This window comes from Janthinobacterium sp. Ant5-2-1, assembly GCF_001445815.1.
Taxonomy (GTDB): domain Bacteria; phylum Pseudomonadota; class Gammaproteobacteria; order Burkholderiales; family Burkholderiaceae_D; genus Janthinobacterium; species Janthinobacterium lividum_E.
Map to the genome: position 1 here is coordinate 1 of NZ_LNCE01000056.1, position 55,011 is coordinate 55,011.

Genomic DNA, 55,011 nt, shown 5'->3' on the forward strand with positions numbered 1-55,011 from the left:
GAGTTACACAAACCCTATCAAAATGTACGGACGGGCTTCTCTCTGAATCGGGCAATTCCGTACCACTTATACAATCTTTATTATGTTTCAGCTTGCTTGGCTAGCATAATTAAAATACACGGCCGAGCAGGCGTCACTTCAGAAGTCAATATCAACGATGACTACTTTCGTGCGACATTCTCTGAGGTAGAAAAAATACCTTGCATGCTTCTCCCCGATGAAATGGAAAAACCACTTCCGATAGTAGTGCGAAAAAATAATGAAAATTATCGACTTGAATTTCCTGGAAAAAAGGAGATACTCAATCGATATCCTCATATAGCCGATGTTAGTCTTGAGACTAGGATTGGAGTATGGGATCGCGGCATTGCTCCACCATATATGCAAGAGTCCAAATAGGAAGATATTAATTTACAAAAGTAAGAGACCGCTTTTTGCAACAGAACCCCTTGGTCACATCGCTGTCCGAATTGTCAATGTATGAGTTTATGCTTCACCGGCTACCATAGTCGCTAAACTGCATAACAACCCGCCCCCGCGTGCATCCGCACGCGGACTTCGGCAACATGCACTGCATGAACGCCGACCTGTCCGACCTCCTCCGCTTGCTGCAAAACCTGATCCGCCTGGGCACCATCGCCGAGGTCAAAGGGGCCAAGGCGCGCATACGGCTCGGGCCGACGCTCACCACCGAATGGCTGAACTGGGCCACTCCACGCGCCGGCAGCACGCGTACCTGGTCGGCGCCTACAGTCGGCGAACAGGTGATCGTCTTTTCCGCAGGCGGCGACCTGACGCGCGGCATCATCTTGCCCGCCCTGTACTCGCAGGAATTTGACGCGCCCGAGTCCAACGACAGCATCCACACCACACACTACCCCGACGGCGCCGTGCTGCAGTACGACCAAGCGGCCCACGCGCTGACGGCCCTACTCCCCGGCGGCACTGCCACCATCACAGCCGACAAGGTGACGTCGAACGCGCCCAGCACCATCTGCACGGGCGATCTGACTGTCATGGGCAATTTGCTTGTCGAGCAAGCGACCACCGTCAACGGCGCCACCGCCCTGAACGGCGGCGTGAACGCCAAGGCCGGCGCCGCTGGCGGCGTGACCATGGCCGTGCAAGGCACGATCAAAGCCAGCGACGACGTGCTGGCCGGCGCCATCAGTCTGGCCAAGCATACGCACGGCGGCGTCAGGGCCGGCGGCGACCAGTCGGGCGGGCCGCAAGCATGATGGGCATGCACGCCGCCACCGGGCGCAGCCTGACGGGCCTGGGCCACCTGCGCCAGTCCGTGACCGATATTCTCACCACGCCAATGGGTTCGCGCATCCGGCGCCGCCGCTATGGTTCCGAAGTACCCGAGCTGATCGACCAGCCCTTGAACAGCGCCACGCAGTTGCGCATCTACGCGGCAACTGCCTTTGCCCTGCGCCGCTGGGAACCGCGCCTGCAGCTCGCCAGCGTGCAGTTCACGCGCAACACGGACGGCGCTATCACCTTGCTGCTCGATGGCACGGCCAACGGCCAGGGCATCACCCTGGCCGTGCCCGTCAAGCAAGGCGGCGTCGTATGAGCACGCCCATCGACCTGACCCAATTGCCGGCGCCGAGCGTGGTCGAGGTGCTGGACTTCGAAGCCATCCTCGCCACCCGCAAAGCGCATCTGGTCAGCCTGCTGCCGGAAGCCGAGCGCGCCGCCGTCACGGCCCTGTTGGAGCTGGAATCGGAACCGGCCACCAAGCTGCTGGAAGAGAACAGCTATCAGGAAACCATCCTGCGCAACCGCGTCAACGAGGCGGGCAAGGCCGTCATGCTGGCGTTTGCCCTTGACGGCGACCTGGACCAGCTGGGCGCCAACGTCAACGTGGCGCGCCTGGTCATCACGCCGGCCAATCCCAATGCCCTGCCGCCCGTGCTTGCGGTCATGGAAGACAACGACGCCTACCGCCTGCGCATCCAGGAAGCGCCGGACGGCCTGTCCGTGGCCGGCCCGAAAGCCTCCTACGAATTCCACGCCCGCAGTAGCGACGGCCGTGTCAAGGACGCAAGCGCCACCAGCCCCGCGCCGGCGCACGTCACCGTCACGGTGCTGGCCAACGATGCCACCGGCATTCCCAGCGCCGAACTGCTGGCCATCGTGGCGCGCGCGCTCAACGCCGAGGAAGTGCGCCCCCCTGGGAGACCGCTTGAGCGTGCAAGCCGCCCAGGTCATCGACTACCAGATCGAAGCCACCTTGTTTATCGGCGTCGGCCCCGAAGTACCAATCTTGCTGGACGCCGCGCGCGCCAACGCCGTGCGCGTGTCGCAGCCGCGCCGCCCGCTGGGCCACAGCATCTATCGATCCGCCTGCAGCGCCGCCGTGCACGTCGAAGGCGTGCGCAAGGTCGTGCTGGCCAGCCCGGCAGCGGACATCGAACTGAACGCCACACAGGCCGCCCGCTGCACGGCCATCAAGCTCAATGTCGTGGTACTCGATGAATAAGCTCGTGTCCACCTTGCCGCCCAATACCACGGCGCTGGAACGCGCCATTGCCGTGGCCTGCGCCGAGCTGGTCAACGTGCCCGTGCCGCTGCGCGACCTGTGGAACGCCGACCGCTGCCCCGTCAATCTGCTGCCGTTTCTGGCCTGGGCCTGTTCCGTCGACCGCTGGGATGATGCCTGGCCCGAATCGATCAAGCGCGGCACCATCAAGGCGTCCTACTTCATTCACAAGCACAAGGGCACGATTGCCGCCGTGCGCCGCGTGGTCGAGTCCCTGGGCTATTTGATCCGCATTACCGAATGGTGGCAAACCACGCCGGCCGGCGTGCCGGGCACCTTCCGCCTCGACGTGGGCGTGCTGGACACGGGCATCACGGACGCCATGTTTCAGGAAATGGAACGCCTGATTGCCGACGCCAAGCCTGTCAGCCGTCACATGACGGGCCTGGCCATTTATCTGGAAAGTCGCGGCAACGTCTACGCGGGCGCTTGCGCCTACCACGGCGACAGCATGACCGTGTATCCCTGGATCGCGGAAACCATCGAAGTGCGCGGCACGCTGTTACAAAGCGGCGCATCCCATACCATCGACACTCTCACCATCTATCCATGAGCACATACTTTGCCATCCTGACCGAAGTGGGCGAGGCCAAGCTGGCCAACGCCATCGCCCTGGGCCAAACCCTGAAACTGAAAAGCCTGGCCGTGGGCGACGGCAATGGCAATCTGCCCATGCCCGTGCGTACGCAAAAAGCGCTGGTGCGCGAGGTGCGCCGCGCCGGCCTGAACCAGCTGAGCATTGACCCGGCCAACGCCAGCCAGATCATCGTCGAGCAGGTGCTGCCCGAGGACGTGGGCGGCTGGTGGATACGCGAGATCGGCATCTTCGACGAGGCCGGCGACCTGTGCGCGGTGGCCAACTGCCCACCCAGCTACAAACCCCAGATGCTTGAGGGCAGCGGACGCACGCAAGTGGTACGCATCGTCCTGATCGTCGCCAGCACGGCCGCTATCGAGCTGAAAATCGACCCATCCGTCATTCTGGCCACGCGCAAGTATGTCGATGAGCAGGCCGGCAGCGTGCTCGTCCACGCTGATCGGCAACTGGCTGCGCATCTGGCCGCCGCCGATCCGCATCCGCAACTGGCGAAACGCTCGTATGTCGATGAACAGGCCGGCAGCGTGCTTGTCCACGGTGAAAAGCAACTGGCTGGGCACCTGGCTGCTGCTGATCCGCATCCGCAACTGGCACAACGCAGCTACGTCGATGAGCAGGCCGGCAGCGTCCTCGTCCATGCTGGAAAGCAACTGGCTGCGCACCTGGGCGCCGCTGACCCACACCCACAACTGGCGCATCGCAGCTACGTCGACGAACAGGCCGGTAGCGTGCTCGTCCATGGTGAACAACAACTGGCTGCGCACCTGGGCGCCGCTGACCCGCACCCGCAGCTGGCACACCGTTCCTATGTCGACGAACAGGCCGGCAGTGTGCTCGCTCATAGTGAACAGCAACTGGCGGCCCACCTGGGCGCCGCTGACCCACACCCGCAACTGGCGCATCGCGCCTATGTCGACGAGCAGGCCGGCAGTGTGCTCGTGTATGGCGAAAAGCAGCTGACTGCGCACCAGGCCGCCGCCGATCCCCATCCGCAATACAGCATGAAGGCAGTGGCGACACTGCCGAAGTTCAATACTTCGAAAAAACTGGTGAATGCCGAATTTGTACAGCAGGAACAAGGCAATCTGGCTGGATTGAAAGGGATTGCCGTCTCGCGCCCGCTCGTCGCTGGCGACATCGGCCACGCTTTGTACTTCGTGAACGACGGCATCAATGTCACGCTCCCGCGCCCTGACAGCATTGCCAGTGGAAATATTGTCGGGCGCCGCCTGACATTTTTTGGCTACGCAACAGTGTCGGGCACCATTTCCCCCGGCGACGGCGCATTTCTCGGTTACGACGTAGGAAGCGTTCCGTCGTTGCTGGTCAAGCCAGGGCAATCGCTGTCCGTCGTTGCGACCAACGGCAGCACATGGCAAGTCATTGATTCCACCGCGGAGATGGGGCGAAACGCCGACTTTGCATCACGGCTGCTCAAGGATGGCTATCAACCTTTGCCAGGCGGGCTGATCATGCAGTGGCAAACCATCAGTGTGCCTGCCGCCACCACCGGCATCTCGACGAAAGATTTTTCCTTTCCGATTGCATTTAAAGAAGCAGCGTTTGGATGCACGGCGTCTATCTCCGGTATCGGCGCCAGCCCCGACTCAAATGCCTTCGTATCGGCCATGGCCAACTCCATCAACGGTGGCGTCGCGCAGAGCAACTACATCCACAGCAACGTTTCCATTTTCATCATTTCAATAGGTAAGTGACATGCCCCTCCATTACTCGCCGTCCACCGGCAATTTTTATCCCGATGAGATTAGCTATGCCAACCTGCCCGACGATCTGATCGAAGTGGACGACAAAGATTTCACCGCTGCGATGAGCCGGCCACGCGGACATACCTTTGCATTTAAAAAGGGCAAGCTTGTCATTTCGGCGCCAGTGCCGGAACTGTTTGCGACGCAGTTCAACGCGTATCTGGTCGGCGTCAGAAAAACGCGCGACGGCATTCTCAACCGCCTGGCGGGCATCGGCTTTGCCGCCATGGCCGACGGTGACGCGGATACCGTGCAGACCATCGCGGCAGCGCGCGCCTGGCTGCTCGACATCACCATCTGCCCGACGGTTGCCGCCGCGCAGGACATCGAGGTGCTGCGAGCGGCCGTCAGCGCCGAATACGTGCGCATCGCCGCCACCTTGTCCGACGAGGGGCGGCGCGCCTTCGCCGACGCCGGCATCACGCTGCCGGCATCTGTCACCCCGTAACGCCTCACCCACGCCCCATTCACCACCTACCAGGAGAACAATTTTGGCTACCGACTACCACCATGGCGTGCGCGTCATTGAAATTAACGAGGGTTCGCGCCCCATCCGTACCGTCTCCACCGCCGTGCTGGGCCTGATCGCCACAGCCGACGATGCCGATCCGGCCGCTTTCCCGCTCGACACGCCCGTGCTCGTTACCAACGTGCTGGCCGCCATGGGCAAGGCCGGCAAGACCGGTACCTTGTACCGCTGCTTGGCGGCCATCGCCGCACAGACCAAGCCCCTGACGGTCGTGGTGCGCGTGGCCGAAGGCGAGACGGAAGCGGAAACGACCACCAATGCCGTGGGCGGCGTGTCGCCTGACGGCAAGTACCTGGGCGCCAAGGCGCTGCTGGCCGCGCAAAGCAAACTGGGCGTGAAACCGCGCATCCTGGGCGCGCCGGGCCTGGACACCCAGGCCGTGACCAACGCCCTGGCCAGCGTGGCACAACGCCTGCGCGGCTTCGTGTATGCCTCGGCCTATGGCTGCGCCACCGTCACGGCGGCCACTACCTATCGCGGCCAGTTCGGCCAGCGCGAAGTAATGATGATCTGGCCGGATTTCGTGAACTGGGATACCGCCACGGACGCCGAGGCCAGTATGTCCGCCGTCGCTTACGCCATGGGCCTGCGCGCCAAGATCGACGAGGAAACGGGCTGGCACAAGACCCTGTCGAACGTCGTCGTCAATGGCCCGACCGGCATCACCAAGGACGTGTTTTTCGACCTGCAAGACCCGGCCACCGATGCCGGTGTGCTCAACGCCAAGGAAGTGACCACCCTGATTAACATGGGCGGCTACCGCTTCTGGGGTTCGCGCACGTGCGAGGAACCGGGCGGCTTCTTCTATTTCGAAAGCTATACGCGCACGGCCCAGGTGCTGGCCGACACCATTGCCGAGGCGCACTTCGCCTATGTCGATGTGCCCTTGCATCCGTCCCTGGTGCGCGACCTGCTGGAAAGCATCAACGCCAAGTTCCGCGACTTGAAACTGCAGGGTTACATCATCGACGGCCATGCCTGGTATGACGAGCAATACAACGACAAGACGGCGCTGAAAGACGGCAAGCTGGCCATCGATTACGACTACACGCCCGTGCCGCCGCTGGAAAACCTGAAATTCCAGCAGCGCATTACCGACCGCTACCTGGCCGACTTCGCCTCGCGCATCGCAGCGTAATCGCCATCACCACCCTGCCCGCGCCAGCGCGGGCGCATTGAATTACTGGAGAAATTATGGGCCTGCCCCGCAAACTGAAAAATTTTAACTTGTTCCAGAACGGCGTCTCCTTCATGGGCATGGTGCCCGAAGTCACCTTGCCGAAACTGAGCCGCAAGATGGAAGAGTACCGCGCCGGCGGTATGAGCGGCCCCGTGTCCGTGGACTTCGGCAACGAGGCGCTGTCGCTGGAATGGAGCGGCGGCGGCCTGATCGCCGAAGCCCTGAAACAGTACGGCGCGCACACGCACGGTGCCGTGCAACTGCGCTTTGCCGGCGCCTACCAGGAAGACGATGACGGCACGGTGGCGGCCGTCGAGGTCGTCGTGCGTGGCCGCTACAAGGAAATCGACATGGGCGGCGCCAAGATGGGCGACGACACGACGCACAAATACACGATGGCGTGCAGCTATTACAAGCTGATGATCGACGGCGCCACCGTCATCGAACTGGACTTCATGAGCGGCACCGAAAACTTCGGTGGCGGCGACACCAACGCGGCCATCCGCAAGGCCATCGGCCTGTAATCCCCCCTTTTACTTACCTCCACCCTACAAGGACTACACCATGAACAACGATACCCAAAACCAAGCCGTCATCGAGCTGGACGAGCCGATCAAACGCGGCGACACCTTCATCACCTCGCTCACCGTGCGCAAACCCAAGGCAGGCGCCCTGCGCGGCATTTCCCTGATCGAGCTGGCCAACCTGAACGTGTCGGCCCTGCAGATCGTGCTGCCGCGCATCACCGAACCGACCTTGACCGCGCACGACATCGCCAACATGGACCCGGCGGACCTGCTGGCCGTGGGCGCCGAGGTTGCCGGTTTTTTGGCGAGCAAAGCAGATCGCCTTTCGGTATCCCCGGCGAAGTAGAAGACGCCATGGCCGACATTGCCGGCGTCTTTCACTGGACGCCGGCAGCGATGGACGGCTTTACGATTGATGAACTGATGGCCTGGCGCGAACGCGCCCGGCAGCGAAGCGGAGCGGAGCGGAATAGATGGCTGGTCGGGATTTGAAATTACAGGTGGTATTTGCGGCACTGGACAAGATCACCGGCCCGCTGAAAAAAATCATGGGCGGTTCCAGCGACACGGCCAAGGCTTTGAGGGCGACCAGCGACCGCTTGCGCGAGCTGAACACCCAGCAGAGAAACTTGGGGAAATTCCGCGAACTGCATAGCGGTATCAATGCGACGCGTACCAAGCTCAAGGAAGCGCAGGACAAACTCAATGATCTTGCTGCGAAAATGAAGCAGACCACGACGCCCACGCGCGCCCTGACGCGCGAGTTTAACGCGGCAGTCAAAGTCACGCAGGCATTGACGCTGAAAGGCCGCGAACAAAGCCAGCAATTCCGCGTCCTGCGCACCAGCCTCAAAGAGGCCGGCATCGACACACGCCAGCTGGGCAAGGCGCAGGAATGGCTCAAGAACAGCATCCAGCTGACGAACGTTGAACTGGCCTCGCAACAAAAGCGCCTCGCCGCCTCCGCCGCCAAGCAGCAGCGCGTGACCAACGCCACCCAGCACGCCGACAAGTTGCGCAACAAGGCGGGCAACCTGGCCATGGCCGGCGCCGGGGCGACCGCCACGGGCGCCGTCATCGGCGCGCCCGTCGTCAAGGGGCTGAACGAGGCCAAGCATTATCAAACGGAAGTGGGCCGCGTCAACGCGCTGGGTCTGGGCGACAAGGTGTCGGCCGAGGCCGTCGCCTTCGCGCGCAATATGAAGACCTACGGCACCAGCCAGCTCGACAACCTGCAACTGATGCGCGATGGCATGAGTGCCTTTGCCGACGTGCACCATGCGGAAATGGTCGCCCCTACGCTGGCCAAGATGAAGTTTGCCAACCATGCTTTCTTTGGCGAGGCCGAAGGCGCCGACAACGAACGCAAGTTCATGGATATGCTCAAGGTGATCGAGCTGCGTGGCGGCCTGGAGAGCAAGGAAAAGTTCGAAGCCCAGGCCAATATCGTGCAACAGGTCATCACCGCCACGGGCGGGCGCGTCGGCCCGAATGAATGGCTGAACATGATCAAGACGGGCGGCATCGCGGCCAAGGGCTTGAAAGATGACGCCTTTTACTACCAGATGGAACCGCTGGTGCAGGAAATGAGCGGCAACCGCGTCGGCACGTCCCTGATGAGCGCTTACCAGAACTTGTATCAGGGCCGCACGACGAAGCGTTCGGCCAGGAAGCTGGAAGAGTTCGGCCTGATCGGCGACAAGAGCAAGGTCACGCATGATAAAGCGGGACAACTTTCCTTCCTCAATCCTGGCGCGCTGCTGGGTTCTGAGCTTTTCCGCGAAAACCAGTTCGAATGGATGGAAAAGGTACTGTTGCCGCAACTGGCCAAGAAAGGCATCAAAGACAAGAACCAGGTGCTCGACGCCATCGGCAGCATCTTTTCGAACCGCACCGCGTCGAACCTGTATTCGCAGATGTATTTGCAGCGCGGGCAAATCCACAAGAACGAAAAGCTCAACCGTGGCGCCGCCGATATCGGCAAGCTGGAAAAACTGGGCCGAGACTCGGCCGCCGGCAAGGAACTGGAAGCGCAGTCAAAATTAGCCAACCTCAAGCTCACCATGGGCGAAAAAATCCTGCCGCTGTATGCGCAGGGGCTGGAGCTGGCGATTTCCGCCGTCACGCGCCTGAATGGCTTCATGGAACGCAACCCGACCGTGGCCAAGGTCATGATTACCGCGTTTGCCGTGCTGGCCGGCCTGCTGCTGGTGCTCGGCCCGCTGATGCTGGGCATCGCCGCCATGATCGGCCCGTATGCCATGCTGCACGTCATGTTCGCCAAGATGGGCGTGACGGGCGGCGTGCTCACGCCCATCCTGCGCGGCCTGGGCGGCGCCTTCATGTGGGCGGGCCGTGCCGTGCTGTGGCTGGGCCGTGCTCTTCTGATGAACCCGATTGGCATCGCCATCACGGTCATCGCCGGCGCCGCCTTCCTGATCTACAAATACTGGGAGCCGATCAAGGGTTTCTTTGGCGGCCTGTGGTCAGACGTCAAGGCGGCGTTTGCCGGCGGCTTTACCGGCATCAATAGCCTGATCGCCGACTGGTCGCCGCTGGGCCTGTTCTATCACGCTTTTGCTGGCGTGCTGGGCTGGTTCGGCGTTGCGCTGCCTGCCAGATTCACCGACTTTGCAGCCAGTATCCGGGGCCGCCTCGCCAAGGGCCTGGCGCCGCTGGCCGGCTTCTTTACCGGCATCTGGTCGCACATCAAGACCGCCTTTGCCGGCGGCATTGGCGGCGTCAGCGCCCTGGTCGCCAACTGGACACCGCTCGCCCTGTTCTATCGCGCCTTCGCTGGCGTGCTGGGCTGGTTCGGCATCGTGCTGCCGGCCAAGTTCACCGACTTCGGTGCCAGCATCCTGCAGCGCATCACCGCATCCTGGGCGCCTATTTCCGCCTTCTTCGCCGATATCTGGTCGCGCCTGCGCACCGTCTGCGCCGGCGGCATGGGCAGCATCACGGCCCTGATCATCAACTGGTCACCCGTCGGCGTGTTCTATCAGGCGTTCGCGGGCGTGTTGAGCTGGTTCGGCATCAAGCTGCCGGCCCAGTTCACTGAGTTTGGCGCCAATATCCTGCGCGGCCTGGTTAACGGCATCACCGGTTCCATGGGCGCAGTCAAGGACGCCATCAGCAATGCCGGGTCCAGCACCATTGCCTGGTTCAAGGAAAAGCTGGGCATCCACAGCCCGAGCCGCGTGTTTGCCCAGCTCGGCGACTACACCATGCAAGGCCTGGCCGTGGGCCTGGACCGCAGCGAGGGCGCGCCGATTGCCAAGGTATCGGGCCTGGCGCAGCGCCTGACGCAACTGGGCGCGGGCATCGCCATCGGCACGGCCACCGCCCTGCCCGCGAGCGCCTTCGACACGCGCGCGCCGCTGCCCGTGGGCGGGTTCGGCGCTGGCATGACGATTCAAGGCGACAAGATCGAAATCACCTTCAACGTGCAGGCCGGTACCGATCCCCAGGCCATCGCGCGCGCGGTGAGCGTGGCGCTCGATCAGCGCGACCGCGAAAAGGCGGCACGCATCCGCTCGTCCCTGCGCGACCACGATTAAAGAAAGAAGCACACCATGATGATGATTTTAGGAATGTTCGTGTTCAGCCTGCCCACCCTGGCCTATCACGAGCTGCAGCGGCAAACGGAATGGAAGCACGCCAGCACGGCGCGCGTGGGCCTGCGCGACGCGCACCAGTACGTGGGGCCCGGCGACGACACCATCACCCTGTCGGGCTGGGTGGCGCCGGAGCTAACCGGCTCCCTGTACTCGCTCGATGCGCTGCGCATGATGGCCGACACGGGTAAATCGTGGATTCTGATCCAGGGCACGGGCCGCATACTCGGCTCCTACCGCATCACCAACATGACGGAGGGGCGCACCATTCTGGACGGCAGCGGTGGCGCGCGCCGCGTCGAGTTCTCGATTGCACTGAAGCGTGACGACGATGGCGTGCTGGCCCTGGTCGGCCTGGGCGACATCGGCGACCTAAAAAACATGCTCAGCATCGACGGCATGACCAGCAGCATTGCCGGCGCGGCAAAGAATGCCGTAGGCAGCGTGGTCGGCAATGTGGTCGGCGGCATCACGTCGAAGTACGGCGGCGCGGTCAGCGAGATAAAGGACAAGATCGGCGGCAGCATCAGCGGCGCCATCGGCAGCGCGGCGGACAAGTTCAAATGAGCGAGCATATCCCCGCCTTCAAGGTCAGCATCGAGGACAAGGATTTGACGGCCATCGTCTCGCCGCGGCTGATCAATCTGACGCTGACCCTGTGCCGTGGCGACGAGAGCGACCAGCTCGATATCTCGCTTGATGACAGCGACGGCAAGCTTGCCCTGCCGCCGCGCGGCGCGCAGATCGCCCTGGCGCTGGGCTGGCAGGCCAGCGGCCTGGTGGATATGGGCAAGTTCACCGTCGACGAGGTGGAGCACAGCGGCGCGCCCGATACCATCACCCTGCGCGCCAGGTCGGCCAATCTGATCGACACGTTCAAGCAGCAGCAGGAACACAGCTTCCACAAGACCACTCTGGGTGCCATCATCGAGGCCATCGCCTTTCGCAATGAGCTGGCGTCGGGCGTGTCGGCGCGCCTGCGCAATACGGCCGTCGAGCACATCGACCAAACCCACGAAAGCGATGCGGCCTTCCTGCGCCGGCTGGGCAGGAAATACGACGCCGTGGCCACCGTCAAGAATGACACCTTGCTCTTCATCCCCATTAACCAGAGCCGCACCGCCAGCGGCAAGGCGCTGCCCGTCATCCCCATCACGCGCGCCCTGGGCGACGGCCACCGCTACCACAGCGCCGAAAGCGACGCCTACACGGGCGTGCGCGCCTTCTGGCATGACGAGCGCTACGCGCGCCGCCGCAGCGTCGTGGCCGGCGTGCCGGGCAACAGCAAGCGCCTGCGCACCACCTTCGCCAACGAAAGCGACGCGCGCGCGGCGGCCGTGGCCGAATGGCAGCGCATCCTGCGCGGCCTGGCCACCTTTGAAATGAGCCTGGCCCTGGGCAACCCGGCCGTGTTCCCGCAATCGCCTGTCACCGTGCAAGGCTTCAAGCCCGAGATCGATGCCACCGAATGGCTATCGGTCAAGGTCACGCACAGCCTGGGCGGCAACGGCTTTACCACGCAGGTAGAGTTTGAAACGAAGACGGAAGCGGTCGAGGCCGAGCGCGAGGAAGAGAAAGACCCGGACGAAGGCATCACGGGCGTGGTGGCCAAGTGGAAGGACGTGGCGGCGAAGAAGAAAAAGGCGGGGCAAGAGCAGGCCGGGGCCGCGGGCACGCTCAAGACGCTGGAGCATGTTTACAAGAGCAAACAGGCCGCCAAACGGGCGGCGCTGCATGCATGGAGGCATATCGAAGAAGTGCGGGACATTATCCGCGAGAACAGCGAGGAACCCCGGAAACCTTCGCAAGCGGTAGCCGTCGAAGAAGCGGCGTGAACCTGTGCCCTCTACTTCCGCTCAACGACTGCTTTCGCCCCAAAGCGGACGGAAAACACATGCCAGGCAACAGCCATTAATATGTTCCAGGCACGAGATTCGAGCATTCGGCGCCAAGCTGATATGCAGACAAATTTTCGAAGGTTGTCGTGGCAATCTCACGCATGGCTTCAATGGTAAAGAAACCTTGATGTCCGGTAACAAGGACGTTCGGGAACGTCATTAGGCGCTGGAAAATGTCATCCGTGATGATGTCGCCTGACCGATCCTCGAAGAAAAGGTTGCTTTCTTGCTCGTACACATCAATGGCTAAGGAGCCCAGCTGGCGCGACTTCAACGCTTCAATCACCGCCTGTGTATCAACGAGGGCGCCACGCGAAGTATTGATTAACATAGCCCCCTTCTTCATCAGACTCAACGTATCGGTGTTTATGAGGTGGTGAGTATCCGTGGTGAGCGGACAATGTAATGAAACGAATTCCGATTCAGAAAGTAATTCAGACAATTCGACCATTTCTCCGAACGCTTCAAACGCTGGCGATGGAAATGGATCAAAACCTAGAAGGCGACAGCCAAAGCCGTTAAAAATCTTTGCAGTCGCTAGGCCAATCTTTCCTGTACCGATGATGCCCACCGTTTTTCCGTGCAAATTGCTGCCAAGGAGTCCATCAAGCGCAAAATTACCTTCACGCACCCTTGCATAGGCCCGATGAGTTCGGCGATTCAAAGTAAGAGTGAGGGCTAAGGCATGTTCGGCCACAGCTTCTGGCGAGTATGCGGGCACGCGCGCAACGAAAAGGTCCAATCGTCGTGCGGCCTCAGTATCGAGATTATTGAAACCTGCGCAACGCAGCAAGATAGCGCGGACGCCAATGTGAGCCAGGGCATGCAGTACTTCTGCGTCAAGTACATCGTTCACAAACACGCAGATTGCTTGGCAACCTTGAGCAAGAGCCACTGACTGCAGGGACAAGGACTCAGTGTGAAAACGCATCTCCACGGCGTCATGAGCATCGTGTTGATCTGCTTTCTCATTGAAAAAACGACGATCATATGGTTGGGAGCTGAATACAGCGATTTTCATCTTAAAGGTCCTTTACACGAACGCAATTTGCAATCTTTAAAAAATGGCTATGTAGGAGATTACTCCTATCCAAACTCTATGACCACGCAATTGGATACCTAGCACCGTATACAACAGGCCAGAAAAAAAGAACGTGCCACCTGAATCGTGCGACACTGCAATAAGTTGCAGATCATTCCGGATGACTACCGTCACCGGGGCAGTTTTTCAACGTCAAATCCGTACCTAAGTAAGTCTGTTCATCTTGCAGAGCAGCTCTTGCGACACCCTCACGAAGCCCGGCATCTATTAACACAAGAAACGCGAACTCCAGGCCATGTATTCTTTTCAAATACATCCCGGCAGCAATCAGTCGTAACGTTCTTTCAATGGCATTATCGAACATGGCAGCCTCCTCGTTTCACTAGAATGCGACAGGTGAAGGTCCATGCATTGATCCGTATCAAGCAAGAGCCAAAAGCTCACCGTAATTGGCACCTCCCGTAGAGGAATTGCATGCGAAGCAAAGCAGCTATACACGTTCCCAAAGTACTGATAACTGGCGTAAAGCCAAAAGCTGCGGTGTACGTCCGCATGTCTACAGACAACCAAAATCATTCGATCTCTCACCAGTTGCATTGCATTTCCGAGTATGCAGAACGCCATGGTATGGAAATCATCAAGACATACACCGACGAGGGCAAAAGTGGGCTTGATTTTTCTTCACGCCCTGGCCTGCGATGCCTGATCGAAGACGTGCAAAGCGGCGGAGTCCCATTTCAGTCGATTCTTGCTTATGATATAAGCCGCTGGGGAAGGTTCCAAGATTTGGACGAGAGTGCCTACTACGAATACATTTGCCGTCGCGCAGGGATTTCCATCATCTATTGTGCCGAAGACTTCGAGAACAATGGATCTTCAGTTTCCTCAATAATTAAAAGCGTAAAGCGCGCCATGGCTGCCGAGTACAGCAGGGAGCTTTCGACCAAAGTGTTTGCAGCTCAGTGTCGTTTTGTAGAAATGGGATTCAAACAAGGTGGTAGAGCAGGATTTGGATTGCGCCGAATACCTATCAGTGCAAGCGGCAAGGCCAGGCCGGCGCTGGGATTCGGAGAAAGGAAGAGCCATCCTACAGACCGCGTAATACTCGTTCCTGGACCAAATGAGGAACTTGAGATTATTCGAGGAGTCTACGACTGGTACGTGCAGGAGAAGCTAAGTGAGAGCGAAATTGCCTTCTTGCTTAACGCCATGGAAGCCACTCGCGAATGCGGGCGCGCTTGGAACCGTGACTGCGTCCGGGATGTTCTTACAAACGAAAAGTACATCGGCAACATCATCTACAACAGAGCCTCTTTCAAGCTCCGAAAGCATCACGTCGAGAATCCTGCATCCATGTGGATACAAAGGATCGGCGCCTTCCCTCCCCTTATCCCAGTTGCCCTTTTCCGTAAAGCGCAGCAAGAGCGCAAAAATCGCCTCGCTCCGATTCCAAAAGAAGAACTCCTGGCAATGCTGCACAAGTTGCATGAAAAACATGGGAAGGTGACCACCGTGCTAATTGATCAGGACGATACGCTTCCCGGCGCACAGATGTTCGCTTACCACTTTGGCACCATGCTGGAAGCCTACGCACTTGCTGGACTGCCACCTATCAACGAACATAAGTTCGTGGCCACCCGGAAAATCATACGAGCTGTTCGCGCAGAAACGCACGAACGAATTATGGGACTCATTGCGAAAACGGGTGTCAGCCAAGTAAACGGGTCATCTCGCAATACTCTGCTGCTCGATGATCGGTTTGTCTTGAAGATCACGATAGCAAGATGCCTGTACGAAAAGCAAGCCCCTCCTCGCTGGCGGATACGACTGGATGAGGAGTCCAGATGCGACTTTTTTCTGGCAGTACTCCTTGATCTTGAAAACACAAAAGCAAGTGCTTTTTATCTATTTCCGAAGGCTGACTTCCTCAAAGTGCAAATCACGCTAACTGAAGCCAACATGCACATTATGGAGCAATATCGATATCCATCGCTAAATGCTATCTTTGAAGGACGTCCCACAACAAACTTTCCGGCTCAATGCTAAAGCCATGCCTTGGCTCCAGCGCAGATATCGCCGTTAAGGAATTCGAAGAGGTCGCAGCCCAATCTTTGGGCAAGTATCACGACGTGGTTATCAATATGAGCAGTCAGGAGCGAGGGCCGACTAAAAGGAGACCAGATACAACTTGCTTATCACGCGGCCATTTTGGTCTAAATCCATCGACCACGCTTCAAGTTCGGATGACAAGCGGTTCTCGAACCACAGCCGCTCGGCGCAGGGATGAGTGCATGGCACATTACTATAACGCCCGACCGCGTCCCCCGGACGTTCCACATGTGACGGCTTACCAAAGCGGGCAAGAACCGCTTGTCGCGTATCGCCGGACTGGATTTGATAGAACACCTCCTTGCGGCTGTTGGAGACCACGCAACATGCAGCGACATACAAAGCCGGGCTAAGAATGAGGAGGCACAGTAATATTTTTTTAGGCGTTATCTTGATTTGCATAACTTATTATCGATGCATTCATCAGGTGCGGCAAGTCGGTCAAAATGATACTGGGCTGAGTCAGAAGGAGGCGGGGCTGCCATACCGACACGATTTCGGCGTTGAATAACGGCCCATCACTCCAACTGTCACCCGAGTGTGGCGGTGGGTAGCGAAAACACCAGCCGCCCCAGCAGCAGCTGATCCCCCGCCACCACAAAACAGGCAGCCTGCCAACGCTGCGTGCGCAGTGCTTGGCCCGATTCTGGCGTACACCACGGCGGATACACGCGCAGCGCGCGCTTGCCGCCTTGGCCGGCGCGCGACATCACCCCCCGTTCCAGCAACACGCTGCGAGGGAAAATGAAAAAACCTTGCTGCGCGCCGTCGTTGACGGCAATGATGACGACATCGACGGGATCGGCGTCGTCCAGCGGAGCGATCTCGGCGTCGGGATGGGGGCGCATCCAGACGGTGACGAATTGGCCGATTTTCGTCGGTGTGGTTTTAGCCACGCGCAATACCAGCCGCTTGCCGTCAAGTTCGGCGCGGCAGGCGCCGTATACCGCGCTTTCCGCTTCCGGCACGGGTGCTTGCTGCAAGCCCAGGAAAGCCCACGGACTGGCCTTCATTGCGCGCTGAACTCGGCTGCGGATTTGGCCGCCCACAGGGCCTCAGCATGGCTGGCGAACGGGCTGTCGTAGCCGTCGACCTTGCCATCCTCGTCGACAAAATACAGCCACCAGCCGTCGGCCTGCTGGCGGATGGCCGTGTGGCCCGGTGCACAATAGGTGCCGACGGACTGGTCAGCCGCCAGAGTGGCGATAGTGATGCCACGGTGAATAATATGCTGGAGTGTCATGGGAAAATAAGTCATGCAAAAAAATTAATTTCCGTAGTGTAGCCGCGACGGCCGATCCTGGCCAGTACACCACCGAAAAAAGGCGGCCGACGCAAATGGCTTGCGCTAAACTATTCATTCATACGGAGGAGAACATGGCATCACAGCAAGGCACGGTGGATTTTTTGCTCGACCAGATGGCGGGCGCGGGCAGCGTCAACGCGAAAAAAATGTTTGGCGAGTATGGCCTGTATTGCGACGGCAAGATGTTCGCCATCGTCGCCGACGACCAGCTATTCATCAAGCCGACGGACGCGGGCCGAGCCTGGATCAGCACACAAGGCACGCTGCAGGAAGCGCCGCCCTATCCGCAGGCCAAGCCGTACTATTTAATCAGCGGTGAACTATGGGATGAACGAGAATGGCTAGTACAGCTTGCGCAGCGCACCACGGCGGAACTGCCGCTACCAAAACCCAAATCTCAGGCAAAGCGAGAGTCCCGTTAGCGTCGATGTCCGCTTTTGGCCGGAATCGGCCATACGCAACTATGCCTTTCTTTTGGCCTTTTCGTGTTGCAAAATCGACCTGCACTCGTCTTCGGTTGGCACGTTTTTCTCAGTCAGTATGGTATGCCAGCCACCGCAGTCAGGATCCGAGCAACCGCACACAGTTGTTCGCACCGGGTGCTGGGTTAATCCATCGCGCTTCTGAATAGCATTAGTTCGTTCCTGACTCTTGATAAGGTGGACTAGCGCGCCTCGACTCAAAAATTTTCCTGCCATGACTCTCCTCTAGGTGCCTTGTACCGCACAATGAGTTAACGTTTTCAATGTCTGCTGTTGGCCGACGGCGGCCACTGTCATCTGCCGCAAAGCCATGAGCCGGTCTAATATTGCTAACTCCAGTTACCGCTCACCCAGGTTGGAAAACCATCCGAGGAAGTAGGGGCGCACTCACATTTGACTCCGTGTGCCGTCTCGATGACGATACCAAGTGAATACGGCTTCCCGTCGTAATAACATGAATTTTTGACAAACCTTGTGGCCGTGGAAGCCTTCATTTCACATTTATATTGCGGCCAGCAGCAAGCAAAGAGAAGTGGGGCTAGAGCAGCAACTTTCCACGTTCCTACGCTCCTTAGCAACGAGAACCTGCCCTTTCGACACGATTTACGTTGGCGATTTTTTTTTGCGACCAACGTTGATCGTTTGGGGAGCCGTAATATCTCCATGAATCTGTTGCCCAACTTTGCCATGAACAACCATGTGGCTTGTACGCTCTCCCGATTTAGTTAGCGGTGTAGTCGTGGGTTCGGAAATTCCTTCAACCACACCTAATACTCGTGCCTTGCCACGCAAGTCCAACTTGCGATAGCCGATCAAAAGTTCATTTTCATCGGTGGTCAAATCATCGCTTGTCGGAACACCAAGCATGACGTATCCGATGTCAACGCCAATACCCGACAGAGCCACCAGATACCCGGCATCAGGCAAGGTCTTGCCTTGTTCGTAAGAAATCTGAGCTAGTTTCTTGACACCACCAACAGCAGCGAATGCCTCTTGCGTCAAGCCGAGGCGTGTTCGTTCCTGCTTGAGCCTATCACCAAAAATATTTTTATCCATACATTCCAATTGACAAGTATGCTTAGACATACTATATTTACGTCATTACCATGTGACGTATACAAATCATACCTTATGACAACTATCGCTCCAGTGACGCGGCAGCCAAAGAATCCACTTTCGCAGCCCATCCCTATTCGTTTGCTCCCTCCTGAGATTGAGCGCGTCGAAAAGTTTGCGCAACAGGATTCCCGTTCACGGGCGTCTTTCATGCGCTTGATGCTGCTCCGTGGCCTGAACTCTTACGAGGCCGAACTCGTCGAATTGTCCATTGTCCATCACGCTTAACTGCACAGGAGCAGGCCCATGTACCCCGATGCAAAACGTATCCGCAGCCACCGCGTCATGCTGCGCCTGGACGATTACGAGCATCAGCTCGTTTCCTCGATCGCCAACTACCAAGGCGAAGAGCTTGCGGTGCTGGTGCGCCAGATCGTGATGCGTGAAGCCCTGGCCGTGATCGCCTTGGATGACGCCACCATCGACAGCGTACAGCGTCGCAGCGTTTAAACCGAGTCACTTTTGAGCAACTCTAAAGTTACAGAAAATGCCAGACCATCAAATTAACCTCAATGACGAAGAGCGCGCGGTGCTGGAACTCGTGCGCCAACGCCAGGGGCTGGCAAGTATCGAGCAGGCGGCTGAATGGCTCGTCAAGTCGCGCTTACGCATACAGTCGAAAAACATGACAGGTCGCGGTCGCGCCCTGTACCAAGTGGAAAGAAAGCTGAAATGAGAGTCATCGGCCTGCCCTGCCCGCATTGCGAGAACACCGTCCGCGCCGTCAAGAGCCGCATGATGTCCGCCATGTTCAAGGAAATCACCTACATGTGCCAGAACCCGGACTGCGGGCACTCTTTCGTGGCAGGCCTGGAAGTGCTGCGCACCCTCTCGCTGTCCGCCATGCCCAAGACCGATATCCGCATCCCGATGTCCCAGCATGCGCGCACGGCGGCCACCAGCCAGCTGGCCCTGGACCTGACTGCGGACTGCTGACGACTATCCCGATCCTCGCGCCGCCGTAGCCCGGCCGCTGTAACTCCCCTCTTTTGCTGTGCCCTGCAGCGCTCCTTTTTGAGCGTGCGGGATTCGTTCAACCTGAAATAAGGAATCCGATGGAAAACACGCTGCACGCCACCATTCATGCCGACAAATCCCCGGCACCAAGCACGATCCGCTCGCCCCTGCAAAACTGTATTGTCCCCGTGGCGCCAACGTGTTTTCTGCTGCAACCCAAAGCGGGCATCGGCATCACGGCACTGACCGCACGCATCCATGAGATTGCCAAGACCTATCACGCCTACGGCGCTGCCAATCTGACCTTTATCGTCAGCGATGCGCAGGCACTGGAGCGTGACGGCTTTTTCGCGCCAGCCATCGTGTCGAACTCGGGCAGCTCGATGCCATACGAGGCGCATTCGTCTTCCATGATCTGCAGGGCGTGCGTGTCGGACACGGCCATCCACAGCATTTTGGTCACGCCGTCAGCCGCGCGCTCGGCGGTGGCCACGATGTCGGCGTCGCTTTGCGACAGGTCGACGCCGGCCGGCACGTACTGCTCGGCGAACTTGCGCACAAAACTGGTGGCGACGGACTCATAGACTTTGTACCAGGACGACCAGGCCATTTTTGCCATGGCGGCCGAGATGACGCGGTTGCGCCATTTGTAGGGAATGCGGGCCAGCTCGGGCGCGAACTGGGCAGAGCGCAAGAAGGCTTCGTGGCGTTGCGGGGCAGGCAACAGGATTTGTTTAGATTGCATTCAACAGTCTTTCGTACACACGGATAGCGGCAGAGGTGGCAGCGCGCAGTTCGATGCGCTCTTCTTCGGTAAATGAGTGGATGGGCGATTCCCAGCGGTCGGCGTCCATGCCGGCGGCGATCAGCACCGAACGGCGCGCGCCGCGCGGCGACAATCCCCAGGCCTGGGCCATGAAGGGCGCCAGGTTGCGCGGCTTGATGCTGCGCAGCTGGGCCTTGGCTTCGGCGATGGCAGCCCGCGCATGCCCGGCGCCCGGTGGCGTCGGCATATCCTTGTCACGTGCGGCCAGAATCTCGGTGGCAGGCTGGAAGGACAGGTGATTGTCGATAAGGGACGCCGGCATGGTTCAGTCCTTGATGGCGCCGATGGCCCGCAGCACGCCGGGGGTGATGAGGATCAAGACCGACAACAGCCAGATGCCGCAGGTTTTGGCCAGGCGCAGCATCAGCGTGCCCCTGCCTTGAGAAAATGTTCTGCCCAGTAAGGGAGCGTGTGCGATGCGCCGCAGCAATGCCGGGAACCCCCTTCAGTGGCGAAAATGTAGTTCACCTCGATGGGCAGCTTGCCGACCAAGGCGCGTTGCTTGACCGACACCATCGCCCGCCTGGTGGATGCCCGCTGGTGGCGCCGCCAACTGCGCAAGCGCGTCAAGCGCGCCTTTGAAGCGGGCAATATCCGCCTGGGCTACGTGAACTATCGCGGCGAACCCTACGCCAGCAACGACGCCGTGCTGTCGCGCCTGGCCCAAAACCGCCGCAACGCGGCAGCGCTGGCCGCCACCCTGGTGCAGAACGAGAACGGCCAGCAATTCAGCATTGCCGAGCTGGCCGAGAAAACGACGGCCAACAAGGCCATACGCCGGGGCGAACTGATGTTGCGCATCAACGGCTTTGAGCAGATCGCCCGCGAGTGCGGCGACCAGGGCATTTTTATTACCTGGACGTGCCCATCGCGCTTTCACGCCATGCAGCACAGCGGCAAGCCGAACGACAAGTTCGACGGCTCCACGCCGCGCGAGGCCAATGCATATTTAGGCAAGATGACCTCGCTGTGCCGCTCCGCACTGGCGCGCCGGGGTATCGGCCTGTACGGCTTTCGTATCGCCGAGCCGCACCACGATGGCTGCCCGCATTGGCATTTGCTGCTGTTCGTGCGCCCCACCGCGAAATACAAGACGGCTCACCTGCAGGACGTGGCAGGCCGCGCCATCCGCATCATGAAGCGCTACGCCTGGCGCGTGGACCGTGGCGAACCGGGCGCCTTCGCGCGCCGCCTGGACGTCAAACGCATCGACTGGGCCAAGGGTAGCGCCGCCGGCTATATCGCCAAGTACGTGGCCAAGAACATCGACGGTGTGGCAGACCACAAAACCAAGGAAGGCTACGTCGTCACGTCCGACACCGAAGGCGATGTCGAGCTGACGCCATCGGCGCGCGTCGAATCCTGGGCCGCGTGCTGGGGCATCCGTCAATTCCAGCAATGGGGCGGCGCGCCCGTCACCGTCTGGCGCGAACTGCGCCGCATCGAGGAAAGCATGCTCAATGAAGCGCCGGCCGCCATGCGCCGCGCCTGGGACGCCGTACAAAAGATCGATGGCGAAAAGCGCGCCTGCTGGGCCGAATACCTGCGCGCCCAAGGCGGCGCCCTGGTGCCGCGCAAGGAACTGGTCGTCACCCTGGCCAAGGACGAAAAGACCGTCATCGGCCGTTACGGCGAAACACAACGTATCACGCCCTACGGCGTGCGCTGCAGCGACCTGATCGGTGTGGTCTTCAAGTCCGTGCGCCACACCTGGACGCCGGTACAGGCCACAGGCGGGCACGGGGTGGCTGTTGGGGTTGCCGTTCCTCGGACTCGTGTAAATAACTGTACGCACCCCGACCGCCCGGCCCCGGCCACGCCGCCGGCGGCGCCCGCGCCTGACCTACCCGACGAGGCAAAAACAGCCGTGATTGCCGCTTGGGCGGCCGTCAACGCCTGCCCGTGGCCCCGGCTGATCCTCCCCGACACCCCGCCCCAAGAAGGAAATGGCACATGAGCACCTATGCCGTGATCGTTCGCACGCAAACCGAACGCTTTGAATTTTTTGAGGTTGCCGCATCCAGCGGCGACGTGATCGACGCCGCCATCGACCGCTACGGCGTGTGTGGCGTTACCGCCAAACTGAAAGGAGCACCGCAATGCTGACCACCCTGACCGATTCACCGCGGCAAATCGCCCTGGGCGACCGCGTAACGTTCGATACCGACGAAGGCTACCAGGCCGGCACCGTCAACGACCTACGCCGCGACGTGGGCAATGGCGAGCTGCACGCCTGGGTGGAGCTGGACCACCAGTGGGCTGGCATGTTCCGGGCCGTGCCGCTGGGCGCCATCGAGGCGGTCAAGAATGCTGTCGCGCCTATCGGGTGCCAAGCATGACAGCTTCCCGCATGGACAGGCTATTCCTGTTCGACGGCCCGGGCGTCATTTCGTTCAGCGGCGGCCGCACCAGCGGCATGATGCTGTGGATGACGATTCAGGCCTACGGCGGCACGCTGCCGGCTAACGTGGTGGTTTGCTTCGCCAACACCGGCAAGGAAGAAGAGGCAACCCTTGAATTCGTGCGCGATTGCGGCGAGCGCTGGGGCGTTCCCATCGTCTGGATAGAAAACCGTCCTCGCAACGAAGCGCGCGGCAAGGAATTTGCCATCGTGGACTTCACCACGGCCAGCCGCCGCGGCGAGCCGTTCGCCGATCTGCACGACGAAAAGAAATTCCTGCCGAACCCTGTGGCCCGCTTTTGCACGGCTGAACTCAAGGTGCGCCCAATGCAGCGCTATTTGAAGTCGATAGGCCTGGTCGAGTGGACCACGTTTATCGGGATGCGCGCCGACGAGCCCTTGCGCGTGGCGCGGCTGTCGACGCAGGACTACGGCAAGCACGAGGTGAAAGAGGCGCCCCTGGCGGCGGCCGGACTGACCGTGGCCGACGTCAGCGCGTTTTGGGCAGCACAAGACTTTGATCTGGGCCTGCCGAATATGAGCGGCAAGACAATGCACGGCAACTGCGATCTGTGCTTCCTGAAAGGCGGCAACCAAGTGCTATCCCTGATCCGCGAAAAGCCAAGCCGCGCCCTGTGGTGGATACAGCAGGAAAAGAACGCACAAACGGCCGGATCGGGTGCTGGCGGCTGGTTCCGCAAGGACAGGCCCAGCTATCAAGCGATGTACGACATGGCGATGAATCACGGGGAGCTATTCCCCTTCGATGATGCCTTAACCGATTGTGGATGCACGGATTAGAAGGAGATTACGAAAATGGACCAATACAAAGAATTCTGCCGGCTGCGCGACTACCGCAAGCCTGGCGTCGAAGTACCGCACCACACCGAGGCCGAAGCATTCGCCTTGGCGGTGCAAAGCAAAGCCGGCCATACAGAAGCAGCCCAGCGCAAGAAAAACCCCACCACGAAAGGAATCAAATAATGAACGAAGACCGAATTATTTACCGCCAGGACTTATACAAAATGCTGGGCGTCACTTCGGAGACGCTGCGCAGATGGGTGAAGGAGAACAAGCTGCCGCCGGCGGACGTCTCCATAACCCAGCGCACGCTGGGATGGCGCCTTTCAACGCTCCAAGCCGCTGGGATCAGGCTGCTTTAATAGCCAGTCAGCGAAGGCCTGAAGCATCACGCGTCGCTGCTTCAGGTACTCCGCTGAGTTGTAGACCCCGCGCACGCCGCCGTCCTTGTGCGCGAGCTGCACCTCGACGTGATCCGAGTTGTACTCGTGCTCGTTGGCCCAGGTAGAACCGACCTTGCGCCAGCCGTGGCCCGTCATCTTGCCCTTGAAGCCGATACGGTGAATGAGGTAAAGAATCGCGTTTTCACTCATGGGGCGGCTGCCGCCCCGGTCGTTCGGGAAAACGTAAATGCTACCCCGCGAACGCAGCTTCATTTCCGCCAGCAGGTCCAGCGCCTGGGATGACAGCGGCACCAGATGTTCGCGGCCCTTCTTCATGCGCTTGCCCGGTATCCGCCAGACATCGCCCTCCACTTCCGCCCAGGTCATGCGCCGCAACTCGTCCGTGCGCGTCCACGTCAACGCCAGCAGCTTGCAGGCCAGCACAGACTGAATTTCATCTTCCAGGTCCAAGCGCTCCATGAATGGATGCACCTCGGCCAATGCCAGGGCGGCGAAGCCTTCGCGCGGCTTGCGGGAAAAGGCGACCTTCGAATTGATGTTCGATGCGGGGTTCTCTTCGCAGTGGCCGTGCTGGATGGACCAGTCGAGCACCTGGCCCACCCACATGCGCACCCGCCGGACGTAGACGGACAGGCCGGCGGCATCCATCGGGCGCAGCGCGGCCATCAAGTCTTCCTTGGTAATTTCACGCACAGTTTTCGCGCCCAGCGTCGGCGAGACGTACATGGCCAGCGCGCGCAGTGCATTTGCCTTGTAGCCGGCGCTGATGTCCGTGCGCCCGGCCCAGTAGGTATCGATGGCGGCATCAAGGGTAATGGATGGACTGCTTGCCTTGCGCTTGGGCTTGAGGTCTACCCCGTCGATCAGTTTCAAACGCAAAACGTCGCGGCGCTCGCGTGCTTCCTTGAGGCCGATCAGGGGATACGGGCCGATGACGGCAGTCTGCTGCTTGCCCTCGTCGTTGCGATAGGCCATGCGCCAAACCTTGTTTCCGCTTGGCAGGACTGCCAGCATCAGGCCGTGGCCATCGAAGAGCTTGCGCAGCTTGCCGTCGTTCGGCGTTGCGCGCCGGCAGTCTGCGTCGGTAAGGGTATTGATGGCCATGCGATATCCTGTAGGTACGGTTTTGAGAAAAACCGCATCATACCTACAATTTAGCCTACGCATCATTCTGCGAGAGCGTTTTTGGATATCACCGAATCTGTGACTCGGCGGGACGAAAATCAAGCTAAGTCGTTGATTTTCAATGAAATTCGGTGGAATATAGGTTGAGTATACTCACGAATTTTTTATGTACTTGGCGGAAGCGGTGAGATTCGAACTCACGAACAGTGTAACCCGTCGCTAGTTTTCAAGACTAGTGCCTTCAACCACTCGGCCACGCTTCCAGATGGCAGCATTATACATAAAGGTCGGTGGCTTACCAATGGCTAGCACCGTTTGCCTGACAGGAAAGAGCGGGCACGCTTGGACTATACGCCCCAGTTTTCCCGCAGCGCCCGTTCGAACTCTCCTGCCGGCAATGGGCGCGAGAACAGGTAGCCCTGCACTTCGTCACAGCCGGAACTCTTCAGGAAGGCCAGTTGCTCGGCCGTTTCCACGCCTTCCGCGATCACTTTATGGTGCAGCTGCTGGGCGATGCTGATGATGGTGCTGGCGATGGCGCAGTCACTGGCGTCGGTGGGGATGCCGGTGGTAAATGATCGGTCGATTTTTAACGTATCGATGGGGAAGCGCTTCAAATAGGACAGGCTTGAGTAACCGGTGCCGAAGTCGTCCAGGGACAGCGCCACGCCCAGCGACGTGATGCGGTCCATGATGCCAATGACCCTCTCGATGTTGTGCATCAGGGTGCTTTCCGTGATTTCCAGTTCCAGCCACGTAGCTTCCAGGCCGTAGCGGGCCAGGGTCGCCGCTACCCTGGCGGGCAAGGCTGCCGTGAATTCGCGGGCGGAGACGTTGACGGCCAGGCGGATCGGCGGCAGGCCGGCCAGTTTCCATGCTTGCGCCTGGGCGCAGGCCGCTTCCAGCACCCATTCACCCACTTGCACCACCAGGCCCGTCGATTCGGCCAGGGGGATGAACTCGGCGGGCGGGATCATGCCGTGCTGCGGGTGGTGCCAGCGCACCAGCGCTTCGGCGCCGATGATGCGGCCACTCGCCAAGGCGTATTTCGGCTGATAGTGCAGCAGCAGTTGCTGTTCCGACAGGGCCTGGCGCAAGCCCGTTTCCAGGCGCATGCGTGCCTGCATGCCCAGGTTCATGTCCTGGCTGTAGAAGGCCACGCTTTCCGCTTCACCGCCGCTGTCCTGCTTGGCGCGGTACATGGCAATGTCGGCCAGGCGCAGCAGGGTTTCCGCGTCCTGTCCGTCTTGCGGATAGACGCTGATGCCGATGCTGGCGCCCACGCGCAGGTCGTGGCCTTCGATCAAGAACGGCTCCACCAGCGAGGACAGCAGCTTTTGCGCCACCATGCTGGCCTCGAAATGCTGGCCGATGTCGAACAGGCCGACGGCGAACTCATCGCCGCCCAGGCGCGCCACCAGATCCTGGTCGCGCAATACCTGGCGGAAACGCAGGGAGATCTGGCGCAGCAGTTCATCGCCGATGCGCCGGCCCAGGGTGTCGTTGATCAGTTTAAAACGGTTCAGGTCGATGAACAGCACGCAGCCAAGCATCTTGCTGCGCTGCGCCACGGAGAGGGCCTGGTCGACCAGCTTGGCCAGCAAGGTGCGGTTGGGCAGGCTGGTCAACGGGTCGTAATACGCCAGGTGGTGCAGCCGCTCTTCGGCCAGCTTGCGTTCCGTGATGTCCGTCAGGTAGGCGATGAGTCCGATGGGCTTGTCGTCCAGGTCTTGCAGCGGCGACAGGGACAGGCTGGCCCAGAATATCTCGCCCGACTTCTTTCGGCGCCGCACCTCCATCAGGCGCCCGCCCTGCTCCAGGAAGGCGTCGTGGAAACCCGTGTCTTCGTCGTCGTACAGGAACAGGATGTTGCGCCCCACGGCTTCCACCGAGGTGTAGCCGAACAGACGCTCGGCGCCCTTGTTCCAGCTGGTGATGTAGCCCGTCAAGTCCATCGTCAGCACGGATTCGTGCAACTGGTCGAGGATTTGCGTCTGCTGCGCCAGCAAGGCTTCGACTTGCGCGTAGGCATGGGTCGAGCGTTGCGCCAGCGAATGCACTTGCAGCACGCCGGCCGTCAGCGATGCCAGGCTGGCCAGGTGGCGGCGGTCGGCGTCGTTATACAGCGGGCGGCCAGCCACGCTGTAATGGCCGAAGCAGTGGCCATCGAAACTGACTTCCTGCAGCAAGGCGGGCGTATCGCGGGGAAACGGCGCGGCCGGCGCGGCGGCGTCCGTGCTGGCCGCGGGCAGGAACTGGCCATGCGGGCTGGCCATCACGGTGCTGGCGATCCGCCCCAGCTCAGCTACCAGCGCAGGGCCGCGCAAACGCACGACGGCGTCGCACAGGGCGGCGCTGTCACCGAGGAAATCCGACACCGGAAACAAGGTCATGCTAGAGGTTCCGGCTGACCTGGATGGCCCATTGGTAGGCCTGCAGCAGGCTGCGCCAATAGGTTTCTCCATCGATGCCGGCGCGGCGCAAGCCCTCGGGCGGCGGCGTGGCGCTTTCGACCAGCGCCAGCAAGGTGCCCAGCTCGCCGTCGCGTTCCAGCAAGGCGGCGCTCACTTCCGGCGCCAGGTTCAAGGTGGCGATGATCTCTTGCATCGGCATGCCCAGCAAGACGTCGAGCAGGGAAAACACGCCCGCCATGAAGGCCAGGTCCTGCGCGTCGCGGTCGCCGCCGCGCAGCTGGCACAGCGCTTCCATCTGCGCCGCGCGCACGGCCGCCAGCGGCAGCAGCGCGTGGATCTTGCCATCGTCCTGTTGCCGCGCATACAGCAGCAGTTGCAGCCAGCGCTGCAGCTGGCGCCGGCCCAGCAAGGTGATGGCCTGGCTGAAGCTGGTAATCGGCGCCGTGAAACCGAAGGCGGCTGAATTGACCAGTTTCAATAAATGATAGCTGAGCGACGGGTCTTGTTTGAGCGGCACTTCCAGCTCGTGCGCGTCCGCATCGCGGGCCAGCAGACCCAGCAGCGCCATCAGCCGCCGCCGCGACGTGGCGTCGTCCGGTTCGCCTTGTTGGCGTGCATGCTGCAAGGCGTAATCGCCGGCAAACCAGCTCACGCCGAGTTCTTGCAATGCGGCAATCTGCCCCGCGTCGGCGATGTTGTAGGCCAGGTGCGGCCCCGGCAAGGGCAGCAGCTGATGCAGGGCCGGGCGTGCACCGGCCGCGTCAAAGCTCAGCGCGCGCGCGTCGACTTGCGCCGCCACCACGGGGCTGGCATCGGCCCCATCGAGAAGGATGCGGTAGCCGGCGTCGCGCCATTGCCGGCATTTTTTCTGCAGTGATTTGTCGCCGGCGAGATGGGCCGGCAAGCGGAAAATGGTGCGCTGCGGCGCCAGTTGCGCCAGCACGGCCTCGTCCACGCCATGCGGGTCGGCCAGGGGAATGATGCAGTCGAGCGGCGCCAGGAAGGCATACGCATCGGCAGCGGCCAGCAGCGGCGCCGTCCAGGCCTGCGGACCATGCAGGGTGACAGCGACCCACTCGTTATGAGCATTGGCCACTGCTTGTAATCCCACCAACGGAAACAGGTTTGATTCAGACGCTGACATCGGTATCTCAGTGTGGGTAGGGCGCCATAGTAAATAAACTGACCAGCATTGGCAACCCTGGCCCGACAGGGATGCCCTCGACAGCGAGAATCATTCTATCCGAATCTCACCCACGAAACAGTTTAATTTTGGCAATAGATGTTCAAAAAGAACATTCCCCCGCAAGACCCGCCTGGCATGCGGCTTAGGCAACAACACGGCGCCGCGCACGCTTGCTCAGGCGCTGCCGCCATGCGCGTGCTCGACCGCGTATTTGATCAATTCAGCCTGCCCTTCGATACCGAGCTTGCGCTTGATGTTCAGCCGGTGCGTCTCCACCGTGCGCACGCTCAGGTCGAGCGCACGGGCGATCTGCTTGTTCGACTGCCCCCCGGCGATGTGCTGCAGCACCTGCTGCTCGCGCGTCGTGAGGAAGGAATCGTGCACTTGCGGCCGAGATAGCTGCCGCGCCAGCGCCGCGCTGTAATAAATGCCTCCGGACATCACCGTCTCGATGGCAAACACAATATCTTTACCAGGAGCATCTTTGAGCACATAGCCGCGCGCCCCGGCGGCGATGGCTTGCGACACATATTCGAGCTTGTCGTGCATGGACAGGATCAGCACGGCAATCTGCGGAAACGCCTGCTTGAACAGCGCCGTTGCTTCAATGCCGTTCGTGCCGCGCATATTGATATCCATCAGCACGAGGTCCACCTGGTGCGTGCGCGCCTGACTCAACGCCTCGTCGGCGCCGCCCGCCTCGGCCACCACGTCGAAATGCGCCACCGCTTCCAGGCGCGCGCGCAAGCCGTCGCGCACGAGGGGGTGGTCGTCCACCAGCAGGATGTTGATCTTCTCGGTCATGGTTCTCTATTTTAATGTGGAGGAAAGCTCGAGCCGCGCCAGCACCACGGTGCCGGCCGGAGACGAGGTGATGTGCAGGCTGCCGCCGATGGCTTCCATGCGTTCCGTCATGTTGCGCAGGCCGATGCCACGCTGCGGGTGCAGGGCGATGCCGTCGAAATCGAAGCCGCCGCCATTGTCCTGGATGCGCAACTCCACGGCCTTGCCCGCCTCGTGCAGGCTCACTTCCACGCCGCGGGCGTGGGCATGGCGCTCGCAATTGGTCAGCGCTTCCTGGGCGATGCGGAACAGCACGGTATTCACCATGTCGGGCAAGCCCTCGCCCGCCGCTGCGGGGCTGGCCGTGAAACTGGCTTGCGCGCTGCTGCTGTCATTGAATTCATGCACGAGGTGATCGAGCGCGGCGGCCAGGCCCAAGTCATCCAAAATGGCCGGGCGCAGGTTGTGCGAAATGCGCCGTACCTCGCCCAGCACCTTGTTCAATTGCTCGGCGGCCCGCTCGAAGGTGGCGGGCGCCTTGTCTTTCTGTTCTGCATTGCCGCCCAGGCGCGCGATGCCCGCCTCGATCTGCAGCTTGATGGAGACGAGCCACTGGCTGATGCCGTCATGCAAGTCGCGCGACAGCCGCGCCCGCTCTTCCTCCTGCGACTCGACCACGCGCTGCGCCAGCACTTTCAGCTTGGCGTCCGCCACCCTCAATTCGCGCAAGTTCAACACGAGGCCGCAGGCGGCCACCAGCAGGGAGCCGAGGATGGCGATGGCGGCGATCAGCTCCATGGTCGAGCGGATATTGCGCGATTGCTGGGCATCGACCTTGGCCAGCGCCTGGTCCACGTCATCCATATAAATACCGGTCCCCATCATCCAGCCCCATTCCGGCATCAGGATCACATAGCCGAGCTTGGGCGCGGACTTGTTCGTCGACGGCTTGATCCAGTTGTAGCGCTCGAAACCGCCGCCGCTCTTGGCCCGCTGCATCAGGCGCTGGATGGTCAAATTGCCTTCGGCGTCGCGCAATTCCCACAGGTTCTGCCCTACCAGCTCGGGCTGGCGCGGATGCATCAGCGACTTGCCCTGCAAATCATAGATGAAGAAATAGCCATCGTCGCCATAGCTGAGGGCGGACAGGATGCGCTTGGCCTCCTCTTGCGTGGCGTCATCCTTGCGTCCCGACTGGTACAGGGACGCGATGGAATGGCTGGCCAGGGTCACGTAATGCTTGAGCTCGGCTTCCTTGCTGGCCAAATATGCTTGCTGGATGGTGGCGCGCTGTTGTTCCGCCAGGGTAATCGCCTGGTGCCGCACGGCAAACGCGATGGCGCACAGGGCGAGGATGAGCGGCGTGAGGGCCAGGAAGATGACTTTCTGTCTGAGTTTCATGGCCTTGCGCGCTCCGGCGGCGTCGATGCTGGTGGGAATGCGTGATTTTACGTCGCGGCGCGGCAATCGGTCTGCGTAGTAATACTGAGCGTTACTGCGTAGTGCTGCGCTTGCGGCAATTATACGATTCCTGAATACTCGCCATAAGCTGCAGATAAACCCAATCCACACCCAAACTGGCGACGACCAGGCTCGGCAGCACACATCTTCGCACGGCACAGCGCCCGTCACATCTCTGGAGGAAGCATGAACCGCATTTTCAAACAGCTCGGCTGGGCAGCGCTTGCGCTGGCAGGCGCCGGGTCCCTGGGCGTCGTCGCCCTGCAACGTGGCGAACCGATCAGTGCGATCTGGATCGTCATCGCCGCCGTCTGCGTCTATCTGATCGCCTACCGTTTCTACAGCCTGTTCATCGCCGACAAGGTGCTGGGCCTGGACGCACGCCGCATGACGCCGGCCTTCAAGCACAACGATGGCCTCGACCACGTGCCGACCAACAAATATGTGCTGTTCGGCCACCATTTCGCGGCGATTGCCGGCGCCGGTCCCCTCGTCGGCCCCGTACTGGCCGCGCAGATGGGCTATCTGCCCGGCATGTTGTGGATTTTGGCGGGCGTCGTGTTTGCCGGCGCCGTGCAGGATTTCATCGTGCTGTTCATTTCCATGCGCCGCGACGGCCGCTCCCTGGGCGACCTGATCAAGGCTGAACTGGGCGAAATCCCAGGCATGATCGCCTTGCTCGGCTGCTTCATGATCATGGTCATCATCCTGGCCGTGCTGGCATTGATCGTCGTCAAGGCGCTGACCGGCTCCCCATGGGGCAGCTTCACCGTGATGGCGACGATTCCCATCGCCCTGTTCATGGGCGTGTATTCGCGCTTCATCCGCGTGGGCCGCATCGGCGAAATCTCCATCATCGGCTTCGTCTTGCTGATGCTGGCCATCATCGGCGGCCAGTACGTGCAGGAACACGCTGTGCTGGGCCCGATGTTCACGTTCACGGGCACGGAACTGACGTGGATGCTGATCGGCTACGGCTTCATCGCCTCGGTCCTGCCCGTGTGGCTGCTGCTGGCGCCGCGCGACTACCTGTCCACTTTCCTGAAGATCGGCACCATCCTGGGCCTGGCCATCGGCATCATCGTCGTCGCGCCCTACCTGAAAATGCCGGCCATGACCAAGTTCATCGACGGCTCCGGCCCCGTCTGGTCGGGCAATCTGTTCCCCTTCCTCTTCATTACGATTGCCTGCGGCGCCGTCTCCGGCTTCCACGCACTGATTTCCTCGGGCACCACGCCGAAGATGATTGAAAACGAAAGCCACGCCCGCTTCATCGGCTATGGCGCCATGCTGATGGAATCGTTTGTTGCCATCATGGCCCTGGTGGCCGCCTCGACCATCGAGCCGGGCATCTATTTCGCCATGAACAGCCCGGCCGCCCTGATCGGCACCACGGCAGAGTCGGCCGCACAGGCGATCTCGCAGTGGGGCTTCTATGTCACGCCAGAAATGTTGACGCAGACGGCCAAGGACGTTGGCGAGCACAGCATCATCTCGCGCGCCGGCGGCGCACCGACCCTGGCCGTCGGCATGGCCCAGATTCTCTCGGGTGCCATCGGCGGCAAGGCCATGATGGCCTTCTGGTACCACTTCGCCATCCTGTTCGAAGCGCTGTTCATCCTGACGGCAGTCGATGCGGGCACGCGCGCCGGCCGCTTCATGCTGCAAGACTTGCTGGGCAGCTTCGTGCCAGCCTTGAAACAAACGGAAAACGTCATCGCCAACCTGCTGGCCACGGGCCTGTGCGTGGCGGCCTGGGGCTATTTCCTGTACCAGGGCGTGGTCGATCCATTAGGCGGCATCAACACCTTGTGGCCGCTGTTCGGCATCGCCAACCAGATGCTGGCGGCAATTGCGCTGATCCTCGGCACGTGCGTGCTGTTCAAGATGAAACGTGGCCAGTATGCGTGGGTCACCATCACGCCGACGATCTGGCTGCTGCTGTGCACCCTGACGGCGGGCTGGCAAAAGATTTTCGACGCCAACCCGCGCGTCGGCTTCCTCGCACACGCCAAGAAATATTCGGCGGCGCTCGATGAAGGCACCCTGCTGGCACCGGCCAAGTCGGTGGCGCAGATGCAGCAGATCATCTTCAACGATTACCTGGACGCCGGCCTGGCCGCCTTCTTCGTGGTGGTCGTCGTCAGCGTGCTGTTCTTCGGCATCCGCACCATCATGAAGGCGCGCGCCGACAGCAAGCCGAGCACCAAGGAAACGCCGTTCCAGGCCTTGCCCACGGTGCAATGATGATCGATGAAATCATCAAGGCTGGACGGTATCTGGGGCAAAGCATGCGGCTCATGTGCGGCTTGCCCGAGTACGACACCTATGTGGCGCACCGGGAAGTCACCCATCCCGGCGAGCCGATGATGACGTATGAAGAGTTCTTCCGCGAACGGCAGGAAGCCCGCTACGGTGGGGCCGGTAAGCGTGGTGGCTGCTGTTAGTTGTGGTGACACCTGCCCCAGCCTACTGCGCGTCGGTATAGGCGGCTTGCGATGCTCACCGGACTTTAGTACGGTTGCGCTTCTCGGCCACCTCTCCCTTCCGCTCGATACGGCTGGGTCAGGTGTTGTAGCTCAGCAATAATTTGAGGGCGGTCTTGCGGGACCGCCCTATTTGTTTCATCTCGTATAAGTTTCCCTCCCCTCTCCTTCCTTAGACCCACATCAATATCGTGGTGTGTCTTCGCGTCTATATTTTTCCAATAGGAAATTAAAAAACAGTCAACAGGCCGACCGGAGAAGCGCCGCAACCATGTTCAATTTCCAACGCTCCAGCATCAGCCAGAAGCTGACCATGATTTCGGTATTGTCGTCGGGCTGCGCGCTGCTGCTGGTGTTCGTGGCGTTTGCGCTGACGTCCGTGCTCAGCCACAAGGACGATGAAGGCAAGCAGTTGCTGTCCCTGGCGGGCGTGATCGGTGCGGCCGGCGCGGCGCCCTTGCTGGCGGGGAAATCAGCTCAGCCGCAGGCGGAACAGGTGCTGGCCGCGCTGGCCGCGCGCGACGAGATCGCCCAGGCGGCCCTGTTCGACCGGAACGGGCGCCTGTTCGCCCTGTACCGCGCGCCGCAGCATGCGGATGGCCTGGCAGCGCCGGAAGGCCTGGACCCGGCCTTGCTGGCCGACATCGCCGTGCAGCCCATTACGCAAGGCACGGGCACGGCCCTGGCGCCCGCCATGCGTCTGTACCGCCCCGTCTACCGGCCAGGCGAGCCGCAGCAGCTGATTGGCGCCGTGCTGATCGAGGCCGACCTGAACCACATGTGGCGCGACATCGGCCGCCACGTGGGCGCCATCGGCGGCGCCACCGTGCTGTCCTTCCTGATCGCCGTCTTCCTCGCGCGGCGCTTCAAGAGCGTGATTGCCGAACCGATCACCAAGCTGATCGATACGGCGCAAAAAGTGTCGAGCAGCCAGACCTACAGCCACCGCATCGCGCACCAGCGCAGCGACGAGCTGGGCGTGCTGATCGACAGTTTCAACGATATGCTGGCGCAGATCGACAGCCGCGACAGCACCCTGGCCAATTACCGCGACCAGCTCGAACGCCAGGTGGGCGTGCGCACGGCGCAGCTGGAAAAGGCCAAGGATGCGGCCGAGGCGGCCAGCCAGGCGAAGAGCGCCTTCCTCGCCACCATGAGCCATGAAATCCGCACGCCGATGAATGGCGTGCTGGGCATGACGGAACTGCTGCTGGCCAGCCCTTTGAGCCCGCAGCAGCGCCATTACACGAGCATGGTGCAGCGCTCGGGACAGAATTTGCTGGTGATCATCAACGACATCCTCGACTTTTCCAAGATCGAAGCGGGCAAGCTGAGCGTGGAATACATCCGCTTCAATTTCCGCGAATTGCTCGACGATATAGAACACGTGTTCGCACCGCAGGCGCAAGCGAAAAACATCAGCCTGGAATTCGACATCGCCTACGACATTCCCATCGCCATCTGCGGCGACCCGAACCGTTTGCGCCAGATCATCGTCAATCTGCTGGGCAACGCCATCAAGTTTACGGAAACGGGCAAGGTCACCGTGAAAGTGACCGTCTGCAGCGAAGACGCGCCCAGCGTGGGCTTGCGCTTCGAGGTGCACGACACGGGCATCGGCGTATCGAGCGAAGCGCAGACGCGCGTCTTCGAATCGTTCTCGCAGGCGGACGGCTCGACCACGCGCAAGCACGGCGGCACGGGCCTGGGACTGACGATCTCGAAACAGCTGGTGGAACTGATGGGCGGCACTATCGGCGTTGATAATGCTTTAACGCAAGGATCGATCTTCTGGTTCGAAGTAAATTTCGATAAGCGGAGAGTCGACAGCGACGACCCGTCCTTCAACCTGAAAACCACGCGAGGGTTACGCGCCTTGATCGTCGACCACACACCGGCCACGCGCGCCGTGCTGGAGCGGCAACTGGCCAGCTGGCATATCGTCAGCGACAGCGCCGGCACGGCCAGCGACTGCCTGGCCAAGCTGCACGCAGCCGCGCAGGCGGGCACGCCGTATGGCGTGGCGCTGCTCGACATGGAATTGCCGCGCACCAGCGGCCTGGCCCTGGCCGCCACCATCAAGAGCGACCCGCTGCTGGCCGAGCTCAAACTATTACTGCTGAGCACGGAACCGGCGGCGGCCGACCCGGTGCAGCGGCGCGAGGCGGGCGTGGCCTTCCAGCTGATCAAGCCGGCCCGCGAATGCGACCTGTTCGACTGCATCGTCACGCCGCCGCGCGCCAGCGAAGGCATGCGCATCCATCCGCCCCATGCGGCGCGGCAGGTGGGCCGGCGCCAGCGCCGCCGCGTGCTGCTGGCCGAGGACAATCCCGTCAACGTGGAAGTGGCGCTGGCCATGCTCGACAGCCTGGGCCTGGACGTGGTCTGCGCGCGCAACGGCGAACAGGCCTTGCAGGCGGCGCAGGCCGAGGATTTCGATTTGATCCTGATGGATTGCCAGATGCCCGTGATGGATGGCTTTGCCGCCACGGCGGAAATCCGCCGCCACGAACAGCAGTGCGGCCACGCGCGCGTGCTGCCCATCGTCGCCATCACGGCCAATGCCCTGCAGGGCGACCGCGAAGCGTGCCTGGCGGCCGGCATGGACGACTACCTGAGCAAACCGTTCACGCAGCAGGACCTGGGTCACACGATCGCCCGCTGGATCACCCTGCCGCGCGCGGCCACCGTGCACCACAGCGAATTGCCGGAGCTGCAAACGCCACCAGCGGTGCCGCCCCCCACGCCCGAGACCGCGCCCGCCGGCCAGCCGCTGAACCGGCAGGCGCTGGAAAACATCCGCGCCCTGTCCGGCATGGATGGCGATGCGCTGCTCGAACGGGTCATCCTCGCCTTTACCAGCGAGACGCCGCGCCAGTTGAGCGCCATGCGCGCAGCGATTGCCGGCGCGGATGCGGAAGCGCTGCGCAAGGTGGCGCACAGCCTCAAGTCGGGCAGCGCCAACGTGGGCGCCGACGGCCTGGCGCAGCTGTGCAAGGAGATGGAAAAGCTGGGCCGCGCCGGCAGCACCGAGGGCGCCGCTGCCCTGCTGCAGCAGATGCAGCAGGCCTTCCTGACCGTACTCGAATCGCTGAACGCCATCCTCGTGAAGGAACACTGACATGACAGCGCCCCTCTCCCCTCCCCGCGGCCTGGTGCTGGTGGCCGACGACGATCCCGTGATGCGCTTGCTGATGCGGCAAATGCTCACGCAGGTGGGCCTGGACGTGATCGAGGCCGAAGACGGCGTGCAGGCATTGGCCAGCTACAAGCACAGCGGGCCGGACCTCGTCATGCTCGACGTCGACATGCCGGCCATGGACGGCTTTGCCGTGTGCCGCGAAATCCGCCATCAGGAAGTGGGCGGCACAGTGCCCATCATCATGGTCACGGGCGGCGACGAACTGGAAGCCGTCACGCGCGCCTACGAGGTGGGCGCGACGGATTTCATTTCCAAGCCCATCAACTGGCCCATCCTCGGACACCGCGTGCTGTACGTGCTGCGCGCCAGCGACGCCATCGCCCGCCTGCGCATCGCCGACGCGCACAACCGCGCCGTGCTGGCCGCCATCCCCGACACCTTCTTTCGCCTCAACCGCGAGGGTTTTTATCTCGACTACGAACAGGGCCACGACGCCAGCGCCGGCTTTTCCATCACCGACTGCGTGGGCAGCCATATCCGCGACGTGCTGCCGCCAGAAATCGCCGCGCGCCTGCTCGACCAGGCGCACGCCGTGCTGGCCACGCAGCACATCGGCTCGGTCGACTACACGCTCACGCACGAAGACAGCACGCGCCATTTCGAAGCACGCCTGGTGGCGACGGGGGCCGATGAAGTGCTGGGACTGGTGCGCGACATCAGCGAGCGCAAGCGCACGGAAGAGCAGATCCGCCGCCTCGCCTATTGCGACAGCCTGACGGGCATTCCCAACCGGCAAGCGTTCCTGGAAACGCTGGAATGCGAACTGGTGCGCTCGAAAGAGCACGACAAGAAATTCGCCGTGCTGTTCATGGACCTCGACGCCTTCAAGCGCATCAACGACACCCTGGGCCACGACGTGGGCGACCACTTGCTCAAGGTGGTGTCCGAACGCCTGCGCGAAACCATCCGCCCCAGCGACCTGGTGCTGCGCGCGGAATACGAGCTGGGCGGTATCTCCGGCGGCAGCAACCTGGCGCGCCTGGGCGGCGACGAATTCACGATATTGATACCCGACCTGGAGCGGGTGGAAGACGCGCTGAACGTGGCGCACCGGGTCAAGGAAGCCATGCGCCGCCCGTTCATGATCGAGGCGCACGAGATTTTCGTCACGGCCAGCATCGGCATTTCGCTGTATCCGGAAGATGGCGAGGACTGCAACTCGCTGCTCAAATATGCGGACACGGCCATGTACCACGCGAAGAATTGCGGCAAGAATAACGCCAAGCTGTACAGCTCTTCGCTGACGATGGAAATCATGAGCCACGTCAAGATGGAAGTGGGCTTGAGGAAAGCCTTGCAGAACAACGAGCTGTACCTGCTGTACCAGCCGCAGATCGACGTGCCCAGCACGCAGATCGTTGGCGTGGAAGCGCTGGTCCGGTGGCGCCATCCGGAACGGGGCATCATCTCACCCACGGAATTCATCCCGCTGGCCGAGGAAACGGGGCTGATCGTGCCCATCGGCGAATGGGTGCTGCGCACGGCGTGCAACCAGGCCAAGGCATGGCAAAGCCATGGCGGGCGTGCCATCCGCATGGCCGTGAACCTGTCGGCCAAGCAATTCAAGGATGAAAACCTGATGCAGATCGTGCTCTCGGCCCTGGCCGACACGGGGCTAGATGCGCGCCTGCTGGAACTGGAATTGACGGAAGGCACCTTGATGGACGATGCGCGCGCCACCATGGTGACCCTGGAGCAATTGCGCGGCATTGGCGTGTACCTGTCGATCGACGACTTCGGCACGGGCTATTCGTCAATGAATTACTTGAAACGCTTCGACGTGCGGGCCTTGAAGATCGACAAGAGTTTTATCGCCGGCTTGCCGCAGGATGCGGAAAACGCGGCCATCACGCGCGCCATCATCGCCATGGCGCATGGCTTGAAGATGGTGGTGGTGGCCGAAGGCGTGGAAACGGACGAGCAGCTGGTGATGCTGGAAGAATACGGCTGCGACATGGTGCAAGGCTATTTCTTGGGCCACCCGTCGCCGCACGACACGATCACGGCGATGCTGGCCAGGCAGACGAAGCAGCTGGCCAGCGTGGAAACTAGAGCACTTCGAAGGCAAGGATTTGCGTGACTTGCTGCGGATTAAAATTGTCATCGGAAATCAACACGAGGCTGCGGCGGCCGTTTTCCAGTCGCGGGCCCCAGCTGATGCCTTCGATATTGTCGACCCGTGTCAGGCCGATCTTTTCCAGGTCCAGCAGCAATCGCTTGCGCGCCGGCACGTAGGTCGCGCCCGCCAGGGCCGGCAGCGCCTGCACATCGGTGGCGCCCTCCGTATCCATCTCGTAGATGCGCACGTGGTTTCTGTAGACGCCGTCCGCGTTGGCCACGCCGGCCCGCTCCACCACCAGTACCTGGTGATCGTTGACGGCGAGGATTTCCGACACGCCATTGTCCGCTTCACGTCCCGGCGCGGGCCGCGACGCCACGGGTTCAATCGGATACGCGTACTGGCCCAACACCTTGCCCGCGCGGTCCAGGCGCGTGATGCGCACGACGGAGCCGTTATCGGGCGTGGCCAGCGGGCCATCCTGGTACAGGGCCGCTTCCATGCCCAGCCACAAGCTCTTTCCATCGCTGGCAAACGACAGCGCTTCAAAGCTCATGTTGTTGCGCGAGCCGACCTCTTCCTTCGAGACCTTGAACATGGCCGGTGTCGGCAAGGTGGCCAGGTAACGGCCGTCGATGTCCGCATGGCGCAAGAACGGATGCAAGCCCACCTTGCGGTTGCCTTCGCTGCCATACCACAAGCTGCCATCCTGCGGATCGACGCGGATGGTTTCGATGTCGGCCACCTGGTCGCCCTGATCCAATTTTGCATGCGCCAGGTTCGGATAGCGGCTGCCGTCGGGCTGCGTGAAGAAATGCACGCTGCTCAGGCTCACGCTGGAGAAGGCCTTGCTGTCATAGTTCAAGGCGGCGCGGTAGAAGCGGGCAGGATTGATTTCCGAGCGGTCATCACTTTCCATCACCCAGCTCTTGCTGGCCGCATCGTAATCGATGCCGGACAAGCCGCCCACCGTGGTGCCCTCGAACGCGTATTTAAGCGCGATGCGCTGTTCGCCAATCAGGCGCAGGCCGGCAATCGGCGCGTCGCGGGGGAAGCTGGCGCAGGCGGAGAGGACAATGGCGGCGGATGCCAGGGCAAGCGCACGGTGAAAAAAACGATGCATGATAGATATCAGATGAGTTGCGTAGGTCGGCTTAGCGCGAAGCGCATAAGCCGACAACATTGTTAACTTGGCCGGTGGTGGCGTTACGTGGCGTGCCGCCGCTAATCCGACCTACCTTCCAAACATCATCCCACTACACCACCCCATCCGCCTTCAGCCGCGCGATGGCGGCAGCATCAAACCCCAGCGACGCCAGCACCTCGTCGTTGTGCTGGCCCAGGGTCGGCCCCAGCCACTGGGTCTTGCCCGGCGTAGCGGACAGTTTCGGGCTGATGGCGGGCAATTTGACGGGCGTGCCGTCGGGGAACTGATGCTGTTCGAACATGCCGCGGGCGAGAAATTGCGGGTCGCTCATCATGTCGCGCACGGAGTAGATTTTACCGGCCGGCACATCCGCCGCCTTGAGCACGGCCAGCGCGCTGTCTATCGTGTGCGTGGCGCACCAGGCGCCGATGGCGTCGTCGATTTCCTGCGTGCGCGCGACCCTGCCATCGTTGCGCGCCAGCTGCGGGTCGCCCGCCATGTCGATGCGGCCCATGGCCAGCATCAGGCGCTTGAAGATGGCGTCACCATTGCCGGCAATCACGATGTTTTCGCCGTCGCCCGTCGTGTAGGTATTCGAGGGCACGATGCCGGGCAGCGAGCCACCCGTGCGTTCGCGCACCACGCCCGCCTGGTCGTACTCGGGCACCAGGGACTCCATCAGGTTAAACACGGATTCATACAGGGCCACGTCGACCATCTGGCCTTCGCCGGCAGCCGCACCACCCGTCACGTCGCGGTGGCGCAAGGCCATCATGGCGCCGATCACGCCGTGCAGGGCCGCCACGGAGTCGCCGATCGATACACCGACGCGCACGGGCGGACGGTCGGCAAAGCCGGACACATAACGCAAGCCGCCCATCGATTCGCCGATGGCGCCGAAACCGGGCAAATCCTTCATCGGCCCCGTCTGGCCAAAGCCGGACAGGCGCACCATGATGATGGACGGTTTGATTTGCTTGAGCTGTTCGTAGCCGAGATCCCACTTTTCCAGCACGCCGGGGCGGTAGTTCTCGATGATGATGTCCGCTTCCAGGGCCAGCTGGCGCGCGATGGCACGCCCTTCCGGCGCTTTCAGGTTCAGGGTGACGCTTTTCTTGTTGCGCGCCTGCACCGACCACCACAGCGAGGTGCCATCCTTCAGTACGCGCCAGGTACGGATGGGGTCGCCGCCATCGGGCGACTCGATCTTGATCACGTCGGCGCCGAATTCGGCCAGCATGCGGGCACAGAACGGCCCCGCGATCAGGGTGCCCAGTTCCAGCACTTTAATGCCTTGCAATGGACCAGTGGTCGCGGAGGATTCTGTCATGTTGTGGTCAGGTTGCCCTGCGGTCGAGCATCGCGCGGGCAATCGTGCCCGCGTCGACGTATTCCAGTTCGCCGCCCACGGGCACGCCGCGGGCCAGGCGGCTCACGCGCAAGCCCCGCGCCTTCAGCATTTCGCTGATGTAGTGGGCGGTCGCTTCGCCTTCATTGGTGAAATTGGTGGCCAGCACCACTTCGCCGACCACGCCATCGTTGGCGCGGTTCAGCAATTTTTCGAGGTGGATGTCTTTCGGGCCGATGCCGTCCAGCGGAGAGAGCCGTCCCATGAGGACGAAATACAGGCCCTTGTAGGTGAGCGTCTGCTCGATCATCAGCTGGTCGGCGGGCGTTTCCACCACGCACAGCAAGCGCTTGTCGCGCTCTTCGTCGAGACAGGTCTCGCACACTTCATGTTCGGTAAAGGTGTTGCACAGGCCGCAGTGATGCACGGCATCGACGGCCTGGAACAGGGCGCGCGACAGCATGGCCGCGCCTTCCCTATCGTGCTGCAACAAATGAAAAGCCATCCGCTGCGCCGACTTGGGGCCGACGCCGGGCAGGCGCCGCAGCGCCTCGGTCAAGAATTCAAGCGACTTGGACATGGATCAACCTTGTCCCGTGCCATAGATCGAGCGCATGCGGCAGTGCATCAGAATGGCATTTTGAAGCCGGCTGGCAAGTTCATGCCGCCAGTCAAGCCTGCCATTTTTTCAGCGGAGGTCGCTTCCGCCTTGCGCACGGCGTCGTTGAAGGCGGCAGCCACCAGGTCTTCCAGCATATCCTTGTCGTCGGCCAGCAGCGACGGGTCGATGGAGACGCGCTTGACGTCGTTCTTGCAGGTCATGACGATTTTCACCAGGCCGGCGCCGGACTGGCCTTCCACTTCCACCAGCGCCAGTTGTTCCTGGGCCTTTTTCATGTTGTCTTGCATTGCTTGTGCCTGCTTCATCAGGCCAGCCAGTTGATTTTTCATCATGAGAATGCTCCGTTCAATTCAGTTTATGAGTTTTGTTAATCATTAATGCAGGGTCGGCGCGGCGGAGCCGGCCGGTGCAGGGGTAATGGTTCCCGGCACAACAAAAGCGTCGAATGCACGCTTCATGTCGAGCACGAAGGGATCGCTGGCGATAGTTGCTTCCGCTTGCAGCTGGCACGCCTCGCGGTGGGCCTGCGCTTCCGCGCTGGCCGTGTACCAGACGGCGCCCAGTTCCGTGTCGACATTGACCTTGCGGCCGAAACGCTCGCTGAGCACGGCCGCCAGTTTTTCCACGTTGGCCGGACTGCGCCACGTGTCGATCGGCACGCGCAGGCGGAACGTGGTGCTGTGGCCGTCGTGCAGGCATTCGATCAGCTCGGCCTGCACGGCCAGCTGCTGGGCTATGCCGCGCAAGGGCAGCACGGCGGCGACGGCCGGCCAGTTGCCGTCCCAGTCCAGGCCAGGCACGGGCGTGATCACATACGGCCCGCTGGGTGCAGCTTGCTTGGCGGCACGCTGCGGCATGATGACGGCCGGCTGCTCGCTGCTTTGCGCGGCGGGCGCCGCCACGGCAGCCGAAGCGCTGTCGTCGGAAAATTCGGTGACCCACGGCGGCAAGTCGTCGTCGGCTGGCGCCTGCTGTGGCGGCGGCGCGGCAGGACGCGCCTGCTGCACGGGCGCGGGTGCGGGCGGCGCGGCCACGGGCGCTTCCATCACGGCCACGGGTGGTGCATCGTCCCACGGCGCCGGCGCTTTCGCGGCGGCGGACGGTGGCGGCGGAGCGGCCTGGACAGGTGCGGCCGGTGCTGGCGCAGCGGCGACAGGTTCCGCTGCCGGTGCAGGGGCAGCCGGCTTGGGCGCCGACGATGGCGCCGACGGCGCGCTGCCCGGACGGCCTTTCGAAGCGGCACGGGCCGCTTCCAGCGCCGCATTGATGGCGGCGCGGGCGGAACTGATTGGGGCGCCCGATGCTGCCGGGGCCGCCGCAGGAACAGGAGCGGCAGGCGGCGGCGCCGCTGGTGCTGGTGCTGGCGCCGGGGCGGCTACAGGTGCGGGTGCCGGAGCAACCGCGCGTGGCGGCGGCGCTTCGCTGCGGGCTATGCTGGCGGCAGCGGCTGCCACCACGGCGGGCGGTGTCACGGCAGCATGGCTGGCCACGCTGTTCGTGGCGGCGCGGGCGGCCGGTGCGGATGCCCCTGCAGCGGCGCGCGCGGCGGCCACGGCGGCGGGACGATTGCCCGGGACGGAGGCTGGTGCCGCCGGCACGCCATCGGCGCCGCCTATGCCGGGCCGAAAGGCCAGCATGCGCAGCAAGGTCATGGTAAAGCCCGCATATTCGTCGGGCGCCAGGCCCAGTTCATTGCGGCCATGCACGGCGATCTGATAAAACAGCTGGACTTCTTCCGCGTCAAACGCGGCAGCCAGACGCACGATGTCCGCGTACTCAGGCAAATCCTGCGGCAAGGCGGCGGGCACGGTTTGCGCCAGCGCAATGCGGTGCAATAACGTACCCAGGTCTTGCAGAGCACCGTTATACGACAGGCTGCGCGAGGCCATTTCGTCGGCCACGGCCAGCAGATCCGCGCCATCTTGCTGCGCCAGCGCGTCGAGCAGGCGCACCAGGTAGGACTGGTCGAGCGCACCCAGCATGCCTTGCACGGCATCTAAAGTGACTTCGCCGGCCGCGTAGGCGATGGCCTGGTCCGTCAGGGATAGCGCGTCGCGCATGGAACCGTGAGCGCCCTGGGCCAGCAGGCGCAAGGCCGGCTGTTCGAAAGCAATGCCTTCCTGTCCCAGGATATTGTCCAGGTGGCTGATGATGTGGCCGGGCGGCATCTGCTTGAGGTTGAACTGCAGGCAGCGCGACAGCACGGTCACGGGAATCTTTTGCGGGTCCGTCGTCGCCAGGATGAACTTGACGTGCTCGGGCGGCTCTTCCAGGGTCTTCAGCATGGAATTGAACGCGTGGTTCGTCAGCATGTGCACCTCATCGATCATATAGACCTTGAAGCGCGCATTGCTTGGCGCATACACGGCTTGCTCGAGCAGCTGCGCCATTTCATCGACGCCGCGGTTCGACGCCGCATCCATCTCTATATAGTCGACAAAGCGTCCCGCGTCGATCGCCGTGCACGCTTCGCACACGCCGCAAGGCTGGGCCGTGATGCCGCCGGTGCCGTCGGGGCCGATACAATTGAGCGACTTGGCAAGGATGCGCGACAGGGTCGTCTTGCCGACGCCGCGCGTGCCCGTGAACAGGTAGGCGTGATGCAATCGGCCGCTGTGCAAGGCATGCGTGAGCGCGCGCACGACGTGCTCCTGGCCGACGAGCGTCTCGAAATTCTTGGGGCGGTATTTACGGGCGAGGACTTGATAGGACATGCTGAGATTTTACCATGCGATTTTGCGGGTGATCCTGCGCGGCGGGCGCAAGCCTCATGGCCGGGCCAGCTTAAATCTGGCAAACGCGGCAAAGCAGCAATTGTATAACATGGCCGTGTAGAAACAGGGAAAACACGGCAAACCCGGCAGTGCTGCGGATCGGCAAGAAAACGGGGCCGTAAAAGCAAAAAAGCTGCCCATGGCAGCTTGATTGTTGATCCTGAAAAACATTCCCGAAGGAGGCGAGCCTGATCTGCGGCACTCATGGTTAATAGCCGTGGCTGCTTCGTTCCCGACCTGACCAGGTTAGCCATGCCACGATGCGCAGGGGCCCGCCGGGGACAATTATAACCGACCTGCGCAAGATTGGGAAATTGCCGTGCAGCCGAACCAAACCCGGAAGCAAAATCCGGGGTCAGACCCGGCGGGGGAATGCTCCCAATGGGGAGCATTCCGATCCCGAAGGGACTGACCCCAGCATTTACGCCGTTGGGCTTAAATGCCCAGCTCCTGCCAAATCCCATCCACCTTGGCCTTCACTTCCGGCGTCATGGCAATCGTCGTACCCCACTCGCGCGTTGTTTCGCCCGGCCATTTATTGGTGGCATCGATGCCCATCTTGCTGCCCAGGCCGCTGATCGGCGAGGCGAAGTCCAGGTAGTCGATGGGCGTGTTGTCGACCAGGGTTGTGTCGCGGATGGGGTCGACCCGCGTCGTGATGGCCCAGATGACTTCTTTCCAGTCTCGGATATTCACGTCTTCGTCAACCACGACGATGAACTTGGTATACATGAACTGGCGCAGGAAGCTCCACACGCCGAACATCACGCGCTTGGCGTGGCCCGCGTACTGCTTCTTGATCTGCACCACGGCCATGCGGTAGCTGCAGCCTTCGGGCGGCAGGTAGAAGTCCGTGATTTCGCTGAACTGCTTTTGCAGCAGCGGCACGAACACTTCGTTCAGGGCCAGGCCCAGCACGGCCGGCTCGTCCGGCGGTTTGCCCGTGTAGGTGGAGTGATAGATCGGGTCGCGGCGCATGGTGATGCGGTCGATGGTAAACACGGGGAAACTGTCCTGCTCATTATAGTAGCCCGTGTGGTCGCCATACGGCCCTTCCAGCGCATGCTCGTAGCCGCTCGGATGGTTTTCGTCCGGGTAAATATGGCCTTCGAGCACGATTTCGGCCGACGCGGGCACGCGCAGCTCGCTGCCGATGGCTTTCACCAGCTCCGTGCGGCTGCCGCGCAGCAAGCCGGCGAACTGGTATTCGGACAGGCTGTCCGGCACCGGCGTGACGGCCCCTAATATAGTAGCGGGATCGGCGCCGAGCGCCACGGCGATCGGATACGGCTTGCCCTTGCTCTGGATCGCGTGCTCGCGGAAGTCCAGCGCCCCGCCCCGGTGCGCCAGCCAGCGCATGATGACCTTGTTGCGCCCCAATACCTGCTGGCGGTAGATGCCCAGGTTTTGCCGCTTCTTGTTCGGCCCCTTGGTGATCACCAGGCCCCAGGTGATCAAGGGGGCGACGTCGCCGGGCCAGCAATGCTGGATGGGCAGGCGCGCCAGGTCGACGTCGTTACCCTCCCAGACGATTTCCTGGCACTTCGCGCCGCGCAACTCTTTCGGCGACATGTCCCACACGGATTTCACCAGCGAGCCCAGGCCCAGCAAATCCTTGAAATCCTTCGGCGGCTCCGGCTCCTTCAGGCGCGCCAGCACATGGCCGATCTTGCGCAGCTCGCTGACGTCTTCCGCGCCCATGCCCAAGGCCACGCGGCGCGTGGTGCCGAACAGGTTGCCCAGCACCGGCATGGTGTATCCCGTCGGATTATTGAACAGCAAGGCCGGTCCGCCCGCGCGCAGGGTGCGGTCGCAGACTTCCGTCATCTCCAAAATCGGCGAAATGGGGGTTGAAATGGGCTTAAGTTCACCCATTTGTTGCAGTTGAGAAATAAAATCTCGCAAATCTGAATATTTCATGTGTTTTTAATTTTTTTTGACGTCGGACGCCGTTGCTGAAGGATCTATGCCAAGTAATTGATTTTATTGGCTTTTGGCACAATGCAAGTCAAAAAGTAAGACATAAAAGTAATAAAGAAACGATTCGTTAGTATTGACTTGATATAAAACGGCTTCTACAATTCGCCCAACTTGAAAGAGCACGCCGGCCCAGAGCTTGATTTTAGCGTTTCTCTTTCATTCACGGAGTCGGGGCTCCACATGACATTTTAAGGAGTGTTTTCAAAAGGCGTCTGCCTTACCCCCGGTAAAAGTTGTATTGCGACTGATCCAATACCAGCATGGGACCGATCAGCTCAAGCAAGCAATGACGGCGTTTCTCGCACGCATCCATACGCGGCGGAAACGATGATATTTCTGATGCACGGCATTGGCAGTACCCACAACACCGCGACACCGCGGAGGGACTGCCTGTTGACGCGACATTTCGGGGAACTCTATGACTCATCGTAGCACTGAAGCAGCATTGCCTGCTTCAACCGTGGCTGGCCAGCCAGCGTTGGCGCGTTTGCGCGCCCGCGCACAAGCCATTTCGGCACGTGGCGTTTTAACCACGGCGCAACACACACTGACAGTCTTCGGCATTTCCGCCCTGGCACTGATCGCCCTGCTGATGTTCCGCCCTGACCTGGGCAAGCAACTGACGCACAGCCTGTTCCCGCTGCCGATGGCGGAAGCGCAAGCCGTTGAAGCGCCGGCCCTGTCGGCACTGATGGAAGCGCCTGCTTCCGTGCAAACGGCCGCCGCCAGCGAAGCACCGCTGAGCAAGGAAGAAAAAGCCTTGCTGGGCACGCAAAAGCAGCAGCAATGGGTCACCAACTGGCTCTCCAAGCGTTACCGCGTGGCCAACGATGCGACCAATATGCTCGTGTCGACGGCGTATCTGACGGCCCGTGAAATCAAGCTGGACCCGCTGCTGATCCTGGCCGTGATGGCCATCGAATCGGGCTTGAACCCATTCGCGGAAAGCCCCGTCGGCGCGCAAGGCTTGATGCAAGTCATGTCGAAAGTACACCATGAGCGTTTTCAGGAAATGGGCGGCGTGCAAGCAGCCCTGAACCCGGTCGCCAATATCCGCGTCGGCTCCCTGATCCTGAAAGACTACGTCACGCGTGGCGGTTCCGTCGAAGCGGGCCTGAAAACCTACGTGGGCGCCGCCAACTTCGCCACCGACTCGGGCTACGGCTCGCGCGTGCTGGCTGAATACCGCCGCCTGAAACAAGTATCGGCCGGCCAGCGCGTGCCGACCACGACACCGGTGATGGCATCGAACACGCCAGCCCCAGCCAAGGCGCCGGCAGCGGTAGCGGAAAGCGGCATCACCATCAAAGTATTGCCCCACAACGAGATCGCCGGCCTGTGACCCTTTAAAAGCCCTCACAGGGGCATCCAAAAAGCAGCACCCAGTAAAAAAGCCACCGCATGCAAGTGCCGGTGGCTTTTTTACTGCCCTGCGGCAGCAGCCGCAGGGATTACGCTATATATTACTTGCGCTTGTTGGCGCCCACTTCTTCCTCGCGGAATTTCACTGCCAATTTATCCAGCACGCCGTTCACATACTTGTGGCCGTCGATACCGCCAAACGACTTGGCCAGCTCGACCGCTTCGTTGATGACGACGCGGTACGGGATTTCCATGTTGTTCTTCAGCTCGAAAGCGCCGATCAGCAGGATGCCGTGTTCGATCGGCGACAGTTCCGCGATATTGCGGTCGATCAACGGAGCCATGCTTTCGCGCAACGCCAGCGAATCCTTGATGGCGCCGTACAGCAGCACCGTGAAATGATCGCCATCGGCCTTGTCGAAACCGTGGGCCGCGCGAATATTGTTCACGACGGTGGTCGCGTCTTCATTATTCAGCAGCCACTGGTACAAGCCCTGCAGCGCAAACTCGCGCGCGCGGTGACGCGGCGTGCGGTTTTTGCTGGGATTGGCGAGCAAATTTTTCTCAGTCATGATTGTTACCTGTTCTTAAATACGTATGTACTGCAGATAGTGACGAATACCGCGGTGCGCTGCCAGGCAGCACACTGCGGCGCAAGCACGATTAATCCTCGTCTGTGTCTTGCAACTCTTCCAGCGCTTGCGCCAGATTGGCCATTTCCACCGCCACGCGTGCCGCTTCGGCTCCCTTGACCAGCATGCGCACTTCCGCCTGCTCGTCGTTTTCGGTCGTCAACACTGCGTTGGCGATGGGGATGCCGTAATCGAGACCGACGCGCGTGATGCCCGCGCCCGATTCGTTCGATACCAGCTCGAAGTGGTAGGTTTCACCGCGAATGACGGCGCCCAATGCGATCAGGGCGTCGAATTGCTCGGTTTCTGCCATTTTTTGCAGAATCAGTGGGATTTCCAGGGCGCCCGGCACGGTCACGTGCAGGATATCTTCATCGGCCACGCCCAGCTTGCTCAACTCTTCCAGGCATGCCGACAGCAAGCCACCACCGACGATTTCATTGAATCGTGCCTGGACGATACCGACGCGCAAACCTTCGCCGGCAAAATTGGTTTCGTATGCTCCTACGGTCATCATATGCCTCTTTATCAGGTGATCAGCGGCCAGCCATGTGCCAGGCCGCTGAAATTATTTAATTACTGCTGGCCAGGATGGCACTGAAAACCTGTCACTTCCAGGTCGAAACCGACCATCGACGGCATCTTGCGGGGACTGGCCAGCAATTGCATCTTGCTCACGCCCAAGTCGCGCAGGATCTGTGCACCGATGCCATAGCTGCGCAAGTCCATGCTGGCGGCGCGGCCTTTCGGCTTGGCTTGCGGCGTGTCCAGGGCGGCGAACTGGGCAAACAGCTCGCTCGACGTCTCGCCGCAGTTCAGCAAAACCATCACGCCACGCTCGGCCTGCTTGATGGCGGCCATCGAGGCGGCCACCGTCCACGAGTGGGTGGTCGCTTCGCTTTCCAGCACGTCCAGCAGTGAAACGGGCTGGTGCACGCGCACCAGCGCTTCCAGGCCGGGAGCCAGGTCGCCATGCACGAGGGCCAGGTGGGCCGACGCGCTGGGCTTGTCGCGGAAGGCGATCAGGCGGAATTCGCCGTGCGCCGTGTGCAGGGTGCGCTCGGCAACGCGCTCGACCAAGGACTCCGTCTGGCTGCGGTAATGGATCAGGTCGGCAATCGTGCCGATCTTCAGGCCATGTTGCTCGGCAAACACCAGCAAGTCCGGCAGGCGCGCCATGGTGCCGTCGTCCTTCATGATTTCGCAAATCACGGATGCGGGCGTCAAGCCGGCCATGGCCGTCAGGTCGCAACCGGCTTCCGTATGGCCTGCGCGCATCAGCACGCCGCCTTTCTGCGCTTTCAGCGGGAAGATATGGCCGGGCTGGACGATATCGCTGGGCTGCGTGCCCTTGGCCACAGCCACCTGGATGGTCTTGGCACGGTCGGCGGCGGAAATGCCCGTCGTCACGCCTTCGGCAGCTTCGATGGAGACGGTGAAATTGGTGCCGTAAGCGGTGCCGTTGCGCGACGTCATCATCGACAGGTTCAGCTCGTCGCAACGCTCTTCCGTCAGGGTCAGGCAGACCAGACCACGCGCATGCGTGATCATGAAATTGATGGCTTCAGGCGTTACGAAATCGGCGGCAAGCACCAGATCGCCTTCATTTTCCCGGTCTTCTTCATCGACCAGTATCACCATGCGGCCGGCGCGCAATTCAGCGACGATCTCTTCGGTGCTGGATATAGACATTGTTCATCCTCGTATGACGCCTGGCCAAACCTGCTGCGCGTCGGTATAGGCGGCCTGCGATGCTCACCGTACCTTCGTACGGTTGCGCGTCTCGGCCACCTCTCCCTTCCGCTCGCGACGGTTTTGCCGGGCGTTGTTAGTGAAACTAAAAACTGCAACATCAAGTGCGAATATTCCTCAGATTTCCGGGAATTTTCTTATAACCTGCTATTTTAAAGGATTTAGCGCTTGCAGACCTGAAATAAGACAGTCCAGCAACATCAATAGGCAGGCCGCTGCCCTGCCTGCCCCACAAAGCCCCGCTTCGCCGATCCAGCGCGCGCGGCGGCGGCAAAGCGCGCGCCGCCGGCCTTGCAAAGAGCATAAGATCAGACTGTCATCGCCACGGCGCTGATACCCCACTCGCAGCGACACCCCACACAGGAGCGGCAATATGAAAACCAACGGATCGGCCATCTGGTCAGGCGGAATCAAGGACGGCAAGGGCGCCATCAGCACGCGCAGCGGCGCCTTGCAGGAATATCCCTACGGTTTTGCCAGCCGCTTCGAAGGCAAGCCCGGCACGAATCCCGAGGAATTGATCGGCGCCGCGCACGCAGGCTGCTTCACCATGGCCCTGTCGCTGATCCTCGGCGAAGCGGGCCTGACGGCGGAAAAGATGGAGACGACGGCCGAAGTAACCCTCGACAAGGTGGACGACGGCTTCGCCATCACGGCCGTCCATTTGCTCCTGAAAGCGAAAATCCCCGGCGCCGACCAGGCAAAATTCGAGGAATTGACGGGCAAGGCCAAGGCTGGCTGCCCCGTGTCGAAGCTACTGAAAGCCAACATCACCCTGGACGCCACCCTGCTGCCCTAGATTTTAAGCACGGGCTTGACAGGTTCCACGGCAGCGACGGGCGCCACCAGAGGCAGGCGCGAGTCGCTGGCTGGCAATGGCCGGTTCATCAAGCCGGGATTCAGGGCTGCATTATTCAGGTTATAGGCGGCGATGGCCGCCGCCACGGATGGGTCTTGCGATGACGGCAGCGGCACGGCCTGGCCCGCGTTTTGCGCAGCCTGCTCTTGCGCCTGCGCATTTTGCTGGACCAGCTGGGCCTGCGCCGTCGCCAGGCCAGCATCGGCCTGCCCCTGCGCTGCGCGTGCCAGCGACTGCGATCGGTCGGAGGCTGCCTGAGCCGCCATTTGCGCGTCGTCGGCGGCCAGCTGCGCCCGCGCCGCATCATCCGCCGCTGCTTGCGCCCGCTGCTGTAATTCCTGCTGCTGCACTTGCCCCTGGCGCAACTCTTCCACCCTTTCTGCTTCCTGCTGCTGCATCTGCTGATCAGTATTGATGCGTTCGTTATCCAGGCGTTCGGCGTCCAGGCGCAGAGTATCGACGCGCTGGTTGTCCGTGCGCTGCGTCTGCAACAGTTCCGCTGCATCGGCGGCGGCTTGCGCAGAAGGCTGGGGCCGCAGCTCCTGCAAATCCAGGTTCAGCTCGTCCGCTTCCAGTTGCTGCTGCAGTTCCATCTGCCGTTGCGCAATGGCAGCCGTTTGCGGCGGCGCCGCGTCGGCGGCCTGCGTCTGCCCGGCCTGCACCGCATTGGACGGCAGTGCTTCGCCCGTCAAATCTGCTTCGACTCCGGCTGTCAGCGGCGCGCCCTGCTGCCGGGCCAGCACGGCGCCCACCTGCGCCAGCACGTCCGTTCCCTGTTGCAAAGCGTCCAGGGTGGCATTGCTGTCGGCCGCATAGGCGGCCTGTAACGTTGGCGCATCGACATCTTCATTGCGCAAATCGATGCCGATGCGGGCCAGTTGCGCTTGCGTGAGCAAGCCGCCGTCCTGCGCCAGCGCGGCGGCCGCATCCGTCGTGCCATCGCCCGACAATAAATCATAGCGCTGCGCCAGACTGCCCGGCGTGTCGCCGGCCGTCGCCAGCTGGCTGGCGTCGATGCCGCTCGTTTGCAGCTGGGCGAACGATTCCGTCAACTGCCGCGCCAGCGCCAGCAAATCGTCATTGACATTCACGGGGGTATTGGCCGCCCGGGCCTCTTCCGTGGCGCCCTGCAGGGCCAGCAGTTGCCGGCGCGACAAGGCCGCGCCGGACAGGAACTGCCCCAGCGGGGAGATGTCGACCTGGGTCGATGACAGGATGGCAAGGGCCGCCGCCGCGCTGGACGGCGGCACGGGCAGCGTGGGCGCCAGCGGCGCCGTCGCACCCACACGTGACGTGGCCGGGATGGTGTTGGGCACGGTTGCGCGCGAAATCGGGTCCATGGCTAGCCTCCACTGCGGAAAGCTTCATAGTATGCGCGTCTGAAGGAAAAGCAACACACGCTTGGCAAGGCCGCTCGTGTGCTGCTTCAAGCTGTGTCTTAAGCGGCAGCCTTGTCCAAGGACAGCATGCGCTCGACATAGCGGGCGATCAGGTCGATTTCCAGGTTGACCTTGCCATCGACCGTCAAGTGTTTCAATGTCGTCATGGCGATCGTGTGCGGGATCAGGTTGATCGAGAAACGGCAGCCGCTGACGGCGCCCGCGCCCAGGTCTTCCACGCGGTTGACGGTCAGCGACACGCCATTGACGACGACGGAACCCTTGAAGGCCAGGTATTTCGCCAGTTCGTGCGGCGCTTCGATCACCAGTTCCCACGATTCACCCACGGCTTCGAATTTGCGCACGATGCCCAGGCCGTCGACGTGGCCGGAAACCAGGTGGCCGCCCAGGCGCTCGGCCAGGGTCAGGGCTTTTTCCAGGTTCACTTCCGTGGTGGTATCGAGGCCCACGGTGCAATTGAGGCTTTCGCGCGAGACATCGACGGCAAAGCCCGTGTCCGACTTTTCCACCACCGTCATGCAGGCGCCATTGATGGCGATCGAATCGCCCAGGGCCACGTCGGCCAGCGGCAAACCGCCCGCGTGGATGTTCAGACGCACGCCGGCATCGAGGCCGCCGTCGAGCGGCTGCACGGTTTCAATCTTGCCGATGGCGGCAACAATTCCTGTAAACATGAACTAACCCTATAAAGTATAAAAGTATTAATTGCGCTGGGCGAATCTTGCAAGGATACGCATATCTTCGCCCACTTGCTGAACCTGGTGAAATTGCAAAGTGCGCTGCTGCTTGATATCCGTCAAGGCGGGCAAGGCAAACATGCCTTGCGCGTCGCCCAGCAAGGTAGGCGCCAGGTAGACCAGCAGCTCGTCGACGCAGCCTTCGCGTATCAGCGAGCCGTTCAGTTTGGCGCCGGCCTCGACGTGGACTTCATTGATTTGCCGGCGTCCCAGTTCCAGCATCAGCGAGGCCAGGTCGACCTTGCCATCCCCGTTCGGCAGCAGGATGACTTCCGCGCCCAGGGCGCGCAGCTGCGCCTCCTTTTCCGGATTGGCGACGGCGGCCACGATCCAGGTGCCGCCCCCTTGCAGGATGCGTGCGTTGAGGCTGATGTCGAGCCGGCTGTCGACAACGATGCGGCGCGGCTGGCGCGGCGTCTCGACGGCGCGCACATTCAATTGCGGGTCGTCCGCCTTGACCGTGCCGATACCCGTCAGGATGGCGCAGGCGCGCGCGCGCCAGGCGTGGCCATCGGCGCGCGCCTCTGGGCCCGTGATCCACTGGCTTTGGCCATTGTGCAAGGCCGTCATGCCGTCCAGGCTGGCAGCCGTTTTCATGCGCACCCACGGCTTGCCGCGCTGCATGCGTGAAAAGAAGCCGATGTTCATTTCATAAGCCTCGTCGGCCAGCACATCCGTGGTGACGGCGATGCCGGCCGCTTGCAGCTTGGCCAGCCCCTGCCCCGCCACCAGCGGGTTCGGGTCCGTCATGGCGGCCACGACGCGGCCCAGCCCCGCGCGCACGAGCGCATCGGAGCATGGCGGGGTACGGCCGTGATGGTTGCATGGTTCCAAGGTGACATAGGCGGTGGCGCCGCGCACGTCGTTGCCGCGCGCCGCCGCATTGGCTAGCGCTTGCACCTCGGCATGATCCTGCCCTGCCGCCTGCGTCACGCCGGCGCCGATCACCTGGCCGTCCCTGACGATCACGCAGCCGATGCGGGGATTGGGCGAGGTCGTGTACAAACCGCGCGCCGCCCATTCCAGCGCCAGGCGCATGCCATCGATATCGTTGAGTATTTCCACGGGCTTCTTTGCTTGAAGATAAATAATTGGTCAGTCTTGCTACGAACTGTCGGCCACGCCGCTGCAATTGACCGCCTGCTGCTGCGGATCGCACACGCGCACCCTGCCCAGCATATTGATTTTAATATGCCGCACCTGCTTTCCCAATGCCAGGGACAAGGTGCCCCAGCGCGCCGCCAAACTATTGGTCGCGCTGCAACTGCGTCCTGCGCCATTGTAGGCGATATAAAACGGCGCCGTGGCCGAGGAAAACGCGAACTGGGCCGTGATGCCCTCCGGCAGCGGTCCCTGGCGGAACAGCAATTCGTCATCGCCATCGAACGCGAGATTGGCATTGCGGTCGATGAATACCAGCCAGCCTGCGCGCCAATCCGTGCCACCGGGCCCGGCCGGCATCAGCAGCACGCGCTGTCCCCGCGCCATCGCCTGCGCCCGCGTCAGTTCGATGGCCGAAAACAAGTCAGTGGCCGCCGCGCGCACCTGCTGGCGCGCCAGCACCTGCTGCAAGCT

General features: G+C 61.6%; 56 protein-coding genes, 1 tRNA gene, 1 other RNA gene and 1 pseudogene (1 of these 59 only partly in view). 30 read left to right on the forward strand and 29 right to left on the reverse strand.

All coding sequences use genetic code 11. From position 1 onward, the window contains the following. The 14 genes from ASN89_RS29530 to ASN89_RS18475 all read left to right on the forward strand — a co-directional run. Positions 1-399, forward strand: a 399-nt coding sequence (locus ASN89_RS29530) for a hypothetical protein (RefSeq protein WP_235502006.1), incomplete at its 5' end; no start/stop codon positions are given. A gap of 167 nt (positions 400-566) precedes the next feature. After that, positions 567-1,238 (forward strand): phage baseplate assembly protein V, encoded by a 672-nt coding sequence (locus ASN89_RS18420; RefSeq protein ID WP_235502008.1) that lies wholly within the window; start codon positions 567-569, stop codon positions 1,236-1,238. Then, positions 1,235-1,579: a GPW/gp25 family protein gene (locus tag ASN89_RS18425; RefSeq protein ID WP_058050283.1), complete on the forward strand. Its 345-nt coding sequence runs from the start codon at positions 1,235-1,237 to the stop codon at positions 1,577-1,579. The genes ASN89_RS18420 and ASN89_RS18425 overlap by 4 nt, the downstream gene beginning before the upstream one ends. Continuing rightward, the gene (locus tag ASN89_RS18430; protein WP_414842519.1) at positions 1,576-2,484 is read left to right on the forward strand and encodes a baseplate J/gp47 family protein; all 909 of its coding nucleotides are present in this window, start codon (positions 1,576-1,578) and stop codon (positions 2,482-2,484) included. The genes ASN89_RS18425 and ASN89_RS18430 overlap by 4 nt, the downstream gene beginning before the upstream one ends. Continuing rightward, complete coding sequence (locus ASN89_RS18435) at positions 2,481-3,101, forward strand: phage tail protein I (RefSeq protein ID WP_058050284.1); 621 nt, start codon at positions 2,481-2,483, stop codon at positions 3,099-3,101. Before ASN89_RS18430 ends, ASN89_RS18435 begins: the two co-directional genes overlap by 4 nt. After that, positions 3,098-4,861, forward strand: coding sequence for a phage tail protein (locus ASN89_RS18440; protein WP_058050285.1), 1,764 nt, complete (start codon positions 3,098-3,100; stop codon positions 4,859-4,861). Before ASN89_RS18435 ends, ASN89_RS18440 begins: the two co-directional genes overlap by 4 nt. A gap of 1 nt (position 4,862) precedes the next feature. After that, complete coding sequence (locus tag ASN89_RS18445) at positions 4,863-5,360, forward strand: hypothetical protein (RefSeq protein WP_058050286.1); 498 nt, start codon at positions 4,863-4,865, stop codon at positions 5,358-5,360. 43 nt (positions 5,361-5,403) lie between these two features. Beyond that, complete coding sequence (locus ASN89_RS18450; RefSeq protein WP_058050287.1) at positions 5,404-6,579, forward strand: phage tail sheath protein; 1,176 nt, start codon at positions 5,404-5,406, stop codon at positions 6,577-6,579. Positions 6,580-6,635: 56 nt separating this feature from the next. Next, positions 6,636-7,145 (forward strand): phage major tail tube protein, encoded by a 510-nt coding sequence (locus tag ASN89_RS18455; RefSeq protein WP_046682355.1) that lies wholly within the window; start codon positions 6,636-6,638, stop codon positions 7,143-7,145. 40 nt (positions 7,146-7,185) lie between these two features. Further along, a complete protein-coding gene (locus ASN89_RS18460; protein ID WP_058050288.1) occupies positions 7,186-7,494 on the forward strand; it encodes a phage tail assembly protein in 309 nt (102 codons plus the stop codon). An 8-nt stretch (positions 7,495-7,502) separates the two neighbouring features. Next, entirely contained in the window at positions 7,503-7,640 is a 138-nt protein-coding gene (locus tag ASN89_RS28260; protein ID WP_082654637.1) for a GpE family phage tail protein, read from the forward strand. Then, positions 7,622-10,708: a phage tail protein gene (locus ASN89_RS18465; protein ID WP_152988612.1), complete on the forward strand. Its 3,087-nt coding sequence runs from the start codon at positions 7,622-7,624 to the stop codon at positions 10,706-10,708. The genes ASN89_RS28260 and ASN89_RS18465 overlap by 19 nt, the downstream gene beginning before the upstream one ends. Before the next feature lie 15 nt (positions 10,709-10,723). Beyond that, a complete protein-coding gene (locus ASN89_RS18470) occupies positions 10,724-11,332 on the forward strand; it encodes a phage tail protein (protein WP_058050290.1) in 609 nt (202 codons plus the stop codon). Next, positions 11,329-12,600, forward strand: a complete 1,272-nt coding sequence (locus ASN89_RS18475) for a phage late control D family protein (RefSeq protein ID WP_058050291.1) — start codon at positions 11,329-11,331, stop codon at positions 12,598-12,600. The genes ASN89_RS18470 and ASN89_RS18475 overlap by 4 nt, the downstream gene beginning before the upstream one ends. 76 nt (positions 12,601-12,676) lie before the next feature. Here the strand turns inward: ASN89_RS18475 and ASN89_RS18480 are convergent, their stop codons facing one another. Together ASN89_RS18480 and ASN89_RS28725 are read right to left on the reverse strand one after the other, a co-directional pair. After that, positions 12,677-13,684: a 2-hydroxyacid dehydrogenase gene (locus ASN89_RS18480; protein WP_058050292.1), complete on the reverse strand. Its 1,008-nt coding sequence runs from the start codon at positions 13,682-13,684 to the stop codon at positions 12,677-12,679. Positions 13,685-13,856: 172 nt separating this feature from the next. Then, the gene (locus tag ASN89_RS28725) at positions 13,857-14,069 is read right to left on the reverse strand and encodes a hypothetical protein (RefSeq protein ID WP_152988613.1); all 213 of its coding nucleotides are present in this window, start codon (positions 14,067-14,069) and stop codon (positions 13,857-13,859) included. Between the two features lie 110 nt (positions 14,070-14,179). On the opposite strand from ASN89_RS28725, the gene ASN89_RS18485 reads away from it, so the two are divergent. Then, on the forward strand, positions 14,180-15,751 hold the full coding sequence (locus ASN89_RS18485) for a recombinase family protein (RefSeq protein ID WP_082654638.1): 1,572 nt from the start codon (positions 14,180-14,182) through the stop codon (positions 15,749-15,751). A 120-nt stretch (positions 15,752-15,871) separates the two neighbouring features. Here ASN89_RS18485 and ASN89_RS18490 read toward each other — a convergent pair whose 3' ends face one another. The 3 genes from ASN89_RS18490 to ASN89_RS18500 all read right to left on the reverse strand — a co-directional run bounded on the left by ASN89_RS18490 (position 15,872) and on the right by ASN89_RS18500 (position 17,057). Beyond that, positions 15,872-16,216, reverse strand: a complete 345-nt coding sequence (locus ASN89_RS18490; RefSeq protein ID WP_058050294.1) for a hypothetical protein — start codon at positions 16,214-16,216, stop codon at positions 15,872-15,874. A 128-nt stretch (positions 16,217-16,344) separates the two neighbouring features. After that, positions 16,345-16,827 carry a MepB family protein gene (locus ASN89_RS18495; protein WP_058050295.1) on the reverse strand — a complete coding sequence of 161 codons (483 nt, stop codon included), beginning with the start codon at positions 16,825-16,827 and terminating at the stop codon, positions 16,345-16,347. Then, positions 16,824-17,057, reverse strand: a complete 234-nt coding sequence (locus tag ASN89_RS18500; RefSeq protein ID WP_058050322.1) for a hypothetical protein — start codon at positions 17,055-17,057, stop codon at positions 16,824-16,826. Before ASN89_RS18500 ends, ASN89_RS18495 begins: the two co-directional genes overlap by 4 nt. 134 nt (positions 17,058-17,191) lie before the next feature. On the opposite strand from ASN89_RS18500, the gene ASN89_RS18505 reads away from it, so the two are divergent. After that, positions 17,192-17,542: a TfoX/Sxy family protein gene (locus ASN89_RS18505; protein ID WP_058050323.1), complete on the forward strand. Its 351-nt coding sequence runs from the start codon at positions 17,192-17,194 to the stop codon at positions 17,540-17,542. Between the two features lie 389 nt (positions 17,543-17,931). Here the strand turns inward: ASN89_RS18505 and ASN89_RS29865 are convergent, their stop codons facing one another. After that, the gene (locus tag ASN89_RS29865; RefSeq protein ID WP_152988614.1) at positions 17,932-18,291 is read right to left on the reverse strand and encodes a DUF1496 domain-containing protein; all 360 of its coding nucleotides are present in this window, start codon (positions 18,289-18,291) and stop codon (positions 17,932-17,934) included. Further along, a complete protein-coding gene (locus ASN89_RS18510; protein WP_058050296.1) occupies positions 18,206-18,658 on the reverse strand; it encodes a helix-turn-helix domain-containing protein in 453 nt (150 codons plus the stop codon). The genes ASN89_RS29865 and ASN89_RS18510 overlap by 86 nt, the downstream gene beginning before the upstream one ends. A 306-nt stretch (positions 18,659-18,964) precedes the next feature. Here ASN89_RS18510 and ASN89_RS18520 point away from each other — a divergent pair, with 306 nt between their 5' ends. The 3 genes from ASN89_RS18520 to ASN89_RS18530 are packed head-to-tail and all read left to right on the forward strand — an operon-like array spanning position 18,965 to position 19,654. Continuing rightward, complete coding sequence (locus tag ASN89_RS18520) at positions 18,965-19,168, forward strand: hypothetical protein (protein ID WP_035820909.1); 204 nt, start codon at positions 18,965-18,967, stop codon at positions 19,166-19,168. Between the two features lie 37 nt (positions 19,169-19,205). Beyond that, positions 19,206-19,394 (forward strand): hypothetical protein, encoded by a 189-nt coding sequence (locus ASN89_RS18525; RefSeq protein ID WP_058050298.1) that lies wholly within the window; start codon positions 19,206-19,208, stop codon positions 19,392-19,394. Beyond that, positions 19,391-19,654, forward strand: a complete 264-nt coding sequence (locus ASN89_RS18530; RefSeq protein WP_082654639.1) for an ogr/Delta-like zinc finger family protein — start codon at positions 19,391-19,393, stop codon at positions 19,652-19,654. Before ASN89_RS18525 ends, ASN89_RS18530 begins: the two co-directional genes overlap by 4 nt. Before the next feature lie 304 nt (positions 19,655-19,958). Here ASN89_RS18530 and ASN89_RS18535 read toward each other — a convergent pair whose 3' ends face one another. Together ASN89_RS18535 and ASN89_RS29535 are read right to left on the reverse strand one after the other, a co-directional pair. Then, complete coding sequence (locus ASN89_RS18535) at positions 19,959-20,420, reverse strand: hypothetical protein (RefSeq protein ID WP_152988615.1); 462 nt, start codon at positions 20,418-20,420, stop codon at positions 19,959-19,961. Continuing rightward, the gene (locus ASN89_RS29535) at positions 20,410-20,763 is read right to left on the reverse strand and encodes a hypothetical protein (RefSeq protein ID WP_235502009.1); all 354 of its coding nucleotides are present in this window, start codon (positions 20,761-20,763) and stop codon (positions 20,410-20,412) included. The genes ASN89_RS18535 and ASN89_RS29535 overlap by 11 nt, the downstream gene beginning before the upstream one ends. 210 nt (positions 20,764-20,973) lie before the next feature. On the opposite strand from ASN89_RS29535, the pseudogene ASN89_RS18545 reads away from it, so the two are divergent. From ASN89_RS18545 to ASN89_RS29050, 5 genes and pseudogenes are all read left to right on the forward strand, one after another. Next, a pseudogene (locus ASN89_RS18545) lies at positions 20,974-22,434 on the forward strand (replication endonuclease); the annotation flags it as partial. 20 nt (positions 22,435-22,454) lie between these two features. Then, positions 22,455-22,607, forward strand: coding sequence for a hypothetical protein (locus ASN89_RS29330; protein ID WP_175539401.1), 153 nt, complete (start codon positions 22,455-22,457; stop codon positions 22,605-22,607). Next, entirely contained in the window at positions 22,601-22,840 is a 240-nt protein-coding gene (locus ASN89_RS18550) for a hypothetical protein (RefSeq protein WP_058050300.1), read from the forward strand. Before ASN89_RS29330 ends, ASN89_RS18550 begins: the two co-directional genes overlap by 7 nt. Beyond that, positions 22,837-23,703: a phosphoadenosine phosphosulfate reductase family protein gene (locus ASN89_RS18555; RefSeq protein ID WP_235502011.1), complete on the forward strand. Its 867-nt coding sequence runs from the start codon at positions 22,837-22,839 to the stop codon at positions 23,701-23,703. The genes ASN89_RS18550 and ASN89_RS18555 overlap by 4 nt, the downstream gene beginning before the upstream one ends. A 15-nt stretch (positions 23,704-23,718) precedes the next feature. After that, the gene (locus ASN89_RS29050; protein WP_161911783.1) at positions 23,719-23,886 is read left to right on the forward strand and encodes a hypothetical protein; all 168 of its coding nucleotides are present in this window, start codon (positions 23,719-23,721) and stop codon (positions 23,884-23,886) included. Between the two features lie 143 nt (positions 23,887-24,029). On the opposite strand, the gene ASN89_RS18560 is transcribed toward ASN89_RS29050, so the two are convergent. The 6 genes from ASN89_RS18560 to ASN89_RS18585 all read right to left on the reverse strand — a co-directional run bounded on the left by ASN89_RS18560 (position 24,030) and on the right by ASN89_RS18585 (position 31,016). Next, positions 24,030-25,211 carry a tyrosine-type recombinase/integrase gene (locus tag ASN89_RS18560; RefSeq protein WP_058050302.1) on the reverse strand — a complete coding sequence of 394 codons (1,182 nt, stop codon included), beginning with the start codon at positions 25,209-25,211 and terminating at the stop codon, positions 24,030-24,032. A gap of 194 nt (positions 25,212-25,405) precedes the next feature. Next, positions 25,406-25,495 (reverse strand) — tRNA-Ser (locus tag ASN89_RS18565). Positions 25,496-25,579: 84 nt separating this feature from the next. Next, positions 25,580-27,625, reverse strand: a complete 2,046-nt coding sequence (locus tag ASN89_RS18570) for a putative bifunctional diguanylate cyclase/phosphodiesterase (protein ID WP_058050303.1) — start codon at positions 27,623-27,625, stop codon at positions 25,580-25,582. A gap of 1 nt (position 27,626) precedes the next feature. Next, positions 27,627-28,742, reverse strand: a complete 1,116-nt coding sequence (locus ASN89_RS18575; RefSeq protein ID WP_321166384.1) for an EAL and HDOD domain-containing protein — start codon at positions 28,740-28,742, stop codon at positions 27,627-27,629. 264 nt (positions 28,743-29,006) lie between these two features. Beyond that, positions 29,007-29,636, reverse strand: coding sequence for a response regulator transcription factor (locus ASN89_RS18580; RefSeq protein ID WP_046682340.1), 630 nt, complete (start codon positions 29,634-29,636; stop codon positions 29,007-29,009). Positions 29,637-29,642: 6 nt separating this feature from the next. Further along, a complete protein-coding gene (locus ASN89_RS18585) occupies positions 29,643-31,016 on the reverse strand; it encodes a cache domain-containing protein (protein WP_046682518.1) in 1,374 nt (457 codons plus the stop codon). A 246-nt stretch (positions 31,017-31,262) separates the two neighbouring features. Between ASN89_RS18585 and ASN89_RS18590 the strand changes: the two genes are divergently transcribed. The 4 genes from ASN89_RS18590 to ASN89_RS18605 all read left to right on the forward strand — a co-directional run bounded on the left by ASN89_RS18590 (position 31,263) and on the right by ASN89_RS18605 (position 38,844). Next, a complete protein-coding gene (locus tag ASN89_RS18590) occupies positions 31,263-33,323 on the forward strand; it encodes a carbon starvation CstA family protein (RefSeq protein ID WP_046682339.1) in 2,061 nt (686 codons plus the stop codon). Next, positions 33,323-33,523 carry a YbdD/YjiX family protein gene (locus tag ASN89_RS18595; protein WP_010396213.1) on the forward strand — a complete coding sequence of 67 codons (201 nt, stop codon included), beginning with the start codon at positions 33,323-33,325 and terminating at the stop codon, positions 33,521-33,523. Before ASN89_RS18590 ends, ASN89_RS18595 begins: the two co-directional genes overlap by 1 nt. Positions 33,524-33,833: 310 nt before the next feature. Next, a complete protein-coding gene (locus ASN89_RS18600; RefSeq protein WP_058050305.1) occupies positions 33,834-36,683 on the forward strand; it encodes a hybrid sensor histidine kinase/response regulator in 2,850 nt (949 codons plus the stop codon). A 1-nt stretch (position 36,684) separates the two neighbouring features. Then, the gene (locus ASN89_RS18605) at positions 36,685-38,844 is read left to right on the forward strand and encodes a putative bifunctional diguanylate cyclase/phosphodiesterase (protein WP_058050306.1); all 2,160 of its coding nucleotides are present in this window, start codon (positions 36,685-36,687) and stop codon (positions 38,842-38,844) included. On the opposite strand, the gene ASN89_RS18610 is transcribed toward ASN89_RS18605, so the two are convergent. The 7 genes from ASN89_RS18610 to ubiD form a co-directional block, all read right to left on the reverse strand. Continuing rightward, entirely contained in the window at positions 38,813-39,946 is a 1,134-nt protein-coding gene (locus ASN89_RS18610) for an esterase-like activity of phytase family protein (protein WP_058050307.1), read from the reverse strand. The genes ASN89_RS18605 and ASN89_RS18610 overlap by 32 nt on opposite strands. Before the next feature lie 133 nt (positions 39,947-40,079). After that, a complete protein-coding gene (locus tag ASN89_RS18615; protein ID WP_046682335.1) occupies positions 40,080-41,300 on the reverse strand; it encodes a CaiB/BaiF CoA transferase family protein in 1,221 nt (406 codons plus the stop codon). 7 nt (positions 41,301-41,307) lie between these two features. Then, the gene (gene recR, locus ASN89_RS18620) at positions 41,308-41,898 is read right to left on the reverse strand and encodes a recombination mediator RecR (RefSeq protein ID WP_034786598.1); all 591 of its coding nucleotides are present in this window, start codon (positions 41,896-41,898) and stop codon (positions 41,308-41,310) included. Between the two features lie 47 nt (positions 41,899-41,945). Then, the gene (locus ASN89_RS18625) at positions 41,946-42,272 is read right to left on the reverse strand and encodes a YbaB/EbfC family nucleoid-associated protein (RefSeq protein ID WP_034759121.1); all 327 of its coding nucleotides are present in this window, start codon (positions 42,270-42,272) and stop codon (positions 41,946-41,948) included. Positions 42,273-42,314: 42 nt separating this feature from the next. Then, positions 42,315-44,654 carry a DNA polymerase III subunit gamma/tau gene (gene dnaX, locus ASN89_RS18630; protein WP_058050308.1) on the reverse strand — a complete coding sequence of 780 codons (2,340 nt, stop codon included), beginning with the start codon at positions 44,652-44,654 and terminating at the stop codon, positions 42,315-42,317. A 238-nt stretch (positions 44,655-44,892) separates the two neighbouring features. Beyond that, positions 44,893-44,991, reverse strand: an RNA gene (gene ffs, locus ASN89_RS28265) — signal recognition particle sRNA small type. Positions 44,992-45,149: 158 nt separating this feature from the next. Next, positions 45,150-46,634 (reverse strand): 4-hydroxy-3-polyprenylbenzoate decarboxylase, encoded by a 1,485-nt coding sequence (ubiD, locus tag ASN89_RS18635; RefSeq protein WP_082127552.1) that lies wholly within the window; start codon positions 46,632-46,634, stop codon positions 45,150-45,152. Between the two features lie 478 nt (positions 46,635-47,112). Between ubiD and ASN89_RS18640 the strand changes: the two genes are divergently transcribed. After that, positions 47,113-48,036, forward strand: a complete 924-nt coding sequence (locus tag ASN89_RS18640) for a lytic transglycosylase domain-containing protein (RefSeq protein ID WP_058050309.1) — start codon at positions 47,113-47,115, stop codon at positions 48,034-48,036. Between the two features lie 121 nt (positions 48,037-48,157). Here ASN89_RS18640 and nusB read toward each other — a convergent pair whose 3' ends face one another. The 3 genes from nusB to ribBA form a co-directional block, all read right to left on the reverse strand. Continuing rightward, positions 48,158-48,628, reverse strand: coding sequence for a transcription antitermination factor NusB (gene nusB, locus ASN89_RS18645; RefSeq protein WP_034786595.1), 471 nt, complete (start codon positions 48,626-48,628; stop codon positions 48,158-48,160). A gap of 91 nt (positions 48,629-48,719) precedes the next feature. Continuing rightward, complete coding sequence (gene ribH, locus ASN89_RS18650) at positions 48,720-49,202, reverse strand: 6,7-dimethyl-8-ribityllumazine synthase (protein WP_034759563.1); 483 nt, start codon at positions 49,200-49,202, stop codon at positions 48,720-48,722. Positions 49,203-49,264: 62 nt separating this feature from the next. After that, on the reverse strand, positions 49,265-50,380 hold the full coding sequence (gene ribBA / locus ASN89_RS18655) for a bifunctional 3,4-dihydroxy-2-butanone-4-phosphate synthase/GTP cyclohydrolase II (RefSeq protein ID WP_046682331.1): 1,116 nt from the start codon (positions 50,378-50,380) through the stop codon (positions 49,265-49,267). A gap of 433 nt (positions 50,381-50,813) precedes the next feature. Between ribBA and ASN89_RS18660 the strand changes: the two genes are divergently transcribed. Further along, complete coding sequence (locus ASN89_RS18660; protein ID WP_058050310.1) at positions 50,814-51,239, forward strand: OsmC family protein; 426 nt, start codon at positions 50,814-50,816, stop codon at positions 51,237-51,239. Here ASN89_RS18660 and ASN89_RS18665 read toward each other — a convergent pair. The 4 genes from ASN89_RS18665 to ASN89_RS18680 form a co-directional block, all read right to left on the reverse strand. After that, entirely contained in the window at positions 51,236-52,639 is a 1,404-nt protein-coding gene (locus ASN89_RS18665) for a hypothetical protein (protein ID WP_058050311.1), read from the reverse strand. The two genes, ASN89_RS18660 and ASN89_RS18665, sit on opposite strands and share 4 nt — an antisense overlap. Positions 52,640-52,737: 98 nt before the next feature. After that, on the reverse strand, positions 52,738-53,373 hold the full coding sequence (locus tag ASN89_RS18670) for a riboflavin synthase (protein WP_058050312.1): 636 nt from the start codon (positions 53,371-53,373) through the stop codon (positions 52,738-52,740). 27 nt (positions 53,374-53,400) lie between these two features. Then, on the reverse strand, positions 53,401-54,501 hold the full coding sequence (gene ribD, locus ASN89_RS18675) for a bifunctional diaminohydroxyphosphoribosylaminopyrimidine deaminase/5-amino-6-(5-phosphoribosylamino)uracil reductase RibD (protein WP_058050313.1): 1,101 nt from the start codon (positions 54,499-54,501) through the stop codon (positions 53,401-53,403). Positions 54,502-54,540: 39 nt separating this feature from the next. Further along, a protein-coding gene (locus tag ASN89_RS18680) for a GspH/FimT family protein (protein ID WP_235432820.1) crosses the window boundary here: on the reverse strand, positions 54,541-55,011 show its 3' portion. The gene runs 105 nt beyond the window's last position; the window shows 471 of its 576 coding nt (coding positions 106-576); its start codon lies beyond the right edge, outside the window; it ends in the stop codon at positions 54,541-54,543.

What these genes read in the sequence shown, in the direction of transcription:
- ASN89_RS29050 (WP_161911783.1), top strand. Translation starts at nt 23,719, where the DNA reads ATGGACCAATACAAAGAATTCTGCCGGCTGCGCGACTACCGCAAGCCT.
- ASN89_RS29865 (WP_152988614.1), bottom strand. Translation starts at nt 18,291, where the DNA reads ATGGCAAAGTTGGGCAACAGATTCATGGAGATATTACGGCTCCCCAAA.
- ASN89_RS18585 (WP_046682518.1), bottom strand. Translation starts at nt 31,016, where the DNA reads ATGAAACTCAGACAGAAAGTCATCTTCCTGGCCCTCACGCCGCTCATC.
- ASN89_RS18580 (WP_046682340.1), bottom strand. Translation starts at nt 29,636, where the DNA reads ATGACCGAGAAGATCAACATCCTGCTGGTGGACGACCACCCCCTCGTG.
- ASN89_RS18570 (WP_058050303.1), bottom strand. Translation starts at nt 27,625, where the DNA reads ATGACCTTGTTTCCGGTGTCGGATTTCCTCGGTGACAGCGCCGCCCTG.
- recR (WP_034786598.1), bottom strand. Translation starts at nt 41,898, where the DNA reads ATGTCCAAGTCGCTTGAATTCTTGACCGAGGCGCTGCGGCGCCTGCCC.
- ASN89_RS18420 (WP_235502008.1), top strand. Translation starts at nt 567, where the DNA reads ATGCACTGCATGAACGCCGACCTGTCCGACCTCCTCCGCTTGCTGCAA.
- ASN89_RS18535 (WP_152988615.1), bottom strand. Translation starts at nt 20,420, where the DNA reads ATGCAATCTAAACAAATCCTGTTGCCTGCCCCGCAACGCCACGAAGCC.
- ASN89_RS18625 (WP_034759121.1), bottom strand. Translation starts at nt 42,272, where the DNA reads ATGATGAAAAATCAACTGGCTGGCCTGATGAAGCAGGCACAAGCAATG.
- ASN89_RS18480 (WP_058050292.1), bottom strand. Translation starts at nt 13,684, where the DNA reads ATGAAAATCGCTGTATTCAGCTCCCAACCATATGATCGTCGTTTTTTC.
- dnaX (WP_058050308.1), bottom strand. Translation starts at nt 44,654, where the DNA reads ATGTCCTATCAAGTCCTCGCCCGTAAATACCGCCCCAAGAATTTCGAG.
- ASN89_RS18610 (WP_058050307.1), bottom strand. Translation starts at nt 39,946, where the DNA reads ATGCATCGTTTTTTTCACCGTGCGCTTGCCCTGGCATCCGCCGCCATT.
- ASN89_RS18665 (WP_058050311.1), bottom strand. Translation starts at nt 52,639, where the DNA reads ATGGACCCGATTTCGCGCGCAACCGTGCCCAACACCATCCCGGCCACG.
- ASN89_RS18470 (WP_058050290.1), top strand. Translation starts at nt 10,724, where the DNA reads ATGATGATGATTTTAGGAATGTTCGTGTTCAGCCTGCCCACCCTGGCC.
- ASN89_RS18485 (WP_082654638.1), top strand. Translation starts at nt 14,180, where the DNA reads ATGCGAAGCAAAGCAGCTATACACGTTCCCAAAGTACTGATAACTGGC.
- ribH (WP_034759563.1), bottom strand. Translation starts at nt 49,202, where the DNA reads ATGACCGTAGGAGCATACGAAACCAATTTTGCCGGCGAAGGTTTGCGC.
- ASN89_RS18440 (WP_058050285.1), top strand. Translation starts at nt 3,098, where the DNA reads ATGAGCACATACTTTGCCATCCTGACCGAAGTGGGCGAGGCCAAGCTG.
- ASN89_RS18510 (WP_058050296.1), bottom strand. Translation starts at nt 18,658, where the DNA reads ATGGATAAAAATATTTTTGGTGATAGGCTCAAGCAGGAACGAACACGC.
- ASN89_RS18455 (WP_046682355.1), top strand. Translation starts at nt 6,636, where the DNA reads ATGGGCCTGCCCCGCAAACTGAAAAATTTTAACTTGTTCCAGAACGGC.
- ASN89_RS28725 (WP_152988613.1), bottom strand. Translation starts at nt 14,069, where the DNA reads ATGTTCGATAATGCCATTGAAAGAACGTTACGACTGATTGCTGCCGGG.
- ASN89_RS18590 (WP_046682339.1), top strand. Translation starts at nt 31,263, where the DNA reads ATGAACCGCATTTTCAAACAGCTCGGCTGGGCAGCGCTTGCGCTGGCA.
- ubiD (WP_082127552.1), bottom strand. Translation starts at nt 46,634, where the DNA reads ATGAAATATTCAGATTTGCGAGATTTTATTTCTCAACTGCAACAAATG.
- ASN89_RS18595 (WP_010396213.1), top strand. Translation starts at nt 33,323, where the DNA reads ATGATCGATGAAATCATCAAGGCTGGACGGTATCTGGGGCAAAGCATG.
- ASN89_RS29535 (WP_235502009.1), bottom strand. Translation starts at nt 20,763, where the DNA reads ATGCCGGCGTCCCTTATCGACAATCACCTGTCCTTCCAGCCTGCCACC.
- ASN89_RS18465 (WP_152988612.1), top strand. Translation starts at nt 7,622, where the DNA reads ATGGCTGGTCGGGATTTGAAATTACAGGTGGTATTTGCGGCACTGGAC.
- ASN89_RS18505 (WP_058050323.1), top strand. Translation starts at nt 17,192, where the DNA reads ATGGCATCACAGCAAGGCACGGTGGATTTTTTGCTCGACCAGATGGCG.
- ribBA (WP_046682331.1), bottom strand. Translation starts at nt 50,380, where the DNA reads ATGTCTATATCCAGCACCGAAGAGATCGTCGCTGAATTGCGCGCCGGC.
- ASN89_RS28260 (WP_082654637.1), top strand. Translation starts at nt 7,503, where the DNA reads ATGGCCGACATTGCCGGCGTCTTTCACTGGACGCCGGCAGCGATGGAC.
- ASN89_RS18615 (WP_046682335.1), bottom strand. Translation starts at nt 41,300, where the DNA reads ATGACAGAATCCTCCGCGACCACTGGTCCATTGCAAGGCATTAAAGTG.
- nusB (WP_034786595.1), bottom strand. Translation starts at nt 48,628, where the DNA reads ATGACTGAGAAAAATTTGCTCGCCAATCCCAGCAAAAACCGCACGCCG.
- ASN89_RS18605 (WP_058050306.1), top strand. Translation starts at nt 36,685, where the DNA reads ATGACAGCGCCCCTCTCCCCTCCCCGCGGCCTGGTGCTGGTGGCCGAC.
- ASN89_RS18560 (WP_058050302.1), bottom strand. Translation starts at nt 25,211, where the DNA reads ATGGCCATCAATACCCTTACCGACGCAGACTGCCGGCGCGCAACGCCG.
- ASN89_RS18670 (WP_058050312.1), bottom strand. Translation starts at nt 53,373, where the DNA reads ATGTTTACAGGAATTGTTGCCGCCATCGGCAAGATTGAAACCGTGCAG.
- ASN89_RS18445 (WP_058050286.1), top strand. Translation starts at nt 4,863, where the DNA reads ATGCCCCTCCATTACTCGCCGTCCACCGGCAATTTTTATCCCGATGAG.
- ASN89_RS18660 (WP_058050310.1), top strand. Translation starts at nt 50,814, where the DNA reads ATGAAAACCAACGGATCGGCCATCTGGTCAGGCGGAATCAAGGACGGC.
- ASN89_RS18520 (WP_035820909.1), top strand. Translation starts at nt 18,965, where the DNA reads ATGTACCCCGATGCAAAACGTATCCGCAGCCACCGCGTCATGCTGCGC.
- ASN89_RS18555 (WP_235502011.1), top strand. Translation starts at nt 22,837, where the DNA reads ATGACAGCTTCCCGCATGGACAGGCTATTCCTGTTCGACGGCCCGGGC.
- ASN89_RS29330 (WP_175539401.1), top strand. Translation starts at nt 22,455, where the DNA reads ATGAGCACCTATGCCGTGATCGTTCGCACGCAAACCGAACGCTTTGAA.
- ASN89_RS18475 (WP_058050291.1), top strand. Translation starts at nt 11,329, where the DNA reads ATGAGCGAGCATATCCCCGCCTTCAAGGTCAGCATCGAGGACAAGGAT.
- ASN89_RS18495 (WP_058050295.1), bottom strand. Translation starts at nt 16,827, where the DNA reads ATGAAGGCCAGTCCGTGGGCTTTCCTGGGCTTGCAGCAAGCACCCGTG.
- ASN89_RS18550 (WP_058050300.1), top strand. Translation starts at nt 22,601, where the DNA reads ATGCTGACCACCCTGACCGATTCACCGCGGCAAATCGCCCTGGGCGAC.
- ASN89_RS18490 (WP_058050294.1), bottom strand. Translation starts at nt 16,216, where the DNA reads ATGCAAATCAAGATAACGCCTAAAAAAATATTACTGTGCCTCCTCATT.
- ASN89_RS18500 (WP_058050322.1), bottom strand. Translation starts at nt 17,057, where the DNA reads ATGACACTCCAGCATATTATTCACCGTGGCATCACTATCGCCACTCTG.
- ASN89_RS18435 (WP_058050284.1), top strand. Translation starts at nt 2,481, where the DNA reads ATGAATAAGCTCGTGTCCACCTTGCCGCCCAATACCACGGCGCTGGAA.
- ASN89_RS18460 (WP_058050288.1), top strand. Translation starts at nt 7,186, where the DNA reads ATGAACAACGATACCCAAAACCAAGCCGTCATCGAGCTGGACGAGCCG.
- ASN89_RS18530 (WP_082654639.1), top strand. Translation starts at nt 19,391, where the DNA reads ATGAGAGTCATCGGCCTGCCCTGCCCGCATTGCGAGAACACCGTCCGC.
- ASN89_RS18600 (WP_058050305.1), top strand. Translation starts at nt 33,834, where the DNA reads ATGTTCAATTTCCAACGCTCCAGCATCAGCCAGAAGCTGACCATGATT.
- ASN89_RS18430 (WP_414842519.1), top strand. Translation starts at nt 1,576, where the DNA reads ATGAGCACGCCCATCGACCTGACCCAATTGCCGGCGCCGAGCGTGGTC.
- ASN89_RS18425 (WP_058050283.1), top strand. Translation starts at nt 1,235, where the DNA reads ATGATGGGCATGCACGCCGCCACCGGGCGCAGCCTGACGGGCCTGGGC.
- ASN89_RS18525 (WP_058050298.1), top strand. Translation starts at nt 19,206, where the DNA reads ATGCCAGACCATCAAATTAACCTCAATGACGAAGAGCGCGCGGTGCTG.
- ASN89_RS18640 (WP_058050309.1), top strand. Translation starts at nt 47,113, where the DNA reads ATGACTCATCGTAGCACTGAAGCAGCATTGCCTGCTTCAACCGTGGCT.